We start from the raw sequence: 48,056 nt of genomic DNA, 5'->3' as shown, positions 1-48,056 counted from the left end.
GCCGCCGGGGGGGGCCCCCCGGGCGGCCGGGGCGTAATATCTCGCGCCCCCCCCGCGGCTGAGAGGGGCGGACAGGGCTCGGGTCCAGCTCAATGCGGCCGACCTGATGCTGCGCCCCCCGGTTGAGCCGGACGCCCTTGACCAAGCCTCCCGGGTCCTGGGTCAGGTAGAAAGCCGGCATCTGGATGCCGCCGGCAAAGCCCGCTATGCCGAACTCAACGCCCGCATCACCTGGCTGGAGGGGGATCCACAGACCGCCCTGAGTCACCTACCCCCTTCCCTGGACAACCTGCCCTCCGCCCTGGTGGCACGCATCCTCGAAACACAGGCCGGCGCCCTCGCCGATCAGGGCCGCTGGCATGAAGCCCTGGAGACCCGCATCCGGCAAGGCGCCCTGTATCAGAACCCCGAAGAGCGCCTGGTCAGCCAGGAAGCCCTATGGGCCATGCTGCAGCAGATCCCCGTCCGACAACTGCCGGACCTGGCGGCACGGGCCAGCCGTTTCGAGGCGCGCGGCTGGCTGAGCCTGGCGGAACTGGCCCATGACACCCCGCCACGCCTATCGGCCCTGGAGACACGGCTAGATGCCTGGCACCGACAGTTTGACGGTCACCCGGCCGCCCCCCGCTTCCTGAATCGTCTACGCGAACAATGGGCGGCCTATGGACACTACCCCGAACACGTGGCGGTGCTGCTGCCGCTGACCGGACGCTTCTCCACGGCGGCCCAGGCGATTCTTGAAGGTGTCATTGCCGCCTATTACGACAGCCCCGCCGATAACCGGCCGGAGCTGCGCATCCATGACACCGGCGAACAGGCTGAATCCGCCTGGACCCATTACCAGCAGGCAATCGCGGATGGCGCCCGCGGCGTCATCGGCCCCCTGGATCGCAATGCCGTGACCCTGTTTGCCCAGCGCGAATCACTGCCCATACCGATCCTGGCCCTCAACCATGCCGACCCCCAGTCCGCCTACCCTGCGGGCCTCTACCAATTCGGCCTCAACCCCGAAACCGAAGCCACCCAAGCCGCGGAACGGGCCATCCTTGAAGGGCGCCGGCGCGCGATCATCCTGATGCCGCGCACCGAACTTGGCGAACGGCTGCAACGGACCTTCCGTGACCGCTTCGAAGCCCTGGGCGGTCAGGTGGTCAGCACCCAGTTCTTTGCCCCCGAGGCATCGGACTATGGCGCCTCCATCATCGCGGCCCTGGACATCCGTGACCGTAGCGGCCGCACCGGACGGGATGCACGCCCCACGCCCCGGGAAGACGTGGACCTGATCTTCCTGTCGGGTAGCCCGCGTCAGGCAAGGCTGCTCTGGCCGCAGCTGCGCTTCCATCGTGCCGGTCAGATCCCGGTACTCACCACCTCCCACGTCTATTCGGGGAGACCCGATCCCCGTCATGATCAGGATCTGGACGGTCTGGTCTTTGCCGACATCCCATGGCTGCTGGAAGGCGCCAATCCGCGCCCGGAACTGCGCTCCCGGCTGGATGCCCAACTCTCGGGCAATACCCGCCAACTGCCGCGCCTGGTGGCCCTGGGTTTTGATGCCCTCCAGCTCTTCCCCCTGCTGGGGCGCCTCGCCGATCACCCCAGTGAGCGCTACCAGGGTCTCACCGGCGGACTGCGCATGGATGCCTCGGGACATATCACCCGTGATCTCAACTGGGCCCGTTTCATCGATGGCCGGCCGCGACTCGTCGGACAGACCGACCTGCCCGTGGCGGATCAGGCCCAATGAATCTCAAGGCCCAGGGTGACGCGGCGGAAGCCCGCGCCCGAGCCTTTCTGGAACGGCAGGGGCTGCGTTTTGTGAGGGCACAATTCCGCTGCAAGGTGGGGGAAATCGACTTGGTCATGGAAGACCGGGACACCCTGGTCTTCGTCGAAGTGCGCCAGCGTCGCTCCGCCCGCTTCGGCGGTGCCGCCGCCAGCATCAATGGCCGCAAACAACGCCGCATCCTGGCGGCGGCGGCCTTTTATCTTCAGATCCATGGCGGCAATCGCCCGGCCCGGCTGGATGTGGTTGCCATCGAAGCCGATGACCGCCTGAACTGGATTCCCAACGCCTTTGAGGCCAGCCCCTGAGTATCCTGCCCGCATGAGCCTGCAAGACATCATTCGCCAGACCTTCGCCGAAACGGTGGAAACCCAGCAAAGTGCCGCCCTGAGCCTGCCTGAGGCCATCGAACAGGCAGCCCAGTGCGTACTGGAGACCTTCCTCGGCGGGCACAAGCTCCTGATCTGCGGCAATGGCGGGTCTGCGGCCGACGCCCAGCACTTTGCCTCCGAACTGGTGAACCGGTTCGAGCACGAGCGCCCGGGTCTGCCTGCGGTGGCTCTCACCACCGACACCTCCATACTGACCTCTATCGCCAACGACTATGCCTACGATCAGATCTTTGCCCGTCAGGTCCGGGTATTGGGCCAGAGCGGGGATGTGCTGGTGGCCATCTCCACCTCGGGGCATTCGGCCAATGTACTGGAGGCCATCAAGGCCGCACGGGAACGGGATCTGCGCGTGGTGGCTTTAACCGGTCGTGACGGTGGAGCCCTGGCAACCCTGCTGTCGGAGCGAGACATCGAGATTCGTGCCCCGGCTGCCCGGACCGCCCGCATTCAGGAGGTCCACCTGGTGGTGATCCATATCCTTTGCGACCTCATTGATCGCCAGTTACTGGGCCTCCGCTAAGGACATACCCACCCATGGCCCTGCCGCACACAAAGCCCTCGGAAACACCGCTACCCGCCGCCCTGCTCAAGGCGCTGGAGGCGGCGGTGGGCATGAACAATCTGCTCATCCACGCCGCCGACCGCTGGCCCTACGGCGGCGACAACTCCCGTCTGCATGCCCAGCCCCAGGCCGTGGTCTTCGCCACCGAAACCGAGCAGGTACAGGCCGTGGTACGCAGCTGCCGGGCACACGGGACCCCCCTGATCGCCCGCGGACGCGGCACCGGCACCACGGGCGCCACCGTCCCGGACCAGGGCGGCGTGGTGCTGAGCCTGGAACGCATGGACCGCATCCTGGAACTGGACCCGGACAACCGCCTGGCAGTGGTCCAGCCGGGCGTCACCAACCAAGCCCTGCAGGAGGCGGCCGGCCGCCACGGCTTCTTCTGGCCTCCCGACCCCACCAGTGCCGCCTACTGCACCATCGGCGGCAATCTGGCCTACAACTCCGCTGGCCCCCGGGCGGTCAAGTACGGCACCCCCCGGGACAACACCCTGGGCCTGACCGCCGTCACCGGCCGCGGGCAACTGCTGCGTACCGGCGTCTACACCACCAAGGGCGTGGTCGGCTACGACCTCACCCGGCTGCTGATCGGCTCCGAGGGCACCCTGGGCGTCATCACCGAAGCCATCCTCAAGCTCACGCCCCTGCCGGAAGGCAAGCGCACCCTGCAGGCGGTCTACGCGTCCATGGATGCCGCCGCCCAAGCCGTCTCCCGCATCATGGCCCAGCCCGTGGTGCCCTGCGCCCTGGAGTTCATGGACGGACGCGCCATCGAGATGATCCGCCACTACTCCCGGGCGGACCTTCCCGAAGGGGCGGGAGGCCTGCTCATGATCGAGGTGGATGGTCTGGCAGAGAGCCTGGACGGCGCGGCACGGCGGGTCATGGAAGCCGCTCGGGGCGAGGGCTGTCTGTCGGTGGAACTGGCCGGTACCGAAGCGGAGATCAAGGCCCTGTGGTCCACCCGCAAGGCCCTGTCACCGGCCCTGCGCACCATCGCACCCAAGAAGATCAACGAGGACGTGGTGGTGCCTGTCTCGAAGATTCCAGCCCTCGTGAACGGACTGGAAAGACTGGGCGCCGAGCACGGCATCACCATCGTCAGTTTCGGCCATGCCGGCAACGGCAATATCCACGTGAATTTACTGGTAGATCCGGACGACGCGGCACAGATGAAGGCGGCGGACGCCTGCCTGGACGGGGTGTTCGATCTGGTGCTGGGCCTGCGGGGCAGCATCTCCGGGGAGCATGGCATCGGCCTGGTGAAACGCCCCTTCGTGGCCCGTGAGCTGGGAGAAGAAGCCCTGGCGCTGATGCACGAAGTCAGGCGCTGCTTTGATCCGGACGGGATCCTCAACCCGGGCAAAGGCCTCCCCCCTGCCCCGGCAACGATCGTCTGAGACTTACTTGACCACTCGCAGGCTGGGTCCCTTGCGGCGCCCGGCATCGCCCTTGCCGCCACTGCCATCGTCATCGCCACCGGAAGGCGGCGGCTCGTCCCCGTCCTCGGACTCGGCGAACATCATGCCCTGGCCGTTTTCCCGGGTGTAGATGGCCAGCACTCGATCAATGGGGATCATCACGTTCATGGGGCGGCCGCCGAAACGGGCGTTGAAGGTCACGGCTTCGTTACTGATCAGCAAGCCGCTCACCGCCAGGGGAGCCACATTGAGCACGATACGCCCGTTCTCCACATACTCGCGGGGTACCACCACCTCTGCAGCGGCATCCACCAGCAGGTGGGGCGTCATGTCGTTGTCCACGACCCATTCATAGATGGCGCGGATGAGGTACGGTCGACTGGATGTCATGGCAAGGCTCGAATACTCAGCGGAAAAACCGGACACTACCGGAGGCGGAATCAGTGCATTTCCTTCTCGGCCTCGGTCAGGCTCTGGCGGAAGGCCCCCCGGGTGAACATGCGCCGGGCGTAGTCCCGGATCGGTGCGGGCAGTTTTTCCAGCGGGATCCCGTAATGGGGTAGACGCCACATGACCGGCGCGATGGCCGCGTCCACCAGGCTGAATTCATCACTGAGAAAATAGGGCTTGATGGCGAAGATCTCACTGGCTGCCGCCAGACTCTCGTGGAGAATCTTGCGGGCCTTGGCGGCCTGCTTGTCCGGCGCGACACTCAGACTTTCCAGACCACGATACCAGTCCATTTCCACCCGGTACAGGGCCAAGCGCGCCGTGGCACGGGCCACCGGATCCACCGGCATCAGCGGTGGATGGGGGAAACGCTCATCCAGGTATTCGTGAATGACCTGAGTGCCGTAAAGCACCAATTCCCGATCTACCAGTGTGGGAACGGAGTTATAGGGATTCAGGTCGGAAAGGTCTTCGGACTTTTCGCCGGTTTCAATCTGGTGAATATCCACCGTGATGTCCTTTTCAGCCAGCACGATCCTGACCGAATGACATCTCGGACAGGTGGGTGCTGAAAAGAGCGTCATGACGGATCTACGATTGGCGATTAACGCCATGGAGGCTCTCCGGTCGGTCGGCCGACAGGATCCAGGCGGCCGGCTGGAAAAAAAAGGGGCATCCCTGCCCCTTCTTTGCTGGAACGACGATCAGTGCACGTCTCTCCAGTATTCCTTCTTCAGCAGATAGGCCACAAAGGTGAAGAAGGCCAGGAACAACAGCACCCACTTGCCGAGCTCATGACGCTCCACCTTCACCGGATCCGCGGCATAGGCCAGGAAGTTGGTGATGTCGCGGACCACTTCATCGTACTCCTCGGTGGTCAGCTTGCCTTCGGCAACCTTCTCCAGCTTCACGTGACCCTCTTCGCCCACATTGGCCTGCCAGCCCTGCAGCTCCCACAGGATATGGGGCATGCTCATGGCTTCGAAGACGGCATTGTTCACGCCCATGGGACGGCTGTCATCCAGATAGAAGCTGCGCAGTACGGTGTAGATCCAGTCCGTGCCCCGCAGGCGGGCCGTCAGGCTCAGATCCGGCGCGGGCTGACCGAACCACTCTTCCGCGTCACCGGGCTTCATGGCGATCTTGATCAGTTCGCCGACGCCGGTCTGGTCACCGCCCTGGTCACGGGTATGAATGAACCGCTCCCGCAACTGGTCATCACTCAGACCCAGATCGTTGCCCATGCGATTGTAGCGCTTGTACTGGATCGAATGGCAGCCGATGCAGTACTGGAAGAAATACTCCGCGCCACGCTGCAGGGAGGCCGTATCGGTCATATCGATATTGGCGCGATCCAGAGGCTTGGCAGGTCCGGCCGCCAGCGCCGCCGCGGGCGCTGCACAGGCCATCATGAATACGAGCGTAATTATCTTTTTCATCACGAAGTCACCCTCGCCGGAACCGGCTTTTCCTCGTTGAGCTGGGTGTACAGGGGCAGCAGCAGGCAGATCACCAGGTACACGGTCGGAATGAACCACATGCCCACCAGCAGGGTCTGGTCGACACCGGCCTGAAGGCGCAGGTAATCCCAGTAGGTGTAACCACTCACCAGCACCAGGAAGGACAGCCAACTGAACAGGGAAGACCGAGACTTGCTATGGAACCAGAGCACGAAGAAGAACAGCAGGTAGACGGCCGTCAGGCGCAGACCCAGTTCGGCATAGAAGGGCTCCACCGGCTTCAGGCCCAGATAACCCAGCACCACGAAGGTCAGACCGAAGAACACGATGTTGAACTTGTGGATGGTGCCGCGATAGCGCCAGGACTTGATCGGATTGCGGTCGATCCAGGGCATGAAGAACAGGATCAGCACGGCACCGAACATGAGCAGTACGCCCAGGAACGGATCAGGCACCGCACGCAGAACGGTATAGAAGGTACCGAAATACCACACCGGATGGATCAGGTCCGGGGTCACCATCGGGTCGGCCATCTGGAAGTTGGCCTTCTCGATGAAGTAGCCGCCCGCCTCGGGAGCAAAGAACACCACTGCAAAGAACAGGATCAGGAACACACCGATGCCGAACAGATCCTTCACCGTGTAGTAGGGGTGGAAGGGAATGCCGTCGGCCGGATGACCGTTGCTACCAGTGAACTTCTTGATTTCCACGCCGTCGGGGTTGTTGGAACCCACGGCATGCAGGGCGACGATGTGCACGAACACCAGCAGCACCAGCACCAGCGGCAGGGCCACCACATGCAGGGCGAAGAAGCGGTTAAGGGTCGCATCGGAGATCAGGAAGTCGCCCCGGATCCAAGTCACCAGGTCCCCGCCCACCACCGGAATGGTGTTGAACAGGTTCACGATCACCTGGGCACCCCAGTAGGACATCTGACCCCAGGGCAGCATGTAGCCGGCAAAGGCTTCGGCCATGAGCACCAGATAGATGGCCACACCGATGATCCAGATCAGTTCGCGGGGCCGCTTATAGGAGCCGTACATCAGGGCCCTGAACATGTGCAGATAGACCACGATGAAGAAGGCCGAAGCCCCCGTGGTATGCATGTAGCGGATGAACCAGCCCCACTCCACGTCGCGCATGATGTACTCGACGGAGGAAAACGCCAACTGGGCGTCCGGCTTGTAGAACATGGTCAGGAAGATACCGGAGACGAACTGGATCACCAGGACCAGGACGGCCAGGGACCCGAAGTAGTACCAGAAATTGAAATTCTTCGGCGCATAGTACTCGGCCAGATGCTCATTCCAGGTCTTGGTGAGCGGGTATCTGGCGTCGATCCAGTCTACTAGAGCTCTCATGCGGCAACTCCTTCGTCATCCTCGCCGATCATGACGAGGGTCTCCGACAGGTACTTGTGGGGCGGAACCGCCAGGTTGATCGGGGCAGGCACGTTGCGCCACACCCGGCCGGCCAGATCAAAGCGTGAACCGTGGCACACGCAGAAGTAACCGCCACGCCATTCGCTGCCCAGATCCGGGGGAGCCAGTTCGGGGCGGTAGCTGGGAGAACAGCCGAGATGGGTACAGATACCGATCAAAATGGAATATTCCGGCTTGATGGACCGGGTTTCATTCCGACAGTAGACCGGCTGCTGGGACTCCACGGTGGAATCCGGGTCCGCCAGACGGGGACGGTTTTCGGGGAGCAGATCAAGCATCTGCGGGGTTCTGTGGGTAATCCAGATGGGCTTGCCGCGCCATTCCACGCGAATGAGCTGCCCCGGCTCCACCTGGGAAACATCCACTTCAACCGGTGCACCCGCCGCCTGGGCACGGGCACTGGGCGCCCAGGATGCCAGGTAGGGATAGGCCACCGCGACGACACCTGCACCGCCGACCACGCTGGTGGCCGCGACCAGGAATCGCCGTCGACTCTGGTTCACGCCTTCGTTAGCCATCAAAAAGATCTCCAATTGAGTTCCAAAAAAACCGCTGGTCGTTGGGCACCCGGCATCGGCCGAGCGCTGAAGAACCGCTCGCCGAACAAAAGACCCCTTGACCCGTCGGGGCACTCAAAACGCAGTAGGATTCCCGAAGACGCCCGCAACGTCAAGAGGAAACGCCCCAACATCCAACAAATATTTGATTCAAATAGGATTTTCTATGTCTATAAATTCATGAGAAAGTGCTAATGTTGCAGCAAGATGCCGACCCAGCGCCTTCGGCCCGCAGCGCTCGGTGGCATGATGCCCTGCGGCAAAGTAGTGGATACCCGCCTCCCGGGCCACATGAACGGTCTGTTCCGACACCTCACCGCTGATGTAGGCATCCAGCCCCAGGTCCGCCGCCTTTTCGACCATGCCCTGGGCGCCCCCGGTACACCACCCCAGCCGACGAATCACCTCAGGCCCGCCGGGAATCCACAGTGCCTCGCGCCCCAGACGCCTGGACAGACGCTCCCTGAGCGCTTCCGCGGATACAGGGACATCCGGCACACCGATGAGCCCCACACCGTCGGGACGCAGGGTCCCCTGCACCTGAAAATCCAGCAAACCCGCCAACTGGGCGTTATTCCCCAATTCGGGATGGGCATCCAGGGGCAGATGATAGGCCAGCAGGCTGATATCATGCTCAAGCAGCAACCGCAGGCGCTCCCGCTTCATGCCGACGATCCGGGCATCCTCGCCCTTCCAGAAGTAGCCGTGGTGAACCAGCAGGGCGTCCGCCCCCCGCTCAATGGCGGCCTCGATCAAGGCACGACTGGCGGTCACACCGGTCACAAGGCGAGAAACGTGAGGCCTGCCCTGCACCTGAAGTCCATTGGGACTATAGTCGGCGAATGCGCCCACATTGAGCAGCGTGTCGATATGGCTGACCAGGTCCCGCAGGGCGACCATAAGCTTATCCCCATATTGCAATGTTCGCGGGCCATGACCCTACACCATTATGGTATGGTACCGCCATGACCCCGATCAGTCGTTTCCTGCTTCAAGTAGTGGGCGTCGGCCTTGCCGTGGCCGCCCTCATGCTGCTGTTTTTTCCCGACTTGCTGCGGGAACCCCGTCCCGTGGTGGAGGTGCGGCAAAGCGAACGCAGCGCCCTGCTCGGCCCCATGGTGGGCCCGATGTCCTACGCCGATGCCGTGAGCCAGGCCGCCCCGGCCGTGGTCAATATCCACACCCGCAAGACAGTGGTGCAGCGCAGCCATCCCTTCATGGATGACCCTCTGTTCCGGCAGTTCTTCGGCGACCGCTTCGACAATCCCAGGCAACGCACCCAGACCAGCCTGGGCTCCGGCGTCATCATCAGCCCCCAGGGCTTCATTCTCACCAACAACCACGTGATCGAGGGCGCCGACGAGATCGAAGCCCTGCTGGCGGACGGTCGCAGCGTGGCGGCCACCGTGGTCGGCACCGATCCCGAGACCGACTTGGCCATCCTCAGGGTCGATGCCGCCGGTCGCACCCTACCCAGTATCGTGGTCGGCGCCTCCGCCGACCTGCGGGTGGGCGACGTGGTCCTGGCCATCGGCAACCCCTTCGGCGTGGGCCAGACCGTGACCCTGGGCATCGTCAGCGCCACCGGACGCAGTCGCCTGGGCATCAACACCTACGAAGACTTCATCCAGACCGATGCCGCCATCAATCCGGGCAACTCCGGCGGCGCCCTGGTCAACGCCCATGGTGAACTGGTGGGCATCAACACCGCCATCTTCACCCGTTCCGGCGGCTCCCAGGGCATCGGTTTTGCCATCCCGGTGGACCTGGCCCGGGACGTCATGACCCAGATCATCGAAAGGGGCACCGTGGTGCGGGGCTGGCTGGGCATTGAGGTCCAGGAGATCACACCGCAACTGGCTCAGTCCTTCGGCCTGGCGGACGCCCGCGGCATCCTCATCGCCGGGGTACTCTCCGGCGGCCCGGCGGCCCGGGCCGGGATCCGCCCCGGTGATGTCATCACGCACCTGGACGGGGACCGCGTGAATGACGCTCAGGATGCCCTGAACTTCATCGCCCGCCGCAAGCCCGGCGAGACCCTGGCCATCCAGGGGTTGCGGGAAGGCCGGCCGGTGCAGATTCAGGCCGAGGTCGGTCAGCGGCCGGCTGCGCGCCGGGCATCCTGACCCGCAGACCGCTCACTGCGCCGCCACTTGGGGTGGGGGACACCCCGCACGGGACTTTACAGGGCGGACTGGAGCGCCTGCAGAAAACAGGCATTTTCTTCCGGTGTACCTACCGTAACCCGCAGACAGTCGGTCAGTAGCCCCCCCTGCCCCGACAGATCCTTGATCAGCACGCCGCCCGCACGAATCCCCTCGAAGATCTCCCGCCCCCGACCGGACGGAGCCCGGAACAGGATGAAATTCGCCTCACTGGGGAACGGCTCCACACCCGGCAGCTTCGCCAGGGCTTCGAACAGCACCTCACGGTCCCGGCGAATCCAGGCCGCCTGTTCATCCAGCACCCCATGATGCTCCAGCGCAAATTCCGCTGCCGCCTGGGTGAGAACGTTGATGTTGTAGGGCAGGCGGACCTTGTCCAGCTGCCCGATCCACTCGGGCATCCCGCACAGATAGCCCAGTCGCAGGCCCGCCAGCCCCAGCTTGGAGACGGTACGCATCACCAGCACACGCCCATCGGTGCCCACGTCCGGCAGGAAGCTGTCCCGGGCAAAGGGGCCGTAGGCCTCGTCCACCACCACCAGCCCGGGCGCTGCCTGGATCAACGGCTCCATCTCGGCCCGCGGCCAGAGATTCCCGGTGGGATTGTTGGGCCAGGCTAGAAATGTCACGGCGGGCCGGTGCCGCTCCAGGGCGGCCAGCATGGCCGGCATATCCAGCGAGAAGTCCGGCTTCAGGGGGACGCCGACAAACTCCAGCCCGAGCCAGCGAGCCACCATCCGGTACATGACGAACCCGGGCTCCGGCGCCATCACCACCCGCCCGGGGCCGGCCACGGCCATGAGCAGGATCTGGATCAGCTCGTCGGAGCCGTTGCCCAGCAACAGGGCCGCCTCGTCGGGCACCCCCATCACCGTCCGCAGGCGGGCCACCAGTTCCGTGCCCCTCGGGTCCGGATAGCGGTTGACCGGGAGCCGGCTCAGGGTGTCGGCCCAGGCATCGCGCAGGGACTGTGGCCACTCATAGGGGTTTTCCATGGCATCCAGCTTGACCAATCCCTGGGCCGAAGGCACGGGGTAGGCAGACAGTTCACGGATCTCGGTCCGGATCAGGTGTTCCGGGCGAGGCGGGTTCACGGCATGGGAATCTTTTTGGGGCATCGTATCGTGGACACAGGCAATGGGGACAGGCTCAGCGATCACAATCGTTGGGATCGATACGGTATTCCGCCGAGCAGGCATGGGCAATCAGCCCCTCACCCCGGGCCAGCACGGAGGCGGTCCGACCCAGATCGGAGGCCCCGGCGGGAGAGCAGTGAATCAGGCTGGAGCGTTTCTGGAAGTCATAGACACCCAGGGGTGAGGAAAAGCGCGCCGTGCGGGAGGTGGGCAGTACGTGGTTGGGGCCGGCGCAGTAGTCGCCCACGGCCTCCGCCGTGTGGCGCCCCAGGAAGATGGCGCCGGCATGGCGAATGCGGCGGGCCATGGCCTCGGGTTCGGCCACGGACAGCTCCAGGTGCTCCGGGGCCACGTGATTGGCCACATCCACGGCCTCGTCCAGATCCTTCACCCGGATCAGGGCTCCCCGGGCAGCCAGTGAGGCGCGGATGATCTCGGCCCGGGGCATGCGCTCAAGCAGCGCATCCATGGCGTCGGATACGGCCTCCAGGAAGTCCCCGTCGGGACTGACCAGAATGGCCTGAGCGTCCTCGTCATGTTCAGCCTGGGAGAACAGGTCGGCAGCGATCCAGTCAGGATCGGTCCTGCCGTCGCAGACCACCAGGATCTCGGAAGGACCAGCCACCATGTCGATCCCCACCGCACCGAAGACCATGCGCTTGGCGGTGGCCACATAGATGTTCCCGGGACCCACGATCTTGTCCACCTGAGGGATGGTCTCGGTCCCGTAGGCCAGTGCCGCCACCGCCTGTGCCCCGCCGATGGCGAATACCCGGTCCACCCCGGCCACGGCCGCCGCCGCCAGCACCAGGTCATTCACCTGGCCGTCCGGGGTGGGCACCACCATGATCACCTCGGGCACACCGGCCACCTTGGCGGGGACCGCGTTCATGATCACCGAGGAGGGATAGGCCGCCTTGCCGCCGGGCACATAGAGACCGACCCGGTCCAGGGGGTTGACCTGCTGACCCAGCACGGTGCCGTCGGACTCGGTGTACTGCCAGTCGGACAGCTTCTGGTGTTCCGCATAGCATCGCACCCGCTCCGCGGCCCGCTCCAGGGCTTCGCGATGCTCCGGAGCGATCCGGACCAGGGCGGCGTCGAGCCGGTCACGGTGGATTTCCAGCTCGGTCAGCGCGGCCTTTTCCAGACGGTCGAACCGGGCCGTGTATTCCAGCACCGCCGCATCCCCCCGGTGTCGCACATCGGCCAGGATATCGCGCACGGTCGTGAACACGGCCTCGTCGGACACACTCTCCCAGGCCAGCAGCTGATCCAGTCGTACGCGGAAATCGGCTTGTCGGGAGTCCAGGCGATTGATCTTCGGCATGGGGACGCCTCGAAACGGATTAAGTTGAACAGTGTAGCGCGCCCTCCTCCCCCATGGGGAGAAGGGACGGGGCGAAGAGGGTTGCGGCCCGGGCCTTCAGCGCCCGCGACGGGCCTTGACCGCTGCAGCCAGTTCTCGCAGCAGGGGGGCCGTATCATCCCAGTTCATACAGGCATCGGTGATGCTCTGGCCGTAGACCGAGGGCTTGCCTGCCACCATGTCCTGACGGCCGGCGACCAGATGGCTTTCCAGCATCACCCCGATGATACGGCGATCGCCGCCGTGTATCTGTGCCGCTACCGAGCGGGCCACCTCCACCTGACGGGCTGGGTCCTTGCGGCTGTTGGCATGGCTGCAGTCAATCATGAGCTGGGGTGCCAGACCGGCATCCTGCAGGGCTTCGGCGGCTTCATCCAGGCTCTTGGGCTCATAATTGGGGGTCTTGCCGCCCCGCAGGATGATATGGCAGTCCTCATTGCCCGCGGTGGAGAAGATGGCGGAGCGCCCGGCCTTGGTCACGGACAGGAAATGGTGAGGTTTCGAACTGGAACGGATGGCATCAATGGCCACCTGCAGACTGCCATCGGTGCTGTTCTTGAAACCCACCGGGCAGGACAGCCCGGAGGCCAGTTCCCGATGCACCTGGCTTTCGGTGGTACGGGCGCCGATGGCGCCCCAGGCCACCAGGTCCGCCACATACTGAGGACTGATCAGGTCCAGATATTCAGTCGCGGCCGGCACGCCGCGCCGGGCCAGATCCAGCAACAGGCTGCGGGCCAGGCGCAGGCCCTTGTTGATCTCAAAGCTGTTGTCCAGGTTGGGGTCATTGATGAGCCCCTTCCAGCCGACGATGGTCCGTGGCTTTTCGAAATAGACCCGCATCACCACTTCCAGGTCGGAAGCCAGTTCATTCCGCAGTACCTGCAGACGATCCGCGTAGTCCCTGGCCGCCTCGACGTCATGGATGGAACAGGGGCCGGCGATCACCAGCAGACGATCATCCTCCCCCGCAAGTATCCGGTGAATAGCGTTACGGGACTGATAGACCGTCCGGGCGGCTTCATCGCTGACGGGATATTCCCGGTGGAGCTGTTCCGGGGAGGAGACTTCCTGGATACCCAGGATTCTCAGATCATCGGTCTGGTATGACATCGAGTTTCATAGTCCTCTCAGAAAACGATCAGAGTAATAGCGGCTCACCGTGGAAGCCGACCGGCGAATGGGCCATACCAACCCGTCTAGACGCGACGCGCCACGGCGGCGTCAAGATCCTTGATCAGGCGTTTGACGCGGGCGGACTTCATCTTCATGGCGGCCTTGTTCACGACCAGACGGGAGCTGATATCGGCGATGTGCTCCAGGGGGACCAAGCCGTTGGCCTTCAGTGTATTGCCGGTATCCACCAGATCCACGATACAGTCGGACAGCCCCACCAGCGGCGCCAGTTCCATGGAGCCGTAGAGCTTGATGATCTCCACCTGTTTGCCCTGCTCGGCATAATAGCGACGGGTGATGTTGACGAACTTGGTGGCGACCCGCAGGCGTCCGCCCCGGGTGCCCGCTTCCGGACGCCCCGCCACCATCAGGCGACAACGGGCGATATTCAGGTCCAGAGGCTCGTAAAGCCCGTCCCCGCCGTGCTCCATCAACACGTCCTTGCCGGATACACCCACGTCGGCGGCACCGTATTGCACATAGGTCGGGACGTCGGTAGCACGGATCACCACCAACTTCACGTCATCACGGTTGGTATCCAGGATCAGCTTACGACTGGTCTCCGGGTCATCCTTCGGTTCGATCCCGGCTTCCGCCAGCAGCGGCAGGGTATCCTTGTAGATCCGCCCCTTGGACAGGGCGATGGTCAGTGTCTGTTCAGGCATGCGACTTATCCGGGCACACGGCGAATGACGGCACCGAGTTGGGAGAGCTTTTCCTCGATGCATTCATAGCCGCGGTCAATGTGATAGATGCGATCCACCAGGGTCTCACCGTCACTGACCAGACCGGCCAGGATCAGACTGGCCGACGCACGCAGGTCGGTGGCCATCACCGGTGCCGCCTTCAGATGCGGGACACCGCGGATAATGGCCGTATTGCCCTCGATGCGGATATCAGCGCCCATGCGCTGCATCTCCAGGGCATGCATGAAGCGGTTCTCGAACACCGTCTCGGTGACGGTGGCAGTGCCTTCCGCCACGGTGTTCAGGGCCACGAACTGGGCCTGCATGTCGGTGGGAAACGCGGGGTACGGCGCAGTCCTCAGACTCACCGCGCGAGGACGACGTCCCCGCATGTCCAGCTCGATCCAGTCGTCGCCCACATTGATGTGGGCTCCCGCCTCTTCCAGTTTGACGAGCACGGCGTCCAGGGTCTTGGGCGCGGTATCCCGGGTGCGCACCCGGCCACCGGTGATGGCCCCGGCCACCAGGAAGGTACCGGTCTCGATACGGTCGGCCAGTACGGTGTATTCACAGCCGTGCAGACTGGGCACACCCTCCACGGTGATGGTGTCGGTCCCGGCGCCGGAGATCCTGGCCCCCATGGCCTTGAGACAGTTGGCCAGATCCACCACTTCCGGCTCCCGGGCGGCATTTTCGATGACGGTGACACCATCCGCCAGGGTCGCGGCCATGAGCAGGTTCTCGGTACCGGTCACGGTCACCGTATCCAGTACCAGGCGGGCACCCCTGAGGCGCCGCGCCTTGGCGCGGATGTACCCCCCTTCCACCCGGATATCCGCACCCATGGCGGCCAGACCCTCCAGATGGATGTTCACCGGGCGAGAGCCGATGGCGCAGCCACCGGGCAGCGACACCTCCGCCTCGCCGTAGCGGGCCAGCAAGGGACCCAGCACCAGGATGGAGGCGCGCATGGTACGCACCAGCTCATAGGGTGCCACGCACTGGTTCAAGGTATTGGGGTTGACCTCGATGCGCATGCGCTCGTCCACCGTCAGGGACACGCCCATGCGCCCGAGCAGCTCCATGGTGGTGGTCACGTCCTGCAGATGCGGCACGTTACCGATGGTCATGGGGCCGTCGGCCAGCAATGTGGCCGCCAGGATGGGAAGGACCGCATTTTTGGCGCCGGAGATGCGTACATCACCCTCCAGCGGGCGGCCACCACAGATGATCAGTTTATCCATAGGGTGAAGGATGATAGCGGAAAAGCGGGTCCGGGGGGGAGTACCGGAAATCAGACCTCACACCGCAGCACGTCCTCCAGGTCACTGACCCCGACCAGGGCCTTCATGCGCTCGGGCATGCCGGTAAAGGTCAACCCCCCATGGGCACCACCACAGCGCTTCATCCAGGCAATGAGCAGGGCCACGCCGGCGCTGTCACTGCGCGTCACCCCTGACAGGTCCACCCGGCAAGGCCCGGTCTCGGCCTGAAACAGGTCTTGGGACGCCTGCCACAGCCCCGGCACGGTGGCCTGGGTCAGCTCGCCCGTCACCCGAACACCGGCCGCGGTCTTTTCCAGGCCTGCCTCGTTCACCGCCCCGGCCCCGCCTCGATCTGGACGGCCTCCTCGATGAGGGATTCATCGCCGGCCTCCAGACGCTCGATCAAGGCATCCAGTCCGTGACGCTCCACCTCGGCACCGAAGTTGGTGCGGAAATTGGTCACGAAACTCAAGCCTTCCACCGTCAGATCGAACACCTTCCACTCCCCATCCACAGGCCGCAGGCTGTAGATGACGGGAATGTTGGAACGCCCCTGCCCCATGACGATCTCGGTAGCCACCGAGGCCATGCGTTCATCCTGGCGACTGCGGTGAGGCAGAACCCGGATGTCCTTGTCCATGTGTTCGGCCATCTGCAGGGTATAGGTGCGCATGAGCGTGTTCTGGAAGGCATCTACGAAGCGTTCCCGCTGTTCGGGGGTGGCGGTACGCCAGTGGCGGGCCAGGATCAGGCGGGACATGCCCTGGAAGTCCAGGATCGGCAGGATGATGTCGTCCACCAGACCATAGAGAAAGTCGGGATCATTACGGGTTCGCTCCGGGTCTTTCCGCAATTTGTTCAAGACCTGGGCAGAGGTCTGCTCCACCAGTTTCACCGGGTCCTGGGTGGTGGCCGCGGCCGGCACCAGGCTGAGGACCAGGACCAGGCAGGCCGTGAAGGTCAGATGGACAAAAGACTTCATCGCAAGGGGACTCCGCATCAGTTTCCGGTAAGGTTGACCAGCATCCGGCCGATCAGTTCCTCCAGCACCAGGGCCGACTGGGTGAACAGGATCACGTCGCCGGCCCGCAGGACCTCGTCCTCACCACCCGGCTCCAAGGCGATGTACTGTTCACCCAGCAGACCGGCGGTATAGATGCTGGCCTGGGTATCGGTGGGCAACTGGTCATAACGGGCCGAGACGGTGAAGCTGACCCGGGCCTGGTAGCGCTCGGCATCATAAGTGATGGCACTCACCCGCCCGACCCGTACGCCGGCCATGGTCACCGGGGCCCGCACCTTCAGGCCGCCGATATTGTTGAAATAGGCATGCACTTCATAGCCGTCGCTGCCCCGGTACTCACCCAGGTTACTCACCTGGATCGCCAGCATGAACAGGGCCGCCAGGCCCAGGGCCACGAAGATGCCCACGGTGATCTCGATCCTGCGCGTCGTCATCTTGCCGTCCCGTTATCAGATATCACCGAACATGAGTCCGGTCAGAATGAAGTCCAGGGCCAAAATGGCCAGTGCCGTGTGCACCACGGTGCGGGTGGTGGCCCGGCTCACCCCTTCCGAGGTGGGCGTGGCATCATAACCCTCAAACACGGCGATCCAGGCGGCCACCACGCCAAAGACCAGGCTCTTGATCACGCCGCTCATGACGTCTTCACGGAAATCCACGCTGGCCTGCATCTGTGACCAGTAGGCGCCGGCGTCCACCCCCAGCACACCCACGCCGATGAAATACCCCCCGGCCACCCCGACGGCACTGAAGATCGCCGCCAGCAGCGGCAGGGAAATCACACCGGCCAGAAAGCGCGGCGCAATGACCCGCTTGTAGGGGTCTACCGCCATCATCTCCATGCTGGAGAGCTGTTCCGTCGCCTTCATCAGGCCGATCTCCGCCGTCAGGGCCGAGCCGGCCCGACCGGCAAACAGCAGCGCGGTCACCACCGGCCCCAGTTCTCGCACCAGGGACAGGGCGACGACCGTCCCCAAGGCCTCGGCGGCACCGAAGTCCACCAGGGTGATATACCCCTGATAACCCAGCACCATGCCCACGAACAGGCCGGATACGGCGATGATCAGCAAGGAGAGGACCCCCACCGAATAGAGTTCCCGCACCAGCAGGCCGGGGCGTCGCACCAGCGTCCCCATGGCCAGCAGGGTACGAAACAGGAACAGGTGACCCCGCCCCAGGCGTTCCAGCACCCCCAGCGCCGCGTGTCCCAGCCGTTGGAAAGGTCCCATCACCGTGTATCGCCCCCCATGAGGTCATCCAGGTAATCCGGCGCCGGATAATGAAAGGGCACCGGGCCATCCGGCAAGCCCTCCAGAAACTGACGGGACCAGTCCGAGGCTTCCCGGCGCAGCTGCTGCGGTGGGCCGGCGTCCATCACCCGTCCCTCGGAAATGAGGTAGACCCAGTCGGCAATGGAACCGGCCTCGGCCACATCGTGGGACACCACGATACTGGTCATCTCAAGGGCATCGTTGAGGCGTCGGATGAGGGATACGATCACCCCCATGGTGATGGGATCAAGCCCGGTAAAGGGTTCGTCGTACATCATCAGCATGGGGTCCAGGGCAATGGCCCGGGCCAGGGCCACCCGTCGGGCCATGCCGCCGGAGAGCTCGCTGGGCATGAGGGAGACCGCCCCTCTCAGCCCCACCGCTTCCAGCTTCATGAGCACCAGGTTGCGTACCAGGGGTTCCGGCAAGCGGGTGTTCTCGCGGATGGGAAAGGCCACATTGTCAAAGACATTGAGATCCGTGAGCAGTGCCCCACTCTGAAACAGCATGCCCATGCGCCGGCGCAGACGATACAGTTCCCGCCGCGACAGGCGGTGCACGTCCTGGCCTTCCACCAGCACCTGACCATGATCGGGACGCAACTGACCACCGATCAGCCGCAGCAACGTGGTCTTGCCGGTGCCACTGGGTCCCATGATGGCCGTCACCCGCCCCTGAGGGATGGTGATGTTCAGGCCGTCAAAGATCTTGCGATCACCACGGGCAAAATGCAGATCACGGATCTCGATCCAGGGGGTCTTGTCGGGAGAGGCGTCGATGGTCCGGGTCCTTGGTCTGGGTGGAAACGGTAGATGGTCGGGAGCGTTGAATGTGCCCGGCCCTTCCGGGCCGTGTCAAGCCACGCCCAGGAGCGCGGCAATGGTCATGGCCTGATCCACGGCGCCGGGTCCGGCATCCATGAACAGGACGCCTGATCCGGCATGATTGCAGCGGATGAAGTGCTCCAGCTGCCCCCGCAGAACACGTAGATCCGGTGCACCCGCCTCCAGACGCAACAGACCTACCCCGCCGCAAGGACCCACCGCATCGGCACCGGTCCAGAGCCGTGCCGGGCCGGGTCCGGCGCGGGCGGCAAACCAGGGCCGACCCGTACCGGCGGGAGGATGGGCCATCCCGTCCACAACGACATAACCGGCCAGATGATCGCCCAGGGCCGCCTCGGCCGCCGTCGGCACCGACCTGTCATCGTCCGATGTCAGCTCCAGATAGAATCGGAAACCGGGGGACACCTCGTCCCGCCAGACGCACATGCCGGCCTCACCGGCGGCCAGGCGGCGCTGCCTGGGCACCAGCACGACGGGAAATTCATTGGCGTAGTAGGGCAAACGCCAGGACGCCGGCAGATCATCCGGGTAGAATCGCTCAAGCCAGGCCGGGTGCTCCCAGTCACGAACCCCGAAGCTCAGGGTAGAGCCCGCCCGGTCAATCATGATCCCTCCCGCCCCCACAGCCCCGTCTCCGAAACCTTTATGCTCATTTCCATTGTCGCCATTTTGCTGGGTCTGGTCGTTCTGGTCTGGAGTGCCGACCGGTTCATCTTCGGTGCCGCCGCCCTGGCGCGCAACCTGGGCATCCCCACCATGATCATCGGTCTGACCATCGTGGGCTTCGGCACCTCAGCGCCGGAACTGCTGGTCTCCGGCATCGCCGCCTGGCAGGGCAATCCCGGACTGGCCATCGGCAATGCAGTGGGGTCCAACATCGCCAACATCGGCCTGATCCTGGGCATGACGGCCCTGATCGCCCCCCTGGCCATCACCTCCGGCACCCTGCGCAAGGAGATGCCCCTGGTCCTGGGGGTCAGCGTACTGGCCTATCTGCTGGTGCTCAACGGCACCCTGGGCAGGATGGATGGACTCATCCTGCTGGGCGGCCTGATCCTGGTCATGGCCTGGATGGTGCGGGACGGCCTCAAGGGACGCAACAATGGCCCCGATCCCATCCAGGGCGAGTTCGAGGCGGAAATCCCCCGGGCGGTGCCCACCGGCAAGGCCGTGGTCTGGCTGGTGCTCGGCCTGGTGCTGCTGCTGATCAGCGCCCGGGCCCTGGTCTGGGGGGCGGTGAACATCGCCACCGCCCTGGGGGTGAGCGACCTGGTGATCGGACTGACCATCGTCGCCATCGGCACCAGCCTGCCGGAACTGGCGGCGGCCTTGGTGAGTGCCCGACGCAATGAGCCGGACCTGGTACTGGGCAACATCCTGGGCTCGAACCTGTTCAACCTGCTGGGTGTGCTGGCCATTCCCGGCCTGATCCGTCCCGCCGGCGTACCGGCGGATGCCCTGTGGCGGGATTTCCCGGTCATGCTGGGACTGACCCTGCTGATCATCGTCATGGCCTTCAGTTTCAGGGGGCGTCCAAGGCGCATCAACCGGATGGAGGGCGGACTGCTACTGGCACTCTTCATCGGCTACATGACCTGGGTGTATCTGAGCCTGAGTCCGGCCGGGGGAGCGGCGTGAAGATTCCGGCAGAGTGACGGTAGCGGGCATCCCCCTCATCCCCGGCCCTTCTCCCACAAGGGGAGAAGGGAGACAGGACCAAGCCCCTCCCCCCCTTGCGGGAGAGGGGTTGGGGTGAGGGGTGAAGCAGCCGGGAAGCCAAAAATAATCTTGTTCAACCCACCTGAAGCATTGGTAGCATTACAGCATCATGAAACTCAATCCGGAAAAGACCCGCGAACTCGCCCTGGCGGTACTGGACACCGAGGCCGAGGGCATCCGCGGCCTGATGGCCCGCATTGACGCCCGCTTCATCCGTGCCTGCGAACACCTGCTGGCCTGCACCGGCCGCGTGGTGGTCACGGGCATGGGCAAGTCCGGGCATATCGGCAACAAGATCGCCGCCACCCTGGCCAGCACCGGGACACCCGCGTTTTTTGTCCACCCGGGCGAAGCCAGCCACGGGGACCTGGGCATGATCACGTCGGGCGACACGGTCATTGCCCTGTCCAACTCCGGCGAGACCAACGAACTGCTCACCATCCTGCCACTGATCCGCCGCCTGGGCGTACCCATGATTGCCCTCACCGGCAACCCCCGCTCCACCCTGGCGCGGGAAGCCACCGTCAACCTGGACGTGAGCGTATCCAAGGAAGCCTGCCCCCTGGGTCTGGCCCCCACGGCCAGCACCACCGCCGCCCTGGCCATGGGCGACGCGCTGGCCGTGGCCTTGCTGGAAGCCAGGGGCTTCACCGCCGACGATTTCGCCCGCTCGCACCCGGGCGGACGCCTGGGGCGCCGGCTGCTTCTGCATGTGGCGGACATCATGCATACCGGCGACCGTATCCCCATGGTGCGGGCCGATGCGCCCCTGGGTGATGCCCTGCTGGAGATCAGCCGCCAGGGGCTGGGCATGACCGCCGTGGTGGACGAACAGCGACGGCTGATCGGCGTCTTCACCGACGGCGACCTGCGCCGCACCCTCGACCGGGGCGTGGATGTGCATGCCACCTCCATCGGCGAAGTGATGACCCGCCAATTCAAGACCGCCTCTCCCACCATGCTGGCAGCCGAAGTCCTGAAGATCATGGAAGACCACAAGATCAGCGCCCTGCCGGTGCTGGACGAGGCCCAGCGACTGGTGGGAGCGCTCAACATGCATGACCTGCTGCGCGCCGGCGTGGTCTGACCCCCACCCGACCCATGGTATCTTAGCCCATGACCGATACTCTCACTGAACGCGCACGACGGGTGCGCTTCGTCATCTTCGACGTGGATGGCGTGCTCACCGACGGCAGTCTGTTCCTGGACGATGACGGGCGCCAGTACAAGGCCTTCAACAGCAAGGATGGGCAGGGCATGCGCATGCTGGCGGACAGCGGCGTTCAGGTGGGCATCCTCACGGGCCGGCGTTCAGGGGTCGTGGAGCACCGGATGCAGGATCTGGGAATCCGGCTCGTGGTCCAGGGCCGGCGCGATAAGCTGGAGGCCCTGGACGGCCTGCTGACAGATGCCGGCGTCAGCGCCGAGGAAACCGCCTATGTGGGCGATGATGTGGTGGACCTGCCGGTGATGCGCCGGGTGGCCCTGGCCATTGCGGTGGCCGATGCCCATGCCCTGGTCAGGGAGCACGCCCACTATGTGACCCGGCAACCGGGGGGGCGAGGCGCCGCCCGGGAGGCCTGTGAATTCATCATGGAGGCCCAGGGCACCCTGCAGGCCGCCCTGACCACCTACCTGGGATGAAGCTGCCCTCCCTGTTCTTGATCGCGCTGCTGAGCCTGGCTGCGGCCATCGGCTTCTGGCTGGCACGGGACGCCGATGAACGCCGACGGGTGCTGGAAGAGGCGGCCACCGAAGGGACCGATTTCTTTCTGGAACAATACGCGGCCATCCATATGGACCCCCTTGGTGAACCCCGTTACCAGCTTCGCGGTCAGCGTATGGAACAGCGTCAGGCGGACGGGTCCCGCTGGCTGGAAACCCCGGTACTGATCCTGCGGTACAGCCCCGGCGCCACCTGGACCCTGCGCTCAGAGCAGGGCTGGATCTCCCCCGCCGGCGATGAAGTCAAATTGCTGGGCGAGGTACACATCCACCGCGCCGCCGAGGGCGAGCGAGGTCCGATCACCATCACCACCAGGGACACCACCCTCTGGCCGGGCCCCCGTCAGGCCGTCACCGACGCCCCGGCACACCTGCGGACCACCTATCAGGAGGCCGAGGGTCTAGGTCTGTTCCTGGACCTTCGGCATGAAATTCTGGAACTCAAACGTGACGCACGGGGTGTCTATGTTCCCCACTAGGGTTGCTCCAAGTCAGCCATTTCCGCACCCGCGGGAATCAAGGTCCAGCAGAATGCGGCCGGCCTTCCTCAGGTCGTCATTCCCGCGCAAGCGGGCATCCAGTCACGGAGTGAAAAGCATGGGCTCCCGCCCTCGCGGGAGCGACGGCGAGGGAGTTTTTCAATGCCTCCCTGGGCGGCTCATGATCCCGGCACTGGCCATCCTGCTGCTGGCCGGACCGCTCCAGGCACAGGTGGACCGGACATTGCCCATCCGGATCGAGGCGGACTCGGCCACCCTGGACGACAACCGAGGCATCAGCACCTACCGCGGCGGTGTACGCATTACCCAGGGCGCCACGGAAATCACCGGTGATACAGTCACGGTCCATACGCCGGGCCGGGTCCTGGAGCGCATGACCTCGGAAGGCCGACCGGCAACTCTGCGCACCCAGGACCCGCAGGGGCGGGAAGTCCGTGCCGAGGCCGCACGCATGGAGTTCTTTCCCACCGAGCAACGCATGGAACTGAGCGGCAGTGCCCGCGTCCGGCAGGGCGCGGACGAGTTCCGGGGCAGCCGCATCATCTATGACCTGCGCACGGCCACCCTGGAAGCCCGTACCGGGGATACCGGGCGCGTCGAAGCGATCTTCACTCCCAGGGATCAGGCTCCCGCCCCGGCCGAGGGCGCACGATGAGCCGCCTGCAGACCCGCGACCTGGTCAAACAGTACCGTGCCCGCAAACCGGTGGACGGCGTTTCTCTGCAGGTGAACAGCGGCGAAGTCGTCGGCCTGCTGGGTCCCAACGGGGCCGGCAAGACCACCTGCTTTTACATGATCGTCGGCCTCATCCCCTGCGACGGCGGCCGCATCGAGTTGGACGACAAGGACATCACCCCCCTACCCATGCATGCCCGGGCGCAACTGGGGATCGGCTATCTGCCCCAGGAGGCCTCGGTGTTTCGCAAGCTGTCGGTGGAAGACAATCTCCTTGCCGTACTGGAAACACGCCGCGACCTCAACCGCGCCCAGCGCCATGAACACATGGAATCCCTGCTGGAAGAGTTTCAGATCATGCACATCCGCGAGAGCCTGGGCATCAGTCTCTCGGGTGGCGAGCGGCGCCGGGTGGAGATTGCCCGCGCCCTGGCCACGGAGCCGGCCTTCATCCTGCTGGATGAGCCCTTTGCCGGAGTGGACCCCATTTCCGTGATCGAGATCCAGCGCATCATCACCCATCTGGTATCGCGCAAGATCGGGGTGCTGATCACCGATCACAACGTTCGCGAGACCCTGGGCATCTGCAACCGCGCCTATATCCTGAGCGACGGGCATCTGATCAGCGAAGGGCCGCCGGAAGTGGTGCTGGCCGACCCCCAGGTCAGACGGGTCTATCTGGGCGACCATTTCCGACTATGAAAGTACAGTTTTTGAGCCATCTCATGGTTTCCCCACACTGGGTCACATTTTTCGTGCCAAGCCGTATAATCCGGATGACAGACCCCGCGCATGACGGAAAAGAGCCGTCGACACTGCCGGGACCACTCAACGCCTGCCTGACGACTCCGGTGGTACGCCACATCCTATGCTGAAACCTTCTGTCCAGCTCCGTCTCGGCCAGAGCCTTACCATGACACCACAGCTGCAGCAGGCCATCCGGCTGCTGCAGCTGTCCACATTGGAGCTACAGGCCCAGATCCAGGAGACGCTGGAGACCAACCCGATGCTGGAAGCCCTGGAAGGCGCCGACGCCGACCTGGATACCGGTGTGGACGAGGCGGCGGCCCAGCGGGAAGAGATGGACAGCAGGCCGGACAGCACCGACAAGGATGCGGGGGGCCGGGAATTCGAAGAGCCCGCGGAACCGGGCGGCACAGGCGATGCCTCGGAGAACATTCCCGAAGAGCTGCCGGTGGACAGCAACTGGGAAGACCTCTACGACATGCCGGCAACCGGCGGCGGCCAGGGGGGGGACGGCGACGGTCGCGACCTGTTCGAGAACCAGAGTGCCCCCGGTGAGGACCTGCGTGATCACCTGCTCTGGCAGATCAACCTGTCCCCCCTGAGCGAGCGGGATCAGGTCATTGCCATGACCCTCATCGACGCCATCAACGATGACGGTTACCTGGGGGAACCCATCGAACAGATCCATGCCGGACTGGCTCAGGACCAGGAACTGGAACTGGAGCTGGATGAGGTGGAAGCCGTACTGCGCATGGTCCAGCACTTGGACCCCGTGGGCGTGGGCGCGCGCGATCTCTCAGAATGCCTGCTGCTGCAGCTGGAGCAGTTCTCGCCGGATACCGCCTGGCTGGCCGAGGCCAGGACCCTGGTGCGCGATCATCTCGAAGCCCTGGGTACCCGTGATTTCAAAGGCGTACAGCGCCGACTGGGACTGGCCGACGGAGAACTGCAGGCGGTGATGGCCCTGATACAGAGCCTGAATCCCCGCCCGGGCACCCTGATCAGCTCCAGCTCACCGGAATACATCATTCCCGACGTCTTCGTGCGCAAGCGCGAGGGATACTGGCAGGTGGAACTGAACCCGGAAGTCGCCCCCCGGTTGCGAGTGAACCCGCTTTATGCCAGCTTTGTACGGCGGGCCGATTCCAGTCAGGATAACGTCTACCTGCGCAATAGCCTGCAAGAGGCCCGCTGGTTCATCAAGAGCCTGCAAAGCCGCAACGAAACCTTGCTGCGGGTAGGCACCGCCATTGTGGAGCATCAGCGCGCCTTTCTGGAACACGGCGACGAGGCCATGAAACCCCTGGTGCTGCGGGACATCGCCGAGCAGTTGGAGATGCATGAATCCACCATCTCCCGTGTCACCACCCAGAAGTACATGCACACCCCGAAAGGGATTTACGAATTCAAGTATTTCTTCTCCAGTCATGTGGGGACGGCCGATGGGGGGGAGTGCTCCGCCACGGCCATCCGTGCCATGATCCGCAAATTGATTGCCGAAGAGCCCCAGGGCAAGCCCCTGAGTGACAGCAAGATTGCCCAGATCCTGGTGGATCGGGGCATCCAGGTAGCGAGGCGCACCGTTGCCAAGTATCGCGAGGCCATGGCAATCCCGCCATCCAACGAACGCAAGCGCCTCGTCTGAGTTCCCAAGGCCTCACATTCACATCCTAACCAAGGAGTTACCTCATGCAGATCAACCTCACCGGTCATCACGTGGACCTGACCGACGCCCTGCGCGACTATGTCAATGACAAGTTCCAGCGCCTGGAGCGCCACTTCGACAACGTCATTGACGTGCATGTGGTCCTGACCGTGGAGAAACTGCAGCAGAAGGCGGAAGCCAACATGCTGGTCAGCGGCAACACCATCTTTGCCGATGCCACCCAAGCCGACATGTATGCCGCCATCGATGCCCTGGTCGACAAGCTGGACCGCCAGGTGGTCAAGCACAAGGAAAAGCTCAAGGACCACCACCGCGCCGAAGGCTCCCACCGCAACCACGTCGGGTGAGACATCCATGAACATCGGTGATCTTCTCGCCCCGGAGCGCGTCTGCTGTCTGCCGGACGTCAGCAGCAAGAAACGCGCTCTGGAGATGCTGGGTGAAATGCTTTCGAGCCACCTGCCCAGGCTGACCCAGGGAGAGATCTTCGACAGTCTGCTGGCCCGGGAACGCCTGGGCAGCACCGGCCTGGGGCATGGCGTCGCCATTCCCCACGGCCGTCTGGCCGGCGCTGACGAAGCCTGTGCCGCCCTGCTCAAACTGGGAAAGGGGGTAGACTATGATGCCCCGGACAGCGAACCCGTGGACATCCTGTTCGCCCTGGTGGTCCCGACCGAATGTACCGACGAACACCTGCAGATCCTCGCGTTGCTGGCCCGCATGTTCTCTGATCCGGAGACTCTGGCAAGGCTGCGCAGCGCCCAGGGACCGGAAGATCTGCTGGCATTGGTACACCACTGGGATACCGAAAGCCCCGCACAGCCGTGACCATCGAAACCCTCACCGTCCGCCATGTCGTCGAGGCCATGGAAGAGCGCCTCGCCCTGCGCTGGGTGGCCGGTCACCAAGGCAGCGAGCGACGTATCGCTCACCAGGCCACGCCCCACGGCAGCACTTCACTGGTCGGGCACCTGAACATCATCCATCCCAACCAGATCCAGGTACTGGGTCCGGATGAAATGCGTTACCTGTGGAACCTGCGCAAGAACTCCCAGCGGGATATCCTGGAACAGCTGGTCAACGGGACCGCTGCCATCCTGATCGTCACCGACGGTCTGGCGGCTCAGCCGGAACTGTGCGCACTGGCGGACAAGCAGTCGGTGCCCCTGCTGGCCACCACCCTGCACGGCCACGAAATCATCAATATCCTGCGCTATTTCTTCAGCGACAAATTGGCGGAGACCGTCACCCTGCACGGTGTCTTCATGGAAGTACTGGGCATCGGGGTTCTGCTGACGGGAGAAAGCGCCATCGGCAAAAGCGAACTGGCGCTGGAACTCATCAGCCGCGGACACCGTCTGATTGCTGATGATGCCCCCGAATTTGCCCGTATCGCCCCGGACATCCTGCGAGGTACCTGCCCGCCGGTGCTGGAAAACTTTCTGGAGGTCCGGGGACTGGGCGTCCTGAACATTCGTGCCATGTACGGTGACAGCGCCATCAAGACCAGCAAATACCTGCGTCTGATCATCGATCTGAAAGACCAGGTCGATGTCACATTCGCAGATATCGACCGCCTCCATGGGGGGCGGTGCAACCGGGAGGTACTGGGCCTGAAGGTACCGGTCATCACCCTGCCCGTGGCCTCCGGCCGCAACCTGGCGGTGATGGTGGAGGCGGCCGTGCGCAACCACCTGCTGCGCCTGCGCGGCTATTTTGCCGCCGACGACCTGGCCGCACGGCAGCGGCGTCAGATGCAGATCGACCCATGAAGCTCGTCATTGTCAGCGGGCTATCCGGATCAGGCAAGACCGTGGCCCTGCACGCCCTGGAAGATGCCGGCTACTACTGCATCGACAACCTCCATCTGGAATTGTTGCCGGCGGTGGTCAGCCAACTCCGTCAGTCCCCTCAGGCCGGCTACGGTGAAGCGGCCGTCGGCATCGATGCCCGCAGCGGCATCGAGTCTCTCGACCAGTTCGGCCGTATTGTCAACGAGATTCGTGCCATGGGTGTGGAGTTGCAGATCATCTTTCTGTATGCGGAACTCGAAACCCTGCTCCGCCGCTTCAGCGAGACACGCCGCCGCCACCCCCTGGCCCGCCGTGGCATTCCCCTGATGGAGGCCATCAATCTGGAGCGGAATCTGCTGGGTGTCATCGCCGATCATGCTGATCTGGCCATCGACACCACCCGCACCAATGTTCACCAACTCAGCCAGTCCATTCGGGAGCGGGTCCGTCAGGCCGGCCTGCGGGGACTGTCGCTGCTGATCCAGTCCTTCGGCTTCAAGTACGGCTCCCCGGTAGACTCGGATTTCGTATTCGATGTACGCTGTCTGCCTAATCCACACTGGCAGCCGGGTTTATCGGCCTTTACCGGCAAGGATCCGGCGGTGATCCGTTTCCTGGAGAACGAACCCATGGTGGCAGCGATGTTCGACTCATTGCGCGACTTCCTCACCACCTGGATACCCCAATTCGAGAACGACAATCGCAGCTATCTGACCGTTTCCATCGGCTGTACCGGGGGACGTCACCGCTCGGTCTACCTGACCGAGAGACTCTCCCGCCATTTTCGTGAAATCAGAGGCGACGGTGTGAGCACCCGTCACCGGGAACTTTCCTGAACCAGAACCGGTATGCACCCATGTCCGTCGGACTTCTCATCATCACTCACAATCAAATTGGCGAGGACCTGCTGAGTACAGCCCGATCCATGATGGGCACCATTCCCCTGGAAACTCGGTGCCTGGCGGTTTCCCAGTCCGGTGACCCGGACGTCCTGCTGGACCGTGCAGTGGACCTTTACCAGCGCCTGAACCAGGGTGACGGCGTCCTGGTCCTGACGGACATGTACGGCTCCACGCCCAGCAACATCGCCAACCGCCTGCTGCAACAACCGAAGGTACAGGTCATTGCCGGTGTGAACCTGCCCATGCTGGTACGGGTACTCAACTATCCAAACCTGCGTCTGCATGAACTGGTCAACAAGGCCATCAGCGGGGGCCATGACGGCATCCTGCTCTGCGAGACCCACAGCTAAATGCCCAGCCGCGAACTCATCATCATCAACCGCCTAGGCATGCATGCCCGCGCCGCCGCCAAGTTCGTCAATCTGGCCAGCAGCTTCGACGCCGGTCTGGAGGTGGAAAAGGGCACTCGGCGCGTGAACGGCAAGAGCATCATGGGCGTCATGATGCTGGCGGCCAGCAAGGGCAGCACCGTGCGCCTGATCGCGGAAGGCGAGGATGCCGAAGCCGCCCTGAAGGCCCTGGAAGGCCTGATCAATGACAAGTTCGGTGAGCCGGAATAGAAGCTGCTCATACCCTACCCCTATCCCTATAGCCCCAGCGGCAGCAGTTCCAGTGACATGGCGTCCGGGGGCGGCAGACCTGCCATCACCACCCGGTTGCGTCCGTCGCCCTTGGCACGCAACAGGGCCTCATCCGCCTCCCGCAGCAGCGTCTGAGCCGCGACGGACGGATCCTGACCGACCAGGCGTTGGGTCGGCCAGTGTGCGACCCCGATGGATACCGTCACCGACAGGCTATGCTCATCGACCACCACGGCTCCGCCGCACACCACCTGCCTGACCCGTTCGGCCACGGCCCGCACCTCCTGACGATCCAGACCCGGCAAGAGCATCACGAACTCCTCACCACCGTAGCGCGCCAGCAGATCGGAGCCCCGCAGGTGCCGTCCCAGCCGCTGGGCCACCGCCGAAATGACCTGATCCCCGACCCCGTGACCGTAGCCATCGTTCACGGCCTTGAAGTGGTCAATATCCACGAACAGACACGCCAGGCTTTGGCGCTCCCGTACCACCCGGGTCATTTCCTCCTGCAGGCGCAGATCAAAGAAACGACGATTACGCACTCCGGTGAGCGCATCGGTCACCCCCAACTCCTGCAACCGCCAGGCGGCCAGGGCATTCTCGATGCAGATGGCAACCACCGCCGCCAGACGCCTGAGCAGGTAAGTATCCATCCCCTCCCCGTAGCGGCCACTGCAACGGCTACCCAGAGACAGCACCCCCAGGCATCGACCCGCACGCTGAACCGGCAGCAGGGCCACGCTGCCAAGCTCACCGCAGCCCTCAAAGCGCAGGGCCTCGGGGCAGGCGGCATAGTCTCCCAGATAGAGTCCTGCCGGTGTTTTCAGATCCTCGGCAGAGGGTGCCAGCTTCAAGGCCCACAGCCCGCGAGGACATAGGGCCGCGTCCAGTATCGTGCTGATGACCCCATCAGGGTCATGGAGTACCAGTCCCACATGATCCAGCTCATAGTCGCGGGGAAATTCCTCCAACAACAGGGACAGGATTCCCATCAGGCCATCGGCGGCCAGCAGACGCATTTCCAGCCCGGTCATCCGGTCCAGCTTGCGCTCGTTGTCCCTCGCCGCCTCGATGAGCGTGGCAAGACGCTCCCTCAGCCAGAGGTTTTCCTGCTCAAGCCGTGCCTGTTCCACCATCAGCTGCCATTCCCTCAACCGGTCTGACCCAAGACTACCTCATCTGCCCATCGCGAATCATGATCTGATCCATGACAGGACTGACACCTGCGTGCTGATCAGCCTGGACAGGCCGCCCGGCAGCGGCCACCGCCTCGAGACTAGCAAGGTGCCGTCCATTGGACTACACACAAAGCAGGAGGACATCCCCGCCGAACGGCGGGATACCGGCAGCAAGTCACTCACCCAGGAAGGTTTTGCGGCCGACACATCACCCACTATCGGGAGCGCACCGCACATGCAGATTGATCGGGCTGACCACGATGACCCGCCCCTGCAGACCCGCCCTTCCCTGGCCGCGGACCTGCTGGATGGCCTCATTGCCTATCGCAAGGAGCTGGGCAGGGTGGGAGAAGACCTGGAACACATGCTCAGGGCAGCCGGCATCAGACCGTCTTCGCCCTGGATCAAGGCCAGGGCCTATCGATACCGGCCGCCACCTCGCTAGACGGACACCGGAAAATCAGACCTCCCGATAGACCCGAGCGCCGCCCTTGACGAACTCCCGAGCCTTCTCCTGCATCCCCTTGTCCAGGCCCTCTTCCGCCGATACGCCCTGGCGGGCGGCGTATTCACGCACATCCTGAGTGATCTTCATGGAACAGAAATGGGGGCCGCACATGGAACAGAAATGGGCCACCTTGTGGGCGTCCTTGGGCAGGGTCTCATCATGGAAGTCCCGGGCACGCTCCGGGTCCAGCGACAGGTTGAACTGGTCCTCCCAGCGGAACTCGAATCGGGCCTTGGACAGGGCATTGTCCCGCACTTGGGCACCGGGGAAGCCCTTGGCCAGATCCGCCGCATGCGCGGCAATGCGATAGGTGATGATGCCGTCGCGCACATCCGCCTTGTTGGGCAGCCCCAGGTGCTCCTTGGGGGTCACATAGCAAAGCATGGCGGTGCCGTACCAGCCGATGTTAGCCGCACCGATCCCGGAGGTGATGTGGTCATAGGCGGGGGCGATGTCCGTCACCAGCGGCCCCAGGGTATAGAAGGGGGCCTCGAAACAGTCCGTCAGTTCCTTGTCCACATTTTCCTTGACCTTATGCAGGGGTACGTGGCCGGGGCCTTCGATCATCACCTGCACATCGTGTTCCCAGGCCACTTTCGTCAACTCGCCCAGAGTCTCCAGTTCGGCGAACTGGGCGGCGTCGTTGGCATCCGCCAGGCTACCGGGGCGCAGGCCATCCCCCAGGGAGAAGGCCACATCGTAGGCCTGCATGATCTCGCAGATTTCCCGGAAATGGGTGTAGAGGAAGTTCTCCTGATGATGGGCCAGACACCACTTGGCCATGATGGACCCACCCCGGGAGACGATGCCGGTGAGCCGGCCGGCGGTCAGGGGCACATAACGCAGCAATACGCCGGCGTGGATGGTGAAGTAATCCACCCCCTGCTCCGCCTGCTCGATCAGGGTATCCCGGAACAGCTCCCAGGTCAGTGCCTCCGCCTTGCCGTCCACCTTCTCCAGGGCTTGGTAGATGGGTACGGTACCGATGGGTACGGGGCTGTTGCGCAGCACCCATTCGCGGGTCTCGTGGATGTGCTTGCCGGTGGACAGGTCCATCAGCGTGTCGCCGCCCCAACGGCAGGACCACACCAGCTTTTCCACCTCTTCCTCAATGCTGGAAGTCAGGGAGGAGTTGCCGATGTTGGTATTGATCTTCACGCGGAAATTACGCCCGATGATCATCGGCTCCAGTTCCGGATGATTGATATTGGCGGGGATCACCGCCCGCCCGGCGGCCACTTCGTCGCGGACGAATTCCGGCGTGATGAGATCCGGGATGTTCGCCCCCAGGGGCTGACCGGGGTGCTGACGCAGCAGCGCGGCGTAACGGGGGTCCTCGCGCATCTCCTGCAGGCGACAGTTTTCCCGAATGGCCACGTACTCCATCTCGGGGGTGACGATGCCCTGACGGGCATAGTGCATCTGGGTGATGTTGTGACCCGCGCGGGCACGCCGGGGGGCACGGATATGCTCAAAGCGCAGATGGGCCAGTTCAGGGTCTTCCGCGCGGGCCTGGCCATAACGGGAACTGGGGCCGGGCAGTGCCTCGGTATCCCCCCGCTCATCGATCCAGGGTCCGCGCACACTGGGCAGGCCCTGCAGTAGATTGATCTTCACTGCGGGGTCGCTATAGGGGCCGGAGGTGTCGTAGACGGTGATGGAGGGGTTCTCCTCACTGCCCTCCCCCATTCGGGTGGGTGCCAAGGCAATTTCCCGCATGGGGACCCGGATATCGGGGCGGGAACCGGTGACGTGGATCTTGCTGGAGCCGGGGAAGGGGCGGGTGATCGCTTCGGAGACCTGGGCGGTCTTGCGGACGAAATCCTGGGGGATGGCACTCATGCTGCTGTCTACCTCGCGTGAAGGCGGGGGGAGACGGAAGGCGCAGAGGCTCATCCGAAGCTTCCCTCCGCCGGTATGATCCGGTTCAGGTTCCAAGGGTGTTTCTCAGCCCGAGCCCTGTCGGCGGGCACCCCTAGCCTCGTGGCGATCCAAGCTATAGCAGGCAGCGGCGGTTTGCAACCAAGGGCGGCATCTTCCTCGATCCGGAGCGGAAGCTACTCGGACTCCTGTTGTCGCAGCGCCGCTTCCAGCCGTCGACACACGGTTTCCAGCACCGTCACCCGTCCGTAGCGCTTGTCATTGGCGGGCACCAGGGTCCAGGGTGCAAACTCCGTACTGGTACGAATCACCATTTCGTTGACCGCCCCCTTGTAGGCCTCCCACTGCTGGCGATTGCGCCAGTCCTCATCGGTGATCTTATGCTGCTTGTAGGCCACCTCCTCCCGCTCCTTGAAACGGGCCAGCTGCTCCTCCTCACTGATGTGCAACCAGAACTTCACCAGCACGATACCGTGCTCCGTCAGCTGCTCCTCGAAATCATTGATCTCATGATAGGCACGGCGCCAGCGATCCTCGGCGGCAAACCCCTCCACCCGTTCCACCAACACTCGCCCATACCAGGAACGATCGAATACCTTCATCCGTCCCTTCGGCGGCACATGGCGCCAGAAACGCCACAGGTAATGGTGGGCGCGCTCCTCATCCGTGGGGGCTGCCACCGCCACCACCCGATAGAGCCGGGCATCAATACCGGAGGTCAGGCGCCGGATCGCCCCGCCCTTGCCAGCCGCATCCCAGCCTTCGAACACCAGTACCGTAGCCACCCCCTGATCCTTGGCGCGCCAGGTCAGATCCCGCAATCGGGCCTGGGCCCTGGACAGTCGTTCCTTATAAGCCGTTTTCTCCAGCGTCCGGGTCAGATCCAGATGATCCAGCACCGTGATCCGGGCGCTGTCCTCCGGCGGCAGACTGGGGGCATGGGAGGGGGTCACGGACAGGGCCGGTGATGACGAAAGCTCCAGCCGCTCACGGATCGCATCCAGCAGGGTACGGCCCACCGTCAGGTCCCGATAGCGCCGATCCGTGGCCTCGATGAGATACCAGGGGGCCAGACCGCTGTCCGTTTCCCGTATCACCCGCTCACCGGTTTCCACCAGCCGACGATACTGAGTGGCCTGCTCCTTGCCTTTGGGCAACCGGTACCAGCGGCTGGCAGGGTCCTTGAGACGCTGTTTCAGACGGGTTTTCTGCTCATCCCGGGGCAGGTGAAACCAGAACTTGACGATCAGCGCCCCATCCGCCACGAGCATACTTTCGAAATCACGGATGCGGCTCAGGGATTCATGCAACCGGGCCTCATCCCATTCATCCCGGATATGCCGACGAATGGGCTCTGAATACCAGGCACCGAAGAAGATGCCGATACCGCCCCGCGCCGGCATCGCCTGCCAGTAGCGCCACAACCGGGGCCGCGCTTGCTGATCACTGGTGGCTTCCCAGAAGGCATGGGTCTCCACCCCGCGCGTATCCAGCCAGGCATTAAGACGGTTAACCACCTCTCCCCGACCCACGCCATCCACCCCCTCCACGATCACGATCACGGCGGTATCGGTATCCCTGAGGCGGCGCTGGGCCTCCAGCAGTTCCGCACGCAGATCGGGCACCGCTGCGCCGTAGGCTTCCTTGGACAGAGTGCGTCCCAGTTCGGCAGCTTCAAACATGATGTCCCTCCCGGGGTGTCGCCGCGGATCATTAAACCGCAGCATGCCACAAAACCAACGCCGCATTGGACCGATCACCATCGGCATCATTGCGCATTGCACAAGAGCATCAAGGACTTGCCCGACCATTAGTGAGGGCTTAATCTTGCAGCCTGCCGATCCAACGGCAGCTCGCCGCCAGCTTTGCGGATACTCAACGAGTCGGATAAAGCACGAGACCCGGCGCACTCGGGACTCCCATAACAATCACAAGACGGCAGATAACCACCATGAACCTGGATCAAGCTCGCTTCAATATGGTTGAACAGCAGGTCCGTCCCTGGGACGTGCTGGACCCCAGGGTACTGGATGTGATGGAGAACATCCCCCGGGAACTGTTCGTGCCCCGGGCCCACCAAAAACTGGCCTACGCGGACTTGGAAATCCCGCTGGGACAGGATGAAGCCATGATGCGGCCCACCGTGGAAGGGCGTCTCCTGCAGGCCCTGGACATCCAGCCGCGGGACGTCATTCTGGAGATCGGCACCGGCTCCGGCTACCTGACCGCCTGTCTGGCCCGTCTGGGCAACCAGGTGGACAGCATCGACCTCCACAAGACCTTCACCCGCGCCGCCGAAAGGCATCTGGACAAGGCCGGCATCACCAACATCCACCTGGAGACCGGCAATGCCGCAGAGGGCTGGACCGGGCAAAGGGATCATTACGACGTCATCGCCGTCACCGCCTCCATGGCTCAATACCGTGACTGCTTCGAACGTCAGCTCAGCCCCGGCGGCCGGCTCTTCGTTGTGGTGGGTGAGCCGCCGGCGATGGAAGCCATGCTGGTGATGCGACAGGGCGAAAACGAATTCATCCGCCACGTCCTGTTCGAGACCAGCCTCAAGCCCCTGACGGGCTTCGAGCCCAGACCCCATTTCATCTTCTAGTCAGGATGGGCCGGGTGGCCGGGTGCAGGCAACACGACCCGATCGCCCCCCTGAGTACCCTTTTGAACGACTTTCCCCACGGGCCAGGCATGCAACACTTCACCGCCCCCCAGCTCAAGACTTACCTGGATCAGGCAGGGGACAATGCCCCGTTGCTCATCGACGTGCGCGAGCCCTGGGAATACGACATCGTCCACATTCAGGACTCACGGCTGGTTCCCCTTGACCGGCTTGGGTCCTTGGTGGAAGACATCCCGCCGGACAGGGAACTGGTGATGATCTGTCATCACGGCATTCGCAGCCGGCAGGCGGGCATGCTGCTGGAACGACAGGGCTTCACTCGCGTCATCAACCTCACCGGCGGGATCGATGCCTGGTCACGCCAGGTAGATCCAAGCCTGCCCTGTTACTGATGTCCTGACAGATCCCCCTAGGATGTCCTGAGCACGTCATTCCCGCGCAGGCGGGAATCCAGGAAAGGTCGTCATTCCCGCGCAGGCGGGAATCCATTCGTAGGCTGGAAATTCTGGACTCCCGCTTTCGCGGGAGTGACGAGGGTGACGGGGTGACGGGCGTGACGAAAGGGGAATGACCGGGGTTGATGGAAAGGGAATTATTCAGCGTTTCCCCTATGCATTTTTTTCCGGTTCCCGGTAGGATAATCAGGATTCACTGATGGAATATTTCCTTCTTGCCCGCTCGGGCCGGAGACACCGATGATCCGTTTTCCCAAGACCCTGCTGGCGGCCGCCCTCGTCGGATTTGCCGCAGTAACCGCCCCCGTCCAGGCCACCGATCTCGTAGAGGTCTACCGCATTGCCCTGGAGCGTGACGCGCAACTGCGCGCCGCCGAAGCCCAGTTCCGGGCGGCCCTGGAACAGCGGCCCCAGGCCAGATCGGTCCTGCTACCCCAGATCGAGGGCGGCGTTGGCTACGCCTACACGGATACCGAGCGGGGCGGAAACTCGTTTGACTACCAGACCAGCAGTTTTGAGCTGTCCCTGAACCAGACCCTCTATGACCACCGCAACTATGTGGTCCTGCGCCAGGCGGACCTGGGCATCGCCCAAGCCACCGCGATACGCGACGCCAGCCGGCAGGAGCTGATCCTGCGGGTGGCAGAGGCCTATTTCAACGTACTGGCGGCCCAGGACAACCTCTCCTTCGCCCGCGCGGAAAAGGAGGCCATCGGCCGGCAACTGGAACAGGCGGACCGCCGCTTCGAGGTGGGCCTGATCGCCATCACCGACGTCAAGGAAGCCCAGGCCCAGTACGACCTGGCCGTGGCCGAAGAGATCGCCGCCCTGAACCGCCTGGATCTGGCCGGCGAGGAACTCATGGTCATCACCGGCCAGTTCCACGAGCAACTGGCCCTGCTCTCGGAACGCATGCCCCTGGTCTCGCCGGAACCGGCAAATATGGACCAATGGGTGCAAACCGCCCTGGAGGCCAACCTGAGCCTGATCGCCCGCCGCTTCGGCACCGAGGTGGCCGCCGAGGAGATCAAGCGCCAGCGGGCCGGGCACTACCCCACCCTGGGCCTCTCTGCCGGCTATACCGACCGGGATATTCACAATGCCCCCGGCGGAGAGACGGCCGGTAACCTTCTCGACGGTCGCGACACCCAGATCGGCATCCAGTTGCGGGTCCCCCTCTACACCGGCGGCCGTACCAGCTCCCTGACCCGCGAGGCCCGGGAAAACTTTGACGCCGCCCGCGAGGAGCTGGAACTGACCGAGCGTCAGACCGTACGCCAGGCCCGCAGTGCCTTCCTGTCGGTGAACGCCGGCATTTCCCGGGTCAATGCCCTGGAGCAGGCCCTGGAATCCACCCGCGCCTCCTTCGAAGCCGCCGAGGCCGGATTCGAGGTGGGCACCCGCACCGCCGTGGACGTGCTGCTGGAACTGCGCCAGGTGTTCCGGGCCGAACGGGATTATGCCGAGGTGCGCTATAACTACCTGCTGGATACCCTGCGCCTGAAACAGGCCGCAGGGACCCTGACCGAGAATGACCTGCTCACCATCAACACCTGGCTGGACTGATGAATCATACCCATCCCTCCCCCCTTTGCAGTGCAAGGCACAGCCAGCTCCTGGTGGTGGATATCCAGGCAAAGCTGGCCGTGGCCATGGAGTCCGATGTCCGCAATGAAGTCTACCGACGGGCGGGCAGTCTGGCCCAGGGTGCCGGTGTGCTGGGCGTCCCGGTCACGGTGACCGAACAATACCCCGGGGGTATCGGGCACACGGCCGGTGAAATCCAGGGCATGCTGCCGGAAGCAGTCCAAGTGCTGGAGAAGACCGCATTTTCCTGCTACCGCGACGAGGGCATCATGGGTGCCGTGAAGCGTGCCGGGCGCCCTCAGGTGGTGATCTGCGGCATGGAATCCCATGTCTGCGTCCTGCAGACCGCCCTGCTGCTGGTAGAGGCCGGATTCCAGGTCTTCGTGGTGGAAGACGCCGTCTGCTCAAGAGATCCGCGCAACAAGGCCAATGCCCTGGACCGCATGGCCCGAGCCGGGGTGATCATCACTAATTTCGAGTCGGTGCTGTTTGAATGGCTGGAAGATTCCCGGCACCCGAAATTCAAGGAAATCCTGAACCTGATCCGTTAGGGAATCCCTGATCAGGCCCCTGTCCGTCCAGGGGGCCTTTCCATCATCGCGCGGGCCGTTCTTCACCCCAGAGTCCTTTCCATTCCCCCGGTTCCTTTTCAATCACTCCCGTTTCACTTCCCGTCACTCCCGTTTCACTTCCCGTCACTCCCGCGAAAGCGGGAGCCCAGAACTTTCAGTTCATAACTGGATTCCCGCCTACGCGGGAATGACGGCCTCTCCTGGATTCCCGCCTGCGCGGGAATGACGGCCTCTCCCGGATTCCCGCCTGCGCGGGAATGACGGCCTCTCCCGGATTCCCGTCTGCGCGGGAGTGACGGCTCCCACCTATGCGGGGATGACGCCCGCCCGAACCGGCCTTCAAGAGGCCTGATCCACCCAGTCCAGTACCCGGTCCACCGCCCCCCGGTTTTCATCCAGGACCCGCCGGGCCGCCACCGTGATGGCCCGGTGGGCCTCCAGGTCCGACCACAGGGTCGATACCGCAGCGGCCAGCCCATCGGCATCCGCCACCCGACGCACACCCCCAGCCCGGTCCAGGGCCTCGTAAACCTCAGTGAAATTGAATACCTGCGGACCGGTCACCACCGCCACCCCATGGGCGGCCGGCTCCAGCGGGTTATGCCCGCCGGTGGGTACCAGACTGCCCCCCACGAAGGCCACCGAGGCCACCCCGTAGAGCCGCATCAGCTCTCCCATGGTATCCCCCAGCCATACCGTATCCCCAGCCTCGGGCGGCAGCCCGGCACTGCGGCGCGCCACGGCAAACCCCTGCGCCCGGCACAGGGCCGCCACGGCGTCGAAACGCTCCGGATGGCGAGGCACCAGGATCAGCAGGGCTCCGGGCCAACGGGACAGCAGGGAGCGGTGCGCCGCCAGCACCGGCTCGTCCTCCCCCGGATGGGTACTGGCGGCGATCCACACCGGTCGCTCCCCCACCTGTGCACGCCACTCGGCCGCGGCCCGGATCAGATCATCGGACAAGGCCAGGTCATACTTGATGTTGCCGCTCACCCGCACCTGATCCGGCCGGGCACCCAAGGCCAGAAAACGGCAGGCATCCTCCTCCCCCCGGGCCGCGATCCCGGACACCTGAGCCAGGGTCTGCCGAACCAGGGGCCGGATGCGGGCATAGCCACGGGCAGAACGGGCCGACAGGCGGGCATTGACCACCATCACCGGGATGCCCCGGCGGGCACAGGCCCGATACAGATTGGGCCACAGTTCGGTCTCCATCACCAGCAGCCGCTCGGGACGCGCCCGTGCCAGAAAGCGGGCCACCCCATCGGGCAGATCATAGGGCAGATAACAGTGTTCCACCGAATTCCCGAAACGCCGGATCACCTCGGCGGAACCGGTAGGGGTGGTGGTGGTCATCAGGATGGCATGCCCGGGGAACCGCCGCCGCAGCCCTGCCACCAGCGCCGCGGCGGCCGCCACCTCCCCCACCGAGACCGCATGCACCCACAGCCGGGGCCGCGCCGGCAGGTGGGGCGACCAGCCCAGGCGCTCCCTCCAGCGGTGACGATAATCCGGATTGGCGCGGCTGCGCTGGAGCAGCCGCGCCAGCACCAGCGGCGTGATGACATAGAGGATCAGGGAATAGAGTACGCGCATGCCGGTCAGATGGTCGTCAGGTGCCCCGGATCCGGTCGATGACCCGGGTGGTGGACACCCCATCCAGGAAAGGCAACACTTCCACCCGCCCACCCTGGGCACGGACATGGTCACCACCCACGATCGCCTCGGGCCGGTAATCCCCGCCCTTCACCAGCACGTCCGGCGACACCGCATGGATCAACCGCTCCGGCGTGTCTTCCCCGAAGGGCACCACCCAGTCCACCGAGGCCAGGCCCGCCAGCACCGCCATGCGTCGCTCCAGGCCATTCACCGGTCGCCCATGGCCCTTGAGACGGCACACAGAGGCGTCATCATTCACCGCCACGATGAGACGGTCCCCCAGGCGCCGGGCCTGCTCCAGATAGGCCACATGCCCCGCATGGAGGATATCGAAGCAACCATTGGTCATCACCACTCGCTCGCCCTGGGCCCGAGCCTCCTGCACCGCCAGCAACAGGTCCGGCTCCGACAGCAGGCTGCTCCAGCCGCCCTGGTGACCCCGCACCGCCGCCCGCAGCTCCGCCGGGGTCACGCAGCCGGTCCCCAACTTGCCCACCACGATACCCGCCGCCAGATTGGCCAAGGCCGCCGCCTGGGCCAGATCCTGCCCGGCCCCCAGGGCCGCCGCCGTGACGGCGATCACCGTATCCCCCGCCCCGGTCACGTCATAGACCTCCCGGGCGCGGGTGGGCAGGTGCAGGGGATCCTGGCCCGCCCGCAGCAGCAGCATGCCCCGCTCGCTCAGGGTGATGAGCAGGGCCTCCAGCTCCAGGTCCGTCCGTAGCCGTTCACCTCGGCTTATGAGCAGATCGTCATGGGGACAGGGACCCACCACGGCCTCGAACTCGGCCAGATTGGGGGTGAGCAGGGTGGCGCCCCGGTAACGCTCGAAATCACGCCCCTTGGGGTCCACCAGCACCGGCACCCGGGCCTCCCGGGCCATGCGGATCATCCGCGCCACCTCGGCCAGGGTCCCCTTGCCGTAATCGGACAGCACCACCACCGCCTGCCCGTCCAGATGCCCGGCCAGACGATCCGGCAGGGACGCGGTATCCGCGGCCTCCAGGGGCTGTTCGAAATCCAGGCGCAACAACTGCTGATGGCGGCTCAGGACCCGCAGCTTGGTGATGGTGGTCGCCCGGGACGAGCGGGCGAAATCACAGCTCACCCGGGCCTGGACCAGGAGCCCTTCCAGGGCATGGCCGGCCTCGTCCTCGCCCACGATGCCCAGCAGCCGGGTCTGCACCCCCAGCCGGGCCAGGTTGACGGCCACGTTGGCCGCCCCGCCGGGACGTTCCTCGACCTCGTTCACGTGAACCACGGGCACCGGGGCCTCGGGGGAGATGCGGGCGGTGGCCCCGGACCAGTAGCGATCCAGCATGAGATCGCCCACCACCATAATCCGGGCCTGTTCAAAGGCGGGCATGTGCAGATTCACGGCCTGACTACCTTGCAGAGGAAACCGGGGAGGATCTTACCATGGGGCAGCCCATTGCCCTGCGGACGCGGAGCCATTTGCTACAATCCGCAGCCCGCTCTCCGCAAACATCCCCATGGCCCGAAAACAGTCCCCCTCTCGCCTGTACCACCCTGTCCACTGGCCCATGTGGCTGGGCGTGGCCCTGTTCCGCACCTTGGTCCGGGTGCTGCCCTGGCGCTGGCAGATCCGGACCGGCGAGGCCCTGGGCGCCCTGCTCTACCCGCTGGCCCGGCGTCGGCGGCGGATCGCCGAGGTCAATGTCGGGCTATGTTTTCCCGACCTGGACCCGGCGACGCAAAAGGCCCTGGTCAAGGCCCATTTTCGTGCCATGGGCGCGGGCATCTTCGAGACGCCCCTGAGCTGGTGGGGCAGCGACCGGGCGCTTGAGGGGCTGGCCCGGATCGAGGGACTGGAACACCTGCAACGGACACTGGCAAAAGGCAAGGGGGCACTGCTGCTGTCGGCCCACTTCACCACCCTGGAACTGGCGGGACGCCTGCTCTGCGCCCATCAGGACTTTGCCGTCATGTACCGCCCCCACGAAAATCCGGTGATGGAACACTGCTTCCGGCAGAACCGGCAGACCCATTATCTGCGGGCCATCCGCCGCGACCAGGTCCGGGACGCCATCCGCGCCCTGAAGCAGGGCCAGGCCCTGTGGTACGCCCCGGACCAGGCCTTCAAGAACGGCAACGCGGTGATTGTCCCCTTCTTCGGTGTCCCCGCCGCCACCAATCCGGCCACCGCCCGCCTGGCGAAGATCAGCGGCGCCCCGGTCATCCCCTTCTTCGGCTATCGCCTGCCCGGCCGTCAAGGTTATCGGCTGGTGATCGGCGCGCCCCTTGAAGACTTCCCCGGAGAGGATCCGGCCCAGGACGCCCGACGCATCAACGCCGTCATCGAGGCGGCCATCCGGGTAGCGCCGGAACAGTATTTCTGGACCCACCGACGCTTCAAGTACAAGCGCGGCTGGGGATTACCGAAATACTATTGATTCACCCGGCAATCCCCCTTCAGCGCCCCCGGCAGCACCACCACGCCCATCACCGGGCCTGCCCCCGCACCGGATTCCAGCCACCGGGGCATCAGGCCCCCGGTGGACAGGCCCAGTTCCGCCGTGAGCCAGTCCCCAAGCCGACCGGGGATCTGTCGCTGTCGGTCCGCGTCCCAGGCCACCAGCAGATCATCACCGGGTCGGCACCGCAGCCCGCCGGGATTCACCCCCGGGATCACGGCCTGACTCCGGGGCAGGCGAAAACGCAGATTGCCCGCCACAAAGGCCCGATCTCCCACGATCAGACCCTGGCTGAAGCCCAGATCCCGGATCTCGCTCACCCGCTCGTCAAAGGGGTAGACATGCCGATGCTGGGACTCCAGCACCGGCCAGGTCTGCACCCGCCAAGCCATCACCACCAGCACCAGCACGGGCACCAGCAGACAGACCGACAGATACGCCCGCACCCGGGCGGGCGTCAGCGCCGCCGTGCCCATCATGGCGAACACGAACAGGGGAAAGACCAGCAGCAGGGGCAGCATCCAGCGGTCCTTGAAGTGGGACACCCCCAGCAGGGCCATCAGCACCAGCAGGCCCAACAGGATCCAGAGGTAGCGGTGGATGGGAAAAGCCGCCGGACCGCCCCGGCGTTTGAACAGGGCACGGAAAAAATCCCGCCGGAATACCGCGCCCATGACCAGCAGCAGCAATGCCAGGAAGCCCAGCACCGCCGGCACCAGGGAACCCAGCCCGGACCAGGGCCAGAGTCCCCCCCCGAAATCCAGCTTATCCAGGGACTGAGTGCCCAGATCCCGGCTGTGCCATACCCACAGGGCGTGGGGCAGGACCACCAGCAACGCCACCAGGGCACTCCACAGGATGCGCGGATGCAGCAACAGGGACCGTCCTCGGGCACAGCTCAGCAGGGTCAGTCCGGCGGCGGCGGCGAACACCAGAAAATTGTACTTAGACAGCACCCCCAGCCCGAACAGCAGGCCGATCAGCAGGTAATGCCCCACATGGGGCCGGTCCAGCCAGCGCAGCATCGCGTAAAAGGACGCGGCCGCCACCGTGGTCACCATCACCGAATGGGTCAGATCCCGCTGGGATTCCCAGGCCACCTGGGGAACCAGGAACAAGGACAAGGTGGCCAGCACCGCCAGTCGGACATCGCCCAACAGACGCCGGGCGGAGAGGAACACGAACAGCCAGGTGAGGAAAAGTAGGGTGTTTTTGACCAGGCTCAGGGCCCACAGGTCCATGCCCAACACCCGGAACGCCGCGGCCTGCAGCCAGGCATAGAGGGGTGGCTGCCCGGAATACCCGGCCAGCCACCACTGGGTCACGATGACCTGCTCGGCCTCGTCCAGTTCCAGCACCGCGGACCCGGTGGCACGGATGATCACATGGAGGGTGAAATAGACCCCCAACCCCAGCAGCAGCCAGAGACCCCAGTGCCGGTGTGGTTCTCCCATTGCGCCTTTATCCATGCACCAGTCCCTGATAGACCGCCAGATTCCCGGCCACCATGGCCTCCACGGAGAACCGCGCCGCCACCCGACGGCGACCGGCCTCCCCCAGACGCCGCAGGGCCGACCGATCACCCAGCAGATCAATCACCGCCCGCGACAGGGCCGGGGCATCCCCCGGCGGCACCAGCACACCGGCCTCGTCATCGCCGATGATCTCGGGCACGCCGCCCACCCGGGTCCCCACCAGGGGCACCCCCGCGGCGGCGGCCTGCAGCAGGGAAACCCCCAGCCCCTCCATGTCCGCCGGATGCACCACCAGATCCAGGCAGGGCAGGATCCGCTCCAGGTCATCCCGGAACCCCATCAGACGCACCCGTCCCGTCAGTCCCATGTCCTCAATCCGCGCCCTGAGCTGCGCTTCCAGCGGCCCCTGACCGAAGAACAGCAGCCGCACCTCGGGATGGGCCGCCAGGATCGCCGGCGCCGCCGTCAACAGATGACGATGCCCCTTGCGGGTAATCAACTGGGCAATCACCCCCACCGCCCGCTCACCGGGCGCAAGGCCGCAGGCAGCCTGAAACCCTTCCCGATCGCACGTCCCCTGCCAGGCATTCATATCCACCGCGCTGGGCACGCAAACTACCCGTTCAGGGGGCACGCCTTCCGCCAGCAGCACTTGCCGGATCGCTTCCGAGATGGTGATGACCCGGTCGAACAGACGGTACTTCAATCGCGCCCACAGGGCCGGCTCCGGGTTATCCACCCGCCGGGACAGCACCACCGGCACCCCGACCCGCCGGGCCGCGATCCCCCCCAGCACGTCCGCGCCGCGACGACTGTGCAGATGCACCAGATCCGGCCGGGTCTCCCGGATCACGCGCTTCAAGCGACCCACAAAGCCCAGATCCAGATCCCCCCCCATGGGCACCTCATGGACCGCCTCGCAAAACACCGCCGAGGCCTCGGCAATGGCCGCCCCCGAAGGGCACACCAGCACGTTGGCGACGCCCCGGGCCGACAGCCCTTCCAGCAGGTAACGGACCTGCAGCGCGCCGCCATACAGATGACGACCGGTCTCCACATGCAGAATACGCATCAGGACGGCTCCTTGATCGGCATTGCGGGCAGCAACCGCTCCACCTGAGCCATGACCTCGTCCACCGAGATGCCCTTCAGGCAATCAAAACGCCCGTCGCAAGTGGGATTGCGTCGGCAGGGGGCGCAGGGCAGGTCGTGGTAGATCACCACGGTGTTGTCCCGCCCGGTGTCCAGGTAGGGACAGGTGGATCCGAACAGGGCCACCGTGGGGACGTCGAAGGCCGGTCCCATGTGGGTCAGCCCCGTGTCCACCCCCACCAGCAGCCCGGCCCTGCGGATCACGGCCGCTGCCTGGGTCAGGGAGGTCTGCCCCACCCGGTTGTCCACCGCCGCGCCGGCCAGGGCCTGAATCCGGTCGGCGGCCTCCCGGTCATCGGGACCACCCAACAACACCATGGGCTGTCCCCGTTCCCCGTGAATGCGCAGGGCCAACCGTGCCCAGGCGGCCTCCACCCAGTGTTTCTGAGGCCGGGTGGTGAACGGACAGCCCACCACATAACCCCGAGTGCCCTGGGCCTCGGCCACCCGGCGGCCCACGGCCTCATCCTCCGGGCGCAGCCCCACCTGCATGAAGAAGGCACCCGGCTCAAGCCCCAGCGCCTGGGCCAGATACCGGTATTCCGAACCGATACGGCGGGGGTCGCCGCCTCGGGGCACCACCCGGGTCATGAACACCCCGCTGCCCTCCCGGGACCCCAGTCCCACCCGCTCCCGCGCCCCCGACAGGCGGGTGAGCAGACCGCTTTTCAAAAGCCCCTGCAGATCCACCGCCATATCGTAAGGCTCGGCCCGCAGTTCCCGGACAAACCGGATCACCTCCCGCCCCAGACGGATCCACCGCAAGCGGCGGAACAGGGAGCGCCACTGAGCCTTGGGCCAGACCACCACCCGATCCACCTGGGGATGCCGGGACACCAATCCCGCCACCTGGGGCTCCACCAGCCAGGTGATGCGCACATCGGGCCAGGCGGCGCGGAACACGGCCGGCAACGGCGAAGCCATTACCACGTCGCCGATGGCGGAGAGACGAATGATCAGCAGGGACTGCATCGAAGATTCCGAAATGGGAGCGACGGCATTTTACCCCAGCCGCAAGGACCGTGTTTTCCCAGAGCGGCGTGCCGGACAAGGGGGGACGGGGGTTGTGCTACGATCCTCACAGGCACTCTGAACACACTATTCCAGTGGATTACGTCGCGTCATTTGAATGACGTCCCACCGTTTGAATGACGTCTCGTCATTCCCGCGAAAGCGGGAATCCAGTCACCGGACCATTCCCCCGGCTTCCGCATACGCGAAAGTGACGGAAAAAACCCGCCCCAAGGCCAACCACCCACGCTTTTTGAACATGTCCCATGGCAAACAGACTCAGGCAAATGGAGATGAGCGTGGACTTCAACGGCTACATCTGGCTGTTCGAGTTCAAGGTGGTAGAACAGGGCCTGAGGGCAAGGCCCTGTAACAACTCAGGGACCGGGGCTACGGGGATAAGTACCGGGGCCAGGGCAAACTCATTCACTTGGTGGGGGTTTGAGTTTTCCAGGGAGCGAAGGCAAGTGGTGGATATTCGAGGGGAGGAATGCCTCACTCATGGAGTGCAGTCACAAATCGGGTAAAAATATCGGGTCCGGTTTCGGACATGAATGCACAAGTTGCAGGCACGGTAAAGATAACGCATCAGGATTTCCCACCTTGCCCCCTGTCAGCGGACACGGACTATAATGGCCACCGGCTTCGCAACCCCCTCCTTGCATGCATCCCCAGACATCTACAGTTACCTTGTTCTCCACCGACCTGAACGGCGGCATCGGGCGCAACCTGTTGAATCTGGCCAGCGCCTTCAACGACATGGGCATCCACTGCCGGATCCTGCTGGAAAGGTCGGAAGGCCCCTATCTGAAGCAAATCGGGCAATACGCCAGTATCGACACCCTGCCCACCACCCATGCCTTGCTGGGAGTTCCCGCGCTGGCCCGATACCTCGGGCGGCACCGTCCCGACGCCATCCTCACCCCCAATACCCGGCTCACGGTACTGAGCCTGCGGGCCAGACGCCTCTCCGGCCACCCCTGCCGGATTGCCGTCAACGTCCACAACACCTATTCCCGCACCTTCAACCACTTGCCCACTCACAAACGAGATCGGCGCATACGGCGCATCGCCACCCACTACGTCCGGACCGATGCCATCATCGCCGTCTCGCGCGGGGTCGCCGATGACCTTGCCGAACTCACCGGGCTGGCGCGGTCCAGCATCCAGGTCATCTACAACCCAGTCGTCACTCCGTCCCTGGCGAACATGGCACACGCCGACGCCCCGGAACCTTGGCTCGACGACGGCGGGCCGATGGTCATACTTGCGGTGGGACGTCTGGAACCCCAGAAAGGGTTCATCACCCTGATCGAAGCCTTCGAACAGGTCTGCCGGCAACGCCCCTGTCGCCTGCTGATAATGGGCGAGGGCAGTGAACGTGACGCCCTGACTCGGCGCATCCAGGCCTCGCCCGCACGGGCCGACATCAAGCTCCCGGGCAATACCCACAACCCTTATGCCTACATGGCCAGGGCAAAACTGTTGGTGCTCAGCTCCAATTGGGAAGGCTTCGGCAACGTACTGGTGGAAGCCATGGCCTGCGGCACCCCGGTGGTGGCCACCGACTGCCCTCACGGTCCACGCGAAATCCTTGAGGAAGGCCGCCTGGGCCCTCTGGTCCCCGTGAACGATCCGACCGCCCTGGCAACGGCCATGGTCCACGCCCTGGACACACCGACCGCTACCGACGTCCTGCAAGCGGCAGCCAAGGCCTACCGCAGCGACAGGATCGCCAAGGCCTATCTGGAACAATTGCTGCCCCATGAATACCGAGGCATCATCACATCGACCGGCAAGGAACCGGAATGACACAGTGGCTCTCCCGACTTCCCGCGGGCCTGCAGGCAAGACGCGGCCTCAGGCTGAAGCTTCCGCCCCGAAGTATCCCCTATCCGAAGACCCGATCGGAGTGGCCAGGCCATGAGGGTGCCGTCTGATGGTGGACGCGGTCATCACCTGGGTGGATGGGGCGGACCCGGCGCATCGCGCAAAACGGGAGTGGTGGCTGACGGAGATGGAGGGGCACGAAGCGCAACCCCACCCCGGCACGGCGAATACCCGGTGGGACTCCCGGTTCGAGCTGTATTACTGCATCCGCCTGATCCGTCGAAATGCCCCGTGGATCCGGCGGAT

The 48,056-nt window shown here is 64.5% G+C and carries 51 protein-coding genes, 1 pseudogene and 1 riboswitch (1 of these 53 only partly in view); of the genes and pseudogenes, 27 read left to right on the top strand and 25 right to left on the bottom strand.

Features of this window, described 5'->3' with window-relative positions:
* Nucleotides 1-58: 58 nt before the first annotated feature.
* Genes LQ956_RS06770 through LQ956_RS06755 form a run of 4 tightly spaced genes read left to right on the top strand, consistent with a single transcriptional unit; the run spans nt 59 to nt 4,143 of the window.
* Nucleotides 59-1,747, top strand: coding sequence for a penicillin-binding protein activator (locus LQ956_RS06770; protein ID WP_255721997.1), 1,689 nt, complete (start codon nt 59-61; stop codon nt 1,745-1,747).
* Nucleotides 1,744-2,094 carry a YraN family protein gene (locus tag LQ956_RS06765; RefSeq protein ID WP_238622758.1) on the top strand — a complete coding sequence of 117 codons (351 nt, stop codon included), beginning with the start codon at nt 1,744-1,746 and terminating at the stop codon, nt 2,092-2,094. The genes LQ956_RS06770 and LQ956_RS06765 overlap by 4 nt, the downstream gene beginning before the upstream one ends.
* 13 nt (nt 2,095-2,107) lie before the next feature.
* Entirely contained in the window at nt 2,108-2,698 is a 591-nt protein-coding gene (locus tag LQ956_RS06760) for a phosphoheptose isomerase (protein ID WP_238622757.1), read from the top strand.
* A 14-nt stretch (nt 2,699-2,712) separates the two neighbouring features.
* A complete protein-coding gene (locus LQ956_RS06755; protein ID WP_238622756.1) occupies nt 2,713-4,143 on the top strand; it encodes an FAD-binding oxidoreductase in 1,431 nt (476 codons plus the stop codon).
* Between the two features lie 3 nt (nt 4,144-4,146).
* On the opposite strand, the gene LQ956_RS06750 is transcribed toward LQ956_RS06755, so the two are convergent.
* The 6 genes from LQ956_RS06750 to LQ956_RS06725 all read right to left on the bottom strand — a co-directional run bounded on the left by LQ956_RS06750 (nt 4,147) and on the right by LQ956_RS06725 (nt 8,973).
* Nucleotides 4,147-4,554 (bottom strand): ClpXP protease specificity-enhancing factor, encoded by a 408-nt coding sequence (locus tag LQ956_RS06750; RefSeq protein ID WP_238629444.1) that lies wholly within the window; start codon nt 4,552-4,554, stop codon nt 4,147-4,149.
* A 50-nt stretch (nt 4,555-4,604) separates the two neighbouring features.
* Nucleotides 4,605-5,228, bottom strand: a complete 624-nt coding sequence (locus LQ956_RS06745; protein ID WP_238622754.1) for a glutathione S-transferase N-terminal domain-containing protein — start codon at nt 5,226-5,228, stop codon at nt 4,605-4,607.
* Nucleotides 5,229-5,318: 90 nt separating this feature from the next.
* Entirely contained in the window at nt 5,319-6,053 is a 735-nt protein-coding gene (locus tag LQ956_RS06740) for a cytochrome c1 (RefSeq protein WP_238622753.1), read from the bottom strand.
* The gene (locus tag LQ956_RS06735; RefSeq protein ID WP_238629443.1) at nt 6,053-7,435 is read right to left on the bottom strand and encodes a cytochrome b; all 1,383 of its coding nucleotides are present in this window, start codon (nt 7,433-7,435) and stop codon (nt 6,053-6,055) included. Before LQ956_RS06735 ends, LQ956_RS06740 begins: the two co-directional genes overlap by 1 nt.
* Entirely contained in the window at nt 7,432-8,034 is a 603-nt protein-coding gene (petA, locus tag LQ956_RS06730; RefSeq protein ID WP_238623529.1) for a ubiquinol-cytochrome c reductase iron-sulfur subunit, read from the bottom strand. The genes LQ956_RS06735 and petA overlap by 4 nt, the downstream gene beginning before the upstream one ends.
* 189 nt (nt 8,035-8,223) lie before the next feature.
* The gene (locus tag LQ956_RS06725; RefSeq protein WP_238623530.1) at nt 8,224-8,973 is read right to left on the bottom strand and encodes a Nif3-like dinuclear metal center hexameric protein; all 750 of its coding nucleotides are present in this window, start codon (nt 8,971-8,973) and stop codon (nt 8,224-8,226) included.
* Nucleotides 8,974-9,038: 65 nt separating this feature from the next.
* On the opposite strand from LQ956_RS06725, the gene LQ956_RS06720 reads away from it, so the two are divergent.
* A complete protein-coding gene (locus tag LQ956_RS06720) occupies nt 9,039-10,199 on the top strand; it encodes a Do family serine endopeptidase (protein WP_238629442.1) in 1,161 nt (386 codons plus the stop codon).
* Between the two features lie 56 nt (nt 10,200-10,255).
* Here LQ956_RS06720 and hisC read toward each other — a convergent pair whose 3' ends face one another.
* The 11 genes from hisC to LQ956_RS06665 form a co-directional block, all read right to left on the bottom strand.
* Nucleotides 10,256-11,356 carry a histidinol-phosphate transaminase gene (gene hisC, locus LQ956_RS06715; protein WP_238629441.1) on the bottom strand — a complete coding sequence of 367 codons (1,101 nt, stop codon included), beginning with the start codon at nt 11,354-11,356 and terminating at the stop codon, nt 10,256-10,258.
* Nucleotides 11,357-11,387: 31 nt separating this feature from the next.
* Nucleotides 11,388-12,704, bottom strand: a complete 1,317-nt coding sequence (hisD, locus tag LQ956_RS06710) for a histidinol dehydrogenase (protein ID WP_238622045.1) — start codon at nt 12,702-12,704, stop codon at nt 11,388-11,390.
* A gap of 96 nt (nt 12,705-12,800) precedes the next feature.
* Nucleotides 12,801-13,856 (bottom strand): 3-deoxy-7-phosphoheptulonate synthase, encoded by a 1,056-nt coding sequence (locus LQ956_RS06705; protein WP_238629440.1) that lies wholly within the window; start codon nt 13,854-13,856, stop codon nt 12,801-12,803.
* An 86-nt stretch (nt 13,857-13,942) separates the two neighbouring features.
* A complete protein-coding gene (gene hisG / locus LQ956_RS06700) occupies nt 13,943-14,584 on the bottom strand; it encodes an ATP phosphoribosyltransferase (protein WP_238622047.1) in 642 nt (213 codons plus the stop codon).
* A gap of 5 nt (nt 14,585-14,589) precedes the next feature.
* Nucleotides 14,590-15,849: a UDP-N-acetylglucosamine 1-carboxyvinyltransferase gene (murA, locus tag LQ956_RS06695; protein WP_238629439.1), complete on the bottom strand. Its 1,260-nt coding sequence runs from the start codon at nt 15,847-15,849 to the stop codon at nt 14,590-14,592.
* A gap of 50 nt (nt 15,850-15,899) precedes the next feature.
* Nucleotides 15,900-16,202, bottom strand: a complete 303-nt coding sequence (locus tag LQ956_RS06690) for an STAS domain-containing protein (protein WP_238622049.1) — start codon at nt 16,200-16,202, stop codon at nt 15,900-15,902.
* Nucleotides 16,199-16,852: an MlaC/ttg2D family ABC transporter substrate-binding protein gene (locus LQ956_RS06685; protein WP_238622050.1), complete on the bottom strand. Its 654-nt coding sequence runs from the start codon at nt 16,850-16,852 to the stop codon at nt 16,199-16,201. The genes LQ956_RS06690 and LQ956_RS06685 overlap by 4 nt, the downstream gene beginning before the upstream one ends.
* Nucleotides 16,853-16,869: 17 nt before the next feature.
* Nucleotides 16,870-17,328, bottom strand: a complete 459-nt coding sequence (gene mlaD, locus LQ956_RS06680) for an outer membrane lipid asymmetry maintenance protein MlaD (protein WP_238622051.1) — start codon at nt 17,326-17,328, stop codon at nt 16,870-16,872.
* A 15-nt stretch (nt 17,329-17,343) separates the two neighbouring features.
* The gene (mlaE, locus tag LQ956_RS06675; protein WP_238622052.1) at nt 17,344-18,123 is read right to left on the bottom strand and encodes a lipid asymmetry maintenance ABC transporter permease subunit MlaE; all 780 of its coding nucleotides are present in this window, start codon (nt 18,121-18,123) and stop codon (nt 17,344-17,346) included.
* Nucleotides 18,123-18,914, bottom strand: coding sequence for an ATP-binding cassette domain-containing protein (locus LQ956_RS06670; protein ID WP_238622082.1), 792 nt, complete (start codon nt 18,912-18,914; stop codon nt 18,123-18,125). The genes mlaE and LQ956_RS06670 overlap by 1 nt, the downstream gene beginning before the upstream one ends.
* Before the next feature lie 105 nt (nt 18,915-19,019).
* Complete coding sequence (locus LQ956_RS06665; RefSeq protein WP_238622053.1) at nt 19,020-19,616, bottom strand: DUF72 domain-containing protein; 597 nt, start codon at nt 19,614-19,616, stop codon at nt 19,020-19,022.
* A gap of 39 nt (nt 19,617-19,655) precedes the next feature.
* Between LQ956_RS06665 and LQ956_RS06660 the strand changes: the two genes are divergently transcribed.
* From LQ956_RS06660 to LQ956_RS06600, 13 genes are all read left to right on the top strand, one after another.
* The gene (locus tag LQ956_RS06660) at nt 19,656-20,648 is read left to right on the top strand and encodes a calcium/sodium antiporter (protein ID WP_238622054.1); all 993 of its coding nucleotides are present in this window, start codon (nt 19,656-19,658) and stop codon (nt 20,646-20,648) included.
* A 190-nt stretch (nt 20,649-20,838) separates the two neighbouring features.
* A complete protein-coding gene (locus LQ956_RS06655) occupies nt 20,839-21,816 on the top strand; it encodes a KpsF/GutQ family sugar-phosphate isomerase (RefSeq protein ID WP_238622055.1) in 978 nt (325 codons plus the stop codon).
* 29 nt (nt 21,817-21,845) lie between these two features.
* Nucleotides 21,846-22,373, top strand: coding sequence for a KdsC family phosphatase (locus LQ956_RS06650; RefSeq protein ID WP_238622056.1), 528 nt, complete (start codon nt 21,846-21,848; stop codon nt 22,371-22,373).
* A complete protein-coding gene (lptC, locus tag LQ956_RS06645) occupies nt 22,370-22,933 on the top strand; it encodes an LPS export ABC transporter periplasmic protein LptC (protein ID WP_238622057.1) in 564 nt (187 codons plus the stop codon). The genes LQ956_RS06650 and lptC overlap by 4 nt, the downstream gene beginning before the upstream one ends.
* 181 nt (nt 22,934-23,114) lie before the next feature.
* Nucleotides 23,115-23,609 (top strand): lipopolysaccharide transport periplasmic protein LptA, encoded by a 495-nt coding sequence (gene lptA / locus LQ956_RS06640; protein WP_238622058.1) that lies wholly within the window; start codon nt 23,115-23,117, stop codon nt 23,607-23,609.
* Complete coding sequence (gene lptB, locus LQ956_RS06635) at nt 23,606-24,331, top strand: LPS export ABC transporter ATP-binding protein (RefSeq protein WP_238622059.1); 726 nt, start codon at nt 23,606-23,608, stop codon at nt 24,329-24,331. Before lptA ends, lptB begins: the two co-directional genes overlap by 4 nt.
* A gap of 166 nt (nt 24,332-24,497) precedes the next feature.
* Nucleotides 24,498-26,021, top strand: a complete 1,524-nt coding sequence (locus LQ956_RS06630) for an RNA polymerase factor sigma-54 (protein WP_238622060.1) — start codon at nt 24,498-24,500, stop codon at nt 26,019-26,021.
* Nucleotides 26,022-26,065: 44 nt separating this feature from the next.
* Nucleotides 26,066-26,389 carry a ribosome hibernation-promoting factor, HPF/YfiA family gene (gene hpf, locus LQ956_RS06625; RefSeq protein ID WP_238622061.1) on the top strand — a complete coding sequence of 108 codons (324 nt, stop codon included), beginning with the start codon at nt 26,066-26,068 and terminating at the stop codon, nt 26,387-26,389.
* A gap of 7 nt (nt 26,390-26,396) precedes the next feature.
* Nucleotides 26,397-26,870, top strand: a complete 474-nt coding sequence (locus tag LQ956_RS06620) for a PTS sugar transporter subunit IIA (protein ID WP_238622062.1) — start codon at nt 26,397-26,399, stop codon at nt 26,868-26,870.
* Nucleotides 26,867-27,814 (top strand): HPr(Ser) kinase/phosphatase, encoded by a 948-nt coding sequence (hprK, locus tag LQ956_RS06615; protein ID WP_238622063.1) that lies wholly within the window; start codon nt 26,867-26,869, stop codon nt 27,812-27,814. The genes LQ956_RS06620 and hprK overlap by 4 nt, the downstream gene beginning before the upstream one ends.
* Nucleotides 27,811-28,671, top strand: coding sequence for an RNase adapter RapZ (rapZ, locus tag LQ956_RS06610; RefSeq protein WP_238622064.1), 861 nt, complete (start codon nt 27,811-27,813; stop codon nt 28,669-28,671). Before hprK ends, rapZ begins: the two co-directional genes overlap by 4 nt.
* A 20-nt stretch (nt 28,672-28,691) precedes the next feature.
* The gene (locus tag LQ956_RS06605; RefSeq protein ID WP_238622065.1) at nt 28,692-29,087 is read left to right on the top strand and encodes a PTS sugar transporter subunit IIA; all 396 of its coding nucleotides are present in this window, start codon (nt 28,692-28,694) and stop codon (nt 29,085-29,087) included.
* Nucleotides 29,088-29,357, top strand: coding sequence for an HPr family phosphocarrier protein (locus LQ956_RS06600; protein WP_238622066.1), 270 nt, complete (start codon nt 29,088-29,090; stop codon nt 29,355-29,357). It abuts the gene before it with no gap.
* Between the two features lie 26 nt (nt 29,358-29,383).
* Here the strand turns inward: LQ956_RS06600 and LQ956_RS06595 are convergent, their stop codons facing one another.
* Nucleotides 29,384-30,514, bottom strand: a complete 1,131-nt coding sequence (locus tag LQ956_RS06595) for a GGDEF domain-containing protein (RefSeq protein ID WP_238622067.1) — start codon at nt 30,512-30,514, stop codon at nt 29,384-29,386.
* Nucleotides 30,515-30,605: 91 nt separating this feature from the next.
* Between LQ956_RS06595 and LQ956_RS06590 the strand changes: the two genes are divergently transcribed.
* Nucleotides 30,606-31,001 carry a hypothetical protein gene (locus tag LQ956_RS06590; RefSeq protein ID WP_238622068.1) on the top strand — a complete coding sequence of 132 codons (396 nt, stop codon included), beginning with the start codon at nt 30,606-30,608 and terminating at the stop codon, nt 30,999-31,001.
* Nucleotides 31,002-31,016: 15 nt separating this feature from the next.
* On the opposite strand, the gene thiC is transcribed toward LQ956_RS06590, so the two are convergent.
* The gene (thiC, locus tag LQ956_RS06585; protein WP_238629438.1) at nt 31,017-32,906 is read right to left on the bottom strand and encodes a phosphomethylpyrimidine synthase ThiC; all 1,890 of its coding nucleotides are present in this window, start codon (nt 32,904-32,906) and stop codon (nt 31,017-31,019) included.
* Between the two features lie 45 nt (nt 32,907-32,951).
* Nucleotides 32,952-33,051, bottom strand: a riboswitch (TPP riboswitch).
* 70 nt (nt 33,052-33,121) lie between these two features.
* A complete protein-coding gene (gene pap, locus LQ956_RS06580) occupies nt 33,122-34,627 on the bottom strand; it encodes a polyphosphate:AMP phosphotransferase (RefSeq protein ID WP_238622070.1) in 1,506 nt (501 codons plus the stop codon).
* Between the two features lie 269 nt (nt 34,628-34,896).
* Between pap and LQ956_RS06575 the strand changes: the two genes are divergently transcribed.
* The 4 genes from LQ956_RS06575 (at nt 34,897) to LQ956_RS06560 (ending at nt 38,167) form a co-directional block, all read left to right on the top strand.
* Nucleotides 34,897-35,553, top strand: coding sequence for a protein-L-isoaspartate O-methyltransferase family protein (locus tag LQ956_RS06575; protein ID WP_238622071.1), 657 nt, complete (start codon nt 34,897-34,899; stop codon nt 35,551-35,553).
* 89 nt (nt 35,554-35,642) lie between these two features.
* Nucleotides 35,643-35,966, top strand: coding sequence for a rhodanese-like domain-containing protein (locus LQ956_RS06570; RefSeq protein ID WP_238622072.1), 324 nt, complete (start codon nt 35,643-35,645; stop codon nt 35,964-35,966).
* Nucleotides 35,967-36,269: 303 nt separating this feature from the next.
* Nucleotides 36,270-37,595 carry a TolC family outer membrane protein gene (locus tag LQ956_RS06565; RefSeq protein WP_238622073.1) on the top strand — a complete coding sequence of 442 codons (1,326 nt, stop codon included), beginning with the start codon at nt 36,270-36,272 and terminating at the stop codon, nt 37,593-37,595.
* A complete protein-coding gene (locus tag LQ956_RS06560; RefSeq protein WP_238622074.1) occupies nt 37,595-38,167 on the top strand; it encodes a hydrolase in 573 nt (190 codons plus the stop codon). Before LQ956_RS06565 ends, LQ956_RS06560 begins: the two co-directional genes overlap by 1 nt.
* 360 nt (nt 38,168-38,527) lie before the next feature.
* On the opposite strand, the gene waaA is transcribed toward LQ956_RS06560, so the two are convergent.
* Together waaA and hldE are read right to left on the bottom strand one after the other, a co-directional pair.
* Nucleotides 38,528-39,784, bottom strand: coding sequence for a lipid IV(A) 3-deoxy-D-manno-octulosonic acid transferase (waaA, locus tag LQ956_RS06555; RefSeq protein WP_238630370.1), 1,257 nt, complete (start codon nt 39,782-39,784; stop codon nt 38,528-38,530).
* Nucleotides 39,785-39,800: 16 nt separating this feature from the next.
* Complete coding sequence (gene hldE, locus LQ956_RS06550; protein WP_238629437.1) at nt 39,801-41,225, bottom strand: bifunctional D-glycero-beta-D-manno-heptose-7-phosphate kinase/D-glycero-beta-D-manno-heptose 1-phosphate adenylyltransferase HldE; 1,425 nt, start codon at nt 41,223-41,225, stop codon at nt 39,801-39,803.
* Between the two features lie 115 nt (nt 41,226-41,340).
* Here hldE and lpxL point away from each other — a divergent pair, with 115 nt between their 5' ends.
* A complete protein-coding gene (lpxL, locus tag LQ956_RS06545) occupies nt 41,341-42,261 on the top strand; it encodes an LpxL/LpxP family Kdo(2)-lipid IV(A) lauroyl/palmitoleoyl acyltransferase (protein ID WP_238622077.1) in 921 nt (306 codons plus the stop codon).
* Here lpxL and LQ956_RS06540 read toward each other — a convergent pair.
* The 3 genes from LQ956_RS06540 to LQ956_RS06530 are packed head-to-tail and all read right to left on the bottom strand — an operon-like array spanning nt 42,255 to nt 45,881.
* Nucleotides 42,255-43,751 (bottom strand): ArnT family glycosyltransferase, encoded by a 1,497-nt coding sequence (locus tag LQ956_RS06540; protein WP_238622078.1) that lies wholly within the window; start codon nt 43,749-43,751, stop codon nt 42,255-42,257. The two genes, lpxL and LQ956_RS06540, sit on opposite strands and share 7 nt — an antisense overlap.
* Complete coding sequence (locus LQ956_RS06535) at nt 43,744-44,829, bottom strand: glycosyltransferase family 4 protein (RefSeq protein ID WP_238629436.1); 1,086 nt, start codon at nt 44,827-44,829, stop codon at nt 43,744-43,746. Before LQ956_RS06535 ends, LQ956_RS06540 begins: the two co-directional genes overlap by 8 nt.
* Complete coding sequence (locus LQ956_RS06530) at nt 44,829-45,881, bottom strand: glycosyltransferase family 9 protein (RefSeq protein WP_238629435.1); 1,053 nt, start codon at nt 45,879-45,881, stop codon at nt 44,829-44,831. Before LQ956_RS06530 ends, LQ956_RS06535 begins: the two co-directional genes overlap by 1 nt.
* A gap of 332 nt (nt 45,882-46,213) precedes the next feature.
* Between LQ956_RS06530 and LQ956_RS06525 the strand changes: the two are divergent.
* From LQ956_RS06525 to LQ956_RS06515, 3 genes and pseudogenes are all read left to right on the top strand, one after another.
* Nucleotides 46,214-46,447 (top strand): annotated as a pseudogene (locus tag LQ956_RS06525) (PD-(D/E)XK nuclease domain-containing protein); the annotation flags it as partial.
* Nucleotides 46,448-46,610: 163 nt separating this feature from the next.
* Nucleotides 46,611-47,732 carry a glycosyltransferase gene (locus tag LQ956_RS06520; protein ID WP_238629434.1) on the top strand — a complete coding sequence of 374 codons (1,122 nt, stop codon included), beginning with the start codon at nt 46,611-46,613 and terminating at the stop codon, nt 47,730-47,732.
* A 127-nt stretch (nt 47,733-47,859) separates the two neighbouring features.
* Nucleotides 47,860-48,056: the start of a stealth family protein gene (locus tag LQ956_RS06515; protein ID WP_238629433.1), read on the top strand. The gene runs 745 nt beyond the window's last position; only the first 197 of its 942 coding nucleotides appear in the window; its start codon is at nt 47,860-47,862; its stop codon lies off the right edge, out of view.

It is taken from the genome of Ectothiorhodospira lacustris (assembly GCF_022227845.1).
Taxonomy (GTDB): Bacteria; Pseudomonadota; Gammaproteobacteria; order Ectothiorhodospirales; family Ectothiorhodospiraceae; genus Ectothiorhodospira; species Ectothiorhodospira lacustris.
The sequence above is the reverse complement of the archived record's forward strand: the minus strand, read 5'-3'. Positions and strand labels throughout refer to the sequence as shown.

Coding starts and splice junctions, on each gene's coding strand:
- LQ956_RS06705 (WP_238629440.1), bottom strand. CDS start 13,856: ATGTCATACCAGACCGATGATCTGAGAATCCTGGGTATCCAGGAAGTC.
- LQ956_RS06565 (WP_238622073.1), top strand. CDS start 36,270: ATGATCCGTTTTCCCAAGACCCTGCTGGCGGCCGCCCTCGTCGGATTT.
- mlaD (WP_238622051.1), bottom strand. CDS start 17,328: ATGACGACGCGCAGGATCGAGATCACCGTGGGCATCTTCGTGGCCCTG.
- lptA (WP_238622058.1), top strand. CDS start 23,115: ATGATCCCGGCACTGGCCATCCTGCTGCTGGCCGGACCGCTCCAGGCA.
- mlaE (WP_238622052.1), bottom strand. CDS start 18,123: ATGGGACCTTTCCAACGGCTGGGACACGCGGCGCTGGGGGTGCTGGAA.
- LQ956_RS06660 (WP_238622054.1), top strand. CDS start 19,656: ATGCTCATTTCCATTGTCGCCATTTTGCTGGGTCTGGTCGTTCTGGTC.
- LQ956_RS06630 (WP_238622060.1), top strand. CDS start 24,498: ATGCTGAAACCTTCTGTCCAGCTCCGTCTCGGCCAGAGCCTTACCATG.
- waaA (WP_238630370.1), bottom strand. CDS start 39,784: ATGCGCGTACTCTATTCCCTGATCCTCTATGTCATCACGCCGCTGGTG.
- LQ956_RS06665 (WP_238622053.1), bottom strand. CDS start 19,616: ATGATTGACCGGGCGGGCTCTACCCTGAGCTTCGGGGTTCGTGACTGG.
- LQ956_RS06595 (WP_238622067.1), bottom strand. CDS start 30,514: ATGGTGGAACAGGCACGGCTTGAGCAGGAAAACCTCTGGCTGAGGGAG.
- LQ956_RS06740 (WP_238622753.1), bottom strand. CDS start 6,053: ATGAAAAAGATAATTACGCTCGTATTCATGATGGCCTGTGCAGCGCCC.
- LQ956_RS06575 (WP_238622071.1), top strand. CDS start 34,897: ATGAACCTGGATCAAGCTCGCTTCAATATGGTTGAACAGCAGGTCCGT.
- LQ956_RS06570 (WP_238622072.1), top strand. CDS start 35,643: ATGCAACACTTCACCGCCCCCCAGCTCAAGACTTACCTGGATCAGGCA.
- hisD (WP_238622045.1), bottom strand. CDS start 12,704: ATGCCGAAGATCAATCGCCTGGACTCCCGACAAGCCGATTTCCGCGTA.
- hpf (WP_238622061.1), top strand. CDS start 26,066: ATGCAGATCAACCTCACCGGTCATCACGTGGACCTGACCGACGCCCTG.
- LQ956_RS06650 (WP_238622056.1), top strand. CDS start 21,846: ATGACCGATACTCTCACTGAACGCGCACGACGGGTGCGCTTCGTCATC.
- LQ956_RS06530 (WP_238629435.1), bottom strand. CDS start 45,881: ATGCAGTCCCTGCTGATCATTCGTCTCTCCGCCATCGGCGACGTGGTA.
- pap (WP_238622070.1), bottom strand. CDS start 34,627: ATGTTTGAAGCTGCCGAACTGGGACGCACTCTGTCCAAGGAAGCCTAC.
- thiC (WP_238629438.1), bottom strand. CDS start 32,906: ATGAGTGCCATCCCCCAGGATTTCGTCCGCAAGACCGCCCAGGTCTCC.
- lpxL (WP_238622077.1), top strand. CDS start 41,341: ATGGCCCGAAAACAGTCCCCCTCTCGCCTGTACCACCCTGTCCACTGG.
- LQ956_RS06725 (WP_238623530.1), bottom strand. CDS start 8,973: ATGGTCGCCCTGCGGGACCTGGTCAGCCATATCGACACGCTGCTCAAT.
- LQ956_RS06600 (WP_238622066.1), top strand. CDS start 29,088: ATGCCCAGCCGCGAACTCATCATCATCAACCGCCTAGGCATGCATGCC.
- lptB (WP_238622059.1), top strand. CDS start 23,606: ATGAGCCGCCTGCAGACCCGCGACCTGGTCAAACAGTACCGTGCCCGC.
- LQ956_RS06755 (WP_238622756.1), top strand. CDS start 2,713: ATGGCCCTGCCGCACACAAAGCCCTCGGAAACACCGCTACCCGCCGCC.
- lptC (WP_238622057.1), top strand. CDS start 22,370: ATGAAGCTGCCCTCCCTGTTCTTGATCGCGCTGCTGAGCCTGGCTGCG.
- murA (WP_238629439.1), bottom strand. CDS start 15,849: ATGGATAAACTGATCATCTGTGGTGGCCGCCCGCTGGAGGGTGATGTA.
- hisC (WP_238629441.1), bottom strand. CDS start 11,356: ATGCCCCAAAAAGATTCCCATGCCGTGAACCCGCCTCGCCCGGAACAC.
- LQ956_RS06735 (WP_238629443.1), bottom strand. CDS start 7,435: ATGAGAGCTCTAGTAGACTGGATCGACGCCAGATACCCGCTCACCAAG.
- LQ956_RS06745 (WP_238622754.1), bottom strand. CDS start 5,228: ATGGCGTTAATCGCCAATCGTAGATCCGTCATGACGCTCTTTTCAGCA.
- LQ956_RS06765 (WP_238622758.1), top strand. CDS start 1,744: ATGAATCTCAAGGCCCAGGGTGACGCGGCGGAAGCCCGCGCCCGAGCC.
- LQ956_RS06720 (WP_238629442.1), top strand. CDS start 9,039: ATGACCCCGATCAGTCGTTTCCTGCTTCAAGTAGTGGGCGTCGGCCTT.
- hisG (WP_238622047.1), bottom strand. CDS start 14,584: ATGCCTGAACAGACACTGACCATCGCCCTGTCCAAGGGGCGGATCTAC.
- petA (WP_238623529.1), bottom strand. CDS start 8,034: ATGGCTAACGAAGGCGTGAACCAGAGTCGACGGCGATTCCTGGTCGCG.
- LQ956_RS06620 (WP_238622062.1), top strand. CDS start 26,397: ATGAACATCGGTGATCTTCTCGCCCCGGAGCGCGTCTGCTGTCTGCCG.
- LQ956_RS06760 (WP_238622757.1), top strand. CDS start 2,108: ATGAGCCTGCAAGACATCATTCGCCAGACCTTCGCCGAAACGGTGGAA.
- rapZ (WP_238622064.1), top strand. CDS start 27,811: ATGAAGCTCGTCATTGTCAGCGGGCTATCCGGATCAGGCAAGACCGTG.
- LQ956_RS06685 (WP_238622050.1), bottom strand. CDS start 16,852: ATGAAGTCTTTTGTCCATCTGACCTTCACGGCCTGCCTGGTCCTGGTC.
- LQ956_RS06605 (WP_238622065.1), top strand. CDS start 28,692: ATGTCCGTCGGACTTCTCATCATCACTCACAATCAAATTGGCGAGGAC.
- LQ956_RS06535 (WP_238629436.1), bottom strand. CDS start 44,829: ATGCGTATTCTGCATGTGGAGACCGGTCGTCATCTGTATGGCGGCGCG.
- LQ956_RS06750 (WP_238629444.1), bottom strand. CDS start 4,554: ATGACATCCAGTCGACCGTACCTCATCCGCGCCATCTATGAATGGGTC.
- LQ956_RS06540 (WP_238622078.1), bottom strand. CDS start 43,751: ATGGATAAAGGCGCAATGGGAGAACCACACCGGCACTGGGGTCTCTGG.
- LQ956_RS06560 (WP_238622074.1), top strand. CDS start 37,595: ATGAATCATACCCATCCCTCCCCCCTTTGCAGTGCAAGGCACAGCCAG.
- LQ956_RS06655 (WP_238622055.1), top strand. CDS start 20,839: ATGAAACTCAATCCGGAAAAGACCCGCGAACTCGCCCTGGCGGTACTG.